This is a genomic window from Actinoplanes oryzae, from assembly GCF_030757795.1.
Taxonomy (GTDB): domain Bacteria; phylum Actinomycetota; class Actinomycetes; order Mycobacteriales; family Micromonosporaceae; genus Actinoplanes.
Genome location: NZ_JAUQWH010000021.1, coordinates 1 through 57,671, shown reverse-complemented (window position 1 = coordinate 57,671; position 57,671 = coordinate 1). Strand labels below are relative to the sequence as shown.

The window sequence follows — 57,671 nt, the reverse complement described above, 5'->3', positions numbered from 1 at the left end:
GCCTGCGCGAGAACGGGGCGGAGATCGACGCCAAAGGCGGATAAGAACGGTGACGGGGTCACGACAAGTGGCTGGCGGGTCACCCGTACGGGGAGCAGGCTGCGGGGATGACTGTCCTGCGTCCCTGGCGCCGGGCGACCGGCCGCCGGGTCTCCTTCATCAACGGGTACGACCTTCCGCACTCCGTACGCTCGCCGGGCGGCAAGGACGTCGAGGCCGGGCTGCGGCAGTGGTTCCGGATCAACGCGCGCCATCCGAAGGCGGCCGTGGCCATGCCGTCGGTCGTCGTCGGCGACCTCTGGCAGCTCTTCTCCCGCCACACCCGCGACTACGACGAGTTCTGCACGAGGGCCCTGGGGCGGCCGCTCCCCTACGCCCCGGTGCCGGACGATCCCGGCCGGCTGGGGCTGACCTGGCGGCTGGCGCGGGAGGACGAGCGGCTCGGCTTCGACGGCCTGCCGCTGCTCTTCCGGCTGGACGCCCACCTCGGCGTGCCCGGCGGGCGGCGCTATCTGGCGGACTGCGGCGGGCGGGGGCAGTGCTACGAGCAGCCCGGTCTGCTCTGCCTGGGCCATCTCGGGGGTCCGGGGCGCAAGGTCCGGGGCGACTGGCGGCCCCCGGAGTACAAGCAGACCGAAGGCGAAATCCCCGGGGGAATGTGAAGGGCCCCCACCGCGTGCGGTGAGGGCCCTCGGAACCACTGGACTACTTGGTCAGCTTGACCGTGTGCACATAGGTGGCGGAGCGGTTGCCCACCTTGTCGTACGCCCAGTAGGAGACCTTGAGGGTCCCCTTGGCCAGGCCCTTGACGGGGATGCTCCAGGACGCCTTGGTCGTGGTGACGACCTTGGCCTTGGCGTTGGCCACGCTCAGGGACGAGGCCTTCACCCACTTTGCGCCGTTGTAGTAGTACCAGGTGCCGGACCGCTGCTGGACCAGCTTGACCTGGACCTTCGCGACCCCGACGCCCTTGTCGGCCGCCTTGCCGTGCAGCGTCTTCCAGGAGGAGACGTGGCCCGGCTTGGCCGGCTTGGTGAGGCTGACGGACGGCTTGTAGTAGTCCTTGAGCACCTTGACCGTGCCCACGGTGACCGTCTTGCCGGCGCCCGTGGCGTTGTACGGCGTGACCTTGACCGTGTACGCGGTGTTCTTCGCGTACACGTGGCTCACCGTCGACGACTTCGGCGAGACCGTCGAGGACTTGCCGTCGCCCCAGTTGACCACGAGCTTCGTGACGTCGGGGGTGATGCCCTTGACGGTCACGGTCACCGGCTGCGAGAGCCAGGCCCAGGTCTTGCTCAGGCCGAACTTGCCGGGCTGCGCCGTGACGGTGACCGTGGCCGAGCCCTGGAACTCGGCCTTCGAGCCGTTGCCGGCCTCGTCGGTCAGCGTGATCACGACCGTGAACTTGCCGGCCTTGGCGTACGTGTGACCGTGGTCGCCGTAGATCGTGTCCGGCTTGGTGCCGTCACCCCAGTCCACGACCTTGCGGATCTTGTCGGCGGCGGTGACGTCGTCGCTGACGGAGAGCTCCTTGAGCGACACCGTCTGGCCGGCCCACGCGGCGTTCGACCGCAGCTGGTACGTGCCCGCCGGCGCGGTCGTGTCGGCGACGCCCTGGGTGGAGCGGGGCGTCGCGTCGGCCGTGATCGGCGAGTACTTGGCGAAGTAGTTGACCAGCATCGTCAGGTCGTTGTCGCCGGTCGTGATCTTGTCCGTGCCCTGACCCAGGGTCGTGAAGTTGTCACCGCCGGCGGCGAGGAACGAGTTCGACGTCACGCGGTAGGTGCCGGTCGGGTTCAGGACCGTCCCGTTGAGCTTCAGCGACGCGGCGATGATCTTCTCGCCCCGGGGCTTCGCCGGGTCGTACGAGTAGGTCAGGCCCTTCGACGAGCCCAGGTGCAGCACCGGACGGGAGGCCCCCGCCGGCTGCCACTGCTCCTCCAGCACCTGCTTGATCTGGGCGCCGGTGAGCGTCTGGGTCACCACGTCGTTGGCGAACGGCTGCACGGCGAACGCGTCGGCGTACGTGATCGTGCCGTCCGTGCCGAACTTGAGGTCCGCCCGCAGGCCGCCCGGGTTCATGAAGGCGATCTGCGCGCCGCCGCGACCGGCCGCGCTGGTCTGGTCGAGCTGGACGTCGGCGATGAAGTTGCCGAGCACCGACTCGCTGCCCCGGTCCTCGGAGACCGTGCCGTCCGTGCCGGTGACGTACGCCCGCTTGATGTCCGCCGTGATCTTGCCGAGCGGCTGCTTGCCCAGCTCGGTGGCGGTCGCCTTGGCCTTGGTCACGATGTCCGCGACGGCCGGGTCCGGGGTGTAGCCCTTGACGTCGAGCAGCTCGGCCGTCGACTTGGTGACCGCCTTGGTCGCCGGGTCGTAGGTGAGGACCGCCCGGCCGACGCGCAGGCCGTAGTCCTCGGCCTGGATGACCGGACGGGTACGGTCGGTGCCCGGCACCGGCACCTCGAAGGCGTACGGCTGGTGGGTGTGCCCGGACAGGATCGCGTCGATGTCGGCGCTGACCCGCGTGAAGTCGCCGAAGACCGGGTCGGCCTGCAGCTTCGCGGCGGAGTCGATGTTCTCGGCCGCCGCACCCTCGTGGGCGAGCAGCACCAGCACGTCGGCCTCGCCGTTCGCCTCGTTGCCGTCGGAGAGCTCCGCGGCGACCTGGTTGGCCTCGGCCACCGGGTCCCGGAACTCGACGCCGGCGATGCCGTCCGGGCTGACCAGCGACGCGGTCTGCTCGGTGACGACGCCGATGTAGCCGACCTTGACGCCGCCGACCGTCTGCACGTCGTAGCCGGGCAGGACGCGCTTGCCGTCCTTGTAGACGTTGGCGCCCAGGTAGGGGAAGGTCGCCCGGTCCGACACGCGGCCGGTCAGGTCGGCGAGCCCCTTGTCGAACTCGTGGTTGCCGACCGCCGAGACGGCCAGGCCGCCCGAGTTCAGCGCGTCGATCGTCGGGTTGTCGCCGTCGATCGCCGAGATGAAGGTCGACGCGCCGATGTTGTCACCGGCCGAGACCCAGGCGGTGGCCGGGTTCTGCGTACGCAGCTGGTTGATCATGCCGACCAGCTGGGCCGCGCCGCCGACGGGCTGCCCGTCCACGGTGCTCGGCGACTCGAGCCGGCCGTGGAAGTCGTTGACGCTCAGCAGCTGCAGGTCGACGGGCGTCTGCGCGGCCGCCTTGGTGTTCAGGCCCACCACGACCGGGTCGTGGTCGCTGGCCCGGTACGGGTCCGCCGAGTAGAACGGCGCGTAGCCGTCGTACTGGAAGGAGAACGACTCGACGGAGTTGATGTTCCAGATGTCCACGCCCGTGACCCGGTCGGCCAGGGAGCGGGTGGCCAGCGCGTGGTCCAGGGAGCCGGACTCGCCGCCGAAGACGTACGAGTTCTTGTCCTTGTTCAGGTCGCTGAAGCCGGCGTCGTAGAGCACCTGCAGCGGGTCCTCGTGCGTGTAGGCGTTGAAGTCGCCCAGCAGAATGACCTTGTCCGTGCCGCTGCTCTTCTCGACGTCCTCGACGAAGGCGGCCAGCGCGGTCGCCTGCCGGACCCGGTCGCCGTTGAACGCGCCCTGCCCGTCGCCCGTGTCGGCGTTGTCGCCGGTCGCGGCGTCGGAGGTGCTCTTCGACTTGAGGTGGTTCGCGATCACGGTGAAGTCGATCGACCCGGACGTGAACGTCTGGGCGATCGGCTCGCGGGCGTTGAACCACACCGACTCGTCGTTGACCGAGCGGGAGGCGCCCTTCGGGGTGGCCTTCGCCGGCTTGTAGATGATGGCGGTGGTGATGACGTCCTGCTGCGCGGCGCCCGGGAGCTCGGCCGGCGTCCGGACGTAGTCCCACGTGCCGGCGCCGTCCTTCGCGTTGAGCGCGCCGACCAGCGTCTGCAGGGCCAGCTGCGGGTCGCCCTCGAAGCGGACCGAGTTCTCGATCTCCATGAGCGCGACGACGTCGGCGTTCAGCGCGCTGATCGCGGAGACGATCTTCGCCTGCTGCTTCTCCAGCGCGGCGGCGTCGTCCGCCCCGCGGGCGTCGCCACCGAAGTGGACGAAGTAGTTGAGCACGTTGAAGCTCGCCACGCGCAGGTCGCCGCCGACGTCGACCGGGCCGGCCGTACGCGGATTGGTGTGCGCGAAGGTGAAGCCCGCGGTCTTCCACGTGGCCGCGCTCACCGGGGTGACCGGCTGCAGGCGCCACTCGCTGAAGCCGTAGCTGAACACCGTCGCCCCGAAGGTCCCCACCTGGTCACCGACCCGGAGCGGCTCCTCCTTCGAGAAGTACGGCGGCGCGCCGGTGAGCGTGGCGCTCGACCCGTCGTCGAGCACGACCTTGTGCAGAGCGTTCTCGCTCTTGACCTTCGCGGCGGCGGCACTGCCCGGCTCGGCCACGTCGGTCGGGATCCGCGCCGGCGAGGTGCCCGCGGCGAGGTCGATCTCGCCGTACCGGTTGGTGTCGTAGACCTCCGAGACCGTGTACGTCCCGGCCGGGGCGACCAGCATGCCCTCGAGCGACTCGCGCGCGGCGGCGTCGAGCGGCAGCGTGAGCGCGACCGGCTCGGGCAACTTCGCGTCGCCGTCGCAGACCTGTACGTCGGCGAGCGCGCCGGGGGTCAGCTCGGTCAGCCCGTTGAACTCGGTGACCGCGCCGGTGACCCGCACGGTGTCGCCGATGGCGAGGTTCGTGCCGGCGGCCTTCGACAGGTAGACGAAGATCGCGTCCGACGGGGTGGCCGCGGTGACCGGCCGGTCGCCGCCGGTGCCCGCCGTCTGGACGTAGATGCCGTTGTAGCCGCCCGTACGGTGGTCGGCCGTCACGACGCCCTGCACGGTGACCTGCTTGCCGGCCAGCGGGGACGTGTCCGTGGTGCCCTGCACCTCGGCGATCGTGTTCGTCACGGCCGTGCTGCAGGCCGGCGCCGGCTCCCCCGGCCCCTCGCCGGTGTTCTTCACCCCGAAGCTGCTGGTGGCGGGGCCCGTCCAGGCGCCGTCGATCTTCTGCAGCGACTGGCCGGCCGGCTCCGCGCCGGTCTCGGACACGCCGATGTCGACACTCGCCTGCCCGGCCGCCGGGCCGTTCGCGGCGGTGAAGGAGCCCTCGTAGCTGAGGAACTCGGCGACCGAGCCGTCCGGCTTGACCAGCGCCACGCCGTCCGGCGAGCCGTTCTGGACGCCGTTCGCCGGGTAGTTCGCCACGGCGATGCCGGTGCCGCTCAGGGCCGCCGCCGTGCCATAGGTCGACTTGTTGTCGCCGTTGTAGAGAACAAGCGACCAGCCGGCCAGGTCGAACCCGGCGGGCGCCTCGACCTCGATCGCCTCGCCGCTGTCGGTGCCGGTGTTGTCGTAGTGGATCTCGCTGATGAACGGGGTGGCGTCCGCCGCGAGCACCGGATGCCCGGTGAAGGTCAGGCCGACCGCGGTAGCGACGGCGGCCGCACCCAGGGAACGCGCGGTGAAACGCGTTTTGGGTAGATATCGACGCATCGAGATTTTCCTCCGAGGACAATGGATCCCGCCGGATCGTAAACAGAGGCGATTACTCGCAGGTAACGCCACGACGATCGGCGGCCCAACAGACCCCCCGGGGTCAGCCGAACGTCGACTATGGAATCGTCATCCTCAAGACACGATCCGTAGTTTTTTGTCCCGATCTGGCCTGTGCCGCAGAGGTCCGGTTATAGTGCCGTGCTGCTGCCATCGCCTCGGAAAGGGACCCCCGTGGATCGGCTCTGGACCCGCACCGCGACCCGCGCCGCCTCGGTCGCCCTGCTCCTCACCGGCCTCGCCGGCGGCGTCTACGTCGGCCAGCAGCGCGAGCTGTCGACCGACGCCACCCTGGCCAGCAGCACAATCCTGATCCAGGACGCCGACATGCAGCTGCTCAAGGAGCGCCAGAGCGAGCACGCCGCCGCCCGCGCCCTGCAGCGCCAGGCCGAAGGCATCGCCGTCAAGAAGGCCACCGCCGCCGCGAAGAGCGCCGCCGCCAAGGCCCGCACCACCGAGAAGAAGGCCATCGAGAAGAAGAAGGAAGAGGAGGCCAAGAAGGCCGCCGAAAACGGCGGCCCGGTCCCCTACGACGGCCCCATCCCGAGCTCCTGCAACGAATACAGCGGCGCCCGCCAAACCGGCTGCGCCCTCATGCTCGCCGCCGGCTTCGGCATCGCCGAGTTCCCCTGCCTCAACGAGCTCTGGGACCACGAAAGCGGCTGGAACTACAAGGCCGAGAACACCGGCTCCGGCGCCTACGGCATCCCCCAGGCGCTCCCGGGCAGCAAAATGGCCTCCGCCGGCGCCGACTGGAAGACCAACCCGGCAACCCAGATCAAATGGGGCCTCGGCTACATCGAAGGCCGCTACAACACCCCCTGCGGCGCCTGGTCCAACTTCCAGAACAACGGCAACTACTGACCCCGCTCAGTCGGCCGCGGGCAGAAAATTGATGGTGCCGCCCGATGCGGTGATCGTTCCGGCGATGGTGAACGTCACCGTGTCCTCGTACGGATAGGTGCCGCTGCCGAAGCTCGACACCGACTTTCCGGTGACCGTGGCCGTCCCGTACTGAACGTTTGTCAGGATCGCGCCACCTTCGTCCACCCTCAGGTCGTACGGCGGGTATTCGTCGATCTTCCAGCGGACGTTGCGGACCTCGCCGAAGGAGTACGACGAAAACGGACAGCCGACCGGCGCGAGAACCGGCTGCTCGGCGCAGTCCTCCAGATACGCGCGGATCTGCTGGTCGACCGCTTCACGAGCGCCGTTCTTGACCACCGGTTCCACCAGCACCGAGGCATATTCCGTGTCGGAGACCCCGACGTGGACGACGGACTCGGTGGCTTCGAGCAGGGGCTGCTCCGGCAGCGTCACCCGGTAGGACCCGGGAAGCGCCGGGAGCGTATTCCGGCCGTACTCCGATGCGGCGAGCGCAACAGGTGTCCCTGCCACAAGAACGGAGTCCACACCGCTCGCTGCCACATCGAGCGGGAAGACGCCGCCGTCGATGCGCCAGCGGTAGAAGATTCCCGCCGTCGCCTCGGCGTCGCGTACCAGCGAGAATTCCCGCCGATGGCTGGTGCCACCGACCCGGAATTCAGCCTCGACTGTCGCCCGGTCCGCCGTGACCTCGTACGCCCCCACGCGTACATCGGAAGGCGGGGTATAGCCGCCGGAGCGGAGCACCGCCGTGCGCAGCAGCGTCGAGTCCCCGTCCGGGGCGACCGCCAACCGTGCGATCGCCGCGTCCGCGTCGCGGTCGGCGAGGGCCTCGAAGAAGGCAACGACCGCATTCCCCGGCCGGAAGTACCGCCCGTCGACGATTTTGAGACCGGTCACCGACACCAGCAATGCGGCGAAAACGGCCAGCAGGGCGACAAGCCTTCGAGGAAAGCGCTGCGGCTCGGGCAGGAAAGGAGGTTCGCCGGGAGGCGGCGGCTCCGCTTCGACAGGGGTTGTCAACGACCGGCCGCAGTGCGAGCAGAACCGGTCCCGCTCGTCGTGCGGACTGCCGCAGCCGGCGCATGCGAGGACCGGAGCCTCAAGTGCCTGGCCGCACCGCAGGCACGATTCCTGCCGCGGCATGGCGACCGTCCGGCAGTGCGGACAAGATGTCAGCGTCGGCATCTCACTCCCTCACCCGGCGTACGGCGAATCGGTCAGCAGGACGGGAAGCGGCAAAGCCGGGGCATCCTCGTCCGGAAGGGCATAGTCCCGACCGGGTTCCTCCAACCGCTCCAGACGCAACTCGTTCGGCGGATGTGCCGCGCAGATCGCCGCCACCCAGCCATTACGCCCGCCCTCGAACGAGCGGCGGAAACGCGCCAGCACCCGCCGCATCCCGGCCCGGTGGCCGGCGAGGACGGCGCCTTCGTCGGCCCGGTATTCGGCCTGCCTTGAATCGGCGGCCTGCATCGGCACCACGACATAGCGCACGGTCAGAAACACCGGCCAGAACGCGAGCCACACCAGGAACCGCAGCACGGAGTTGCGGGCCCGGGCGTGCAGCCAGCCGCCGCCCGCCTGCACCAGATAGAGGGGCAGGGCGATACCGCGGACGAAGACCGCCGACAGCGGATCACCGTTGCGCCAGTGCACCAATTCGTGCGCCAGGACCGCGGCGATCGGGTCGCGCTCGTAGTTGAACTCCTCCAGCAGTCCCTGGTTGATCACCAGGTGCCGGGTGTACGCGTACGCGTTGGGCTCCCGGCTGTCGTCGATCAGCACCGGCGGATGATTCGGCAGACCGAGCCGCTGCGCCGCCTCGGCCACCAACGGCATCAGATATGCGATCTCCCGCCGGCTGAGCCGCCGCGCACCGGTGATCGCGAGGATGCGTCGCTCGAACACCACCCGGTAGCCGGTGTAGAGCAAGCCGACGACGACGCCCAGGACGACAGAGCCCAGCACGGTGGCGAGCCCGTCCAGCACGCCGTCCTGGAACGGGCCGATGAAGACCCAGATCAGCCCGATCACGAACCCGAGCACAGCGCCGAGCAGGACACCCAGAAGGGCCGCCTGCACCCCGCTGGAACGCAGCAACACATTCTCCATCGCGTCCCCGAGCAGCGGCACGTCGCGGATCTCTTGGGGCAGGGTGTTCTCGCCCTGCACCCCGCTGTAGACGAAGGCCGTCACGCCGGCACCGACCGCCAGGATCGCCGCCGAGGCCAGCGCCGCGGGAACGTAGAGCCACGCCGCGACGAACGCGGTCAGCACACCCCGCGCATTACGCAGCACGCCGTACCGGAACCACATCAGCACGCTCGGAAAATTGTTCGGCCGCCCCACGGTGGCCCGCTCCGCCAACCCCGCCCCGGCCACACTCTCCGCGATCACCGCCGCCGCCACCTCACCATCAAGACAATCAATGTCGACCGCAGCGAGTATGGTCCACAGGGGACCGGCGCCGCCGCCCCGTTTTCGCGAACGGAAAGGAGCCGGTTCGTGCGAGTGAGCCTGCGGCTGGACGGCGGTGGCAACCCACCCGGCCCGGAGATGCGCAACCTTTCAACGGCCCTTGACAGCCACCCCCACCTGCGCGGTCGCACTCAACTGGGCGCCGAAGGCCACCACGCCCCCGGCCTCAACGAGACGCTGACGACCCTCCTCGTCGACCTCAGCCCGGCGGCCCTCGGCGCCTTCTCCACCATCGTCCTGACATGGATCCGACACCGCACCGGCACCGCCCGCCTGACGGTCCGCCGCCCGGACGGCGCCCGCCTCGAGCTCTCAGCCCAACGCGTCCGCAACCTCAACGCCGACCAGCTGGCCACCCTCGCCACCCAGCTGACGGAGGCCCTCACCCCCACGCCCCCACCCCCGGACGGCGCCCAGCCCACCCGCGCCGGCCAACTCACCGCACCCACCAACCAGCCCGAGCCCCCGACCCCGACATAACCCGGTCACCCACCCGCCGCGATAGCCGTAGCCAGCGCCCATCGCCAAACCGAAGCGAAACGCCCGGCGCGCCCGCCCAACCCGGCCCACGCCCCGCCCCGCCCCACCGAACACCAGGCACCCAGCCCCGAAGCGCAGTCGACCGCCCACCACTGACCCTTCGGTCGGGATGACCGCTCTTCCCGTGAGCGCCAGGCGCGCAGCGCCGAAGCGCGGCCGACCGCCCACCGCAACGGCCCCACATCGCGCAACCACCGCACCGCGGGGCGTCCGGGGGCTCGGCCCCCGGAGCAGATATGACGAGAGGCCCCGGTTCGCGCTTTCCGCGAACAGGGGCCTCCGCCTCTCGTGGAGGTGCCGGGAATCGAACCCGGGTCCTTCGTTGTTTTGTCAGGGCTTCTCCGAGCGCAGCTCACTGTGCCTCTACTCGGCCCCACCGATCACGTGAGCAAGTTTGGTGTGACGGGCCCAGTCGCTGATTGATCTCGCCGCACGGTCCCCGCGACCGGGACCGGTTGGCCAACCTCCTAGCTGATGCCGGAGATCTGAGCCGGAGGTGTGCTCAGTCCGACACGTTCGTTACTCGCCTCAGGCGGCGAGAGCGAACGAAGAGCGCTTGTTATTGGCGCTTATTGGTTTCCGACGACCGATTCTCGAGACGACGTCGGCTTCCTCGGCTCGCTTCCCCTGTCTCCACGTACGAAGTCGAAACCAGTCACCCCCTCGTAGGGCCACCATGCGGCGGCCGTACAAGCGTAACGCGTCACGGCCCGTAGGTCATTCCGGTATCCCGGGTGGCGCGCACCTCACTCGCAGGGGCGGCCCGCGATGCTGCAGGAGACGGGTGTGACCTTGCCTTCGCTGGACTTGCCGGCCGAGAAGCCCGCGTCGACGGACCTGCCGGGCTCCAGCGGCCCGCCGGTGAACGTGACGGTGTCGCCCGAGGTGGTGGCCTGGGCGTTCCAGACCGGGCCGAGGCGAACGTCCGCGCGAGACGGGAAGGTCACCGTGACGGACCATGGGACCGACTTGTCGCCCTTGTTGCGGACGGTCAGCCAGCCGATGAAGCCTTCGCCCCAGCTCGCCCCCGTCTTGTACGTGGCGGTCAGCACAACAGGCGCCGCGGAGGACGGCGTGGGCGACGGGGTGGGGCTGGCCGAGGACCGGTCCGGGGTGGGGCTGGGGCTCGCGCTCGCGCTGGGCCGCTTGGAGATCTCCGAGGTGGCGGCCAGGCTGACCTTCGCGGGCCGGGACGACGGCGGCGGGGTGGGCGTCTCGATCACCGCGGCCGGGACCACCGAGGCGGCCGTGGTCGGGACGACGAGCTTGGGTGAGCTGTCCTTCGTGGGCCCGGCGGACCGGATCGCCACCCAGGCGACCATCGCGATGAGGAGCGAGGCTGCCAGGATGATCAGCGAGTAGCGGGGCAGGCGGAGGACGGGTTGCTGCTTGCCGGGCAACGGCGATCCCTTCGGCGCGGGCGGGAAATCGAACCGCGGCGAGGTTACCCGCCAGTCGGCCCCAGCGCCACGGCGGCCCGGAAGCAGCAAGGCCACCCGGCCCGGAAGCAACGAGACCACCGGCCCGGAAGCAACGACATCACCGGCCCGGAAGCGGCGAGACCACCGGCTCGGAAGCCGCGTGACCACCGAGCCCCGGAAGCGGCGAGACCGCCCGGCCCCGGAGCAGCGAGGCGACTCGTCAGTCCATGCCCTTGCTGCGCCGGCCCAGCGCCCGGTTGATCTCCCGGTTCGCGTCCCGCGTGGCGAGGTCCTGCCGCTTGTCGTACGACTTCTTGCCCTTCGCGACGCCGAGCTCCACCTTGGCGTACCCGTTGTCGAAATAGACCTGGAGCGGCACCAGGGTGACGCCGTCGTCGCGCAGCTTGCCCATCATCTTGTGGATCTCCTCGCGGTGGAGGAGCAGCTTGCGGGTGCGGCGCGGCTCGTGGTTGGTCCAGGTGCCCTGCGTGTACTCCGGGATGTGCATCCCGTGCAGGAAGATCTCGCCGTTGCTCTCGTGGCCGAACGCGTCAACGAGCGACGCCCGCCCGGCGCGCAGCGACTTGACCTCGGTGCCGGTCAGCTGCATGCCGGCCTCGTAGGTGTCGAGGATCGTGTAGTCGTGGCGCGCCTTGCGGTTCGAGGCCACGACCTTACGGCCCTGTTCGCGCGGCATGACTCACTCCTTGGAAGGGCCGAAAAGACCATCTTACCCAGGAGCTAACAGAGGCAGCTCGGCAGCAGATTCAGGGGATTTTTCGGTACGCCGCCGAACCGCGTCTCGAAGTGCAGGTGGAACCCCGTCGACGCGCCGGTCGTGCCGACCCGCCCGATGACCTCACCCCGCCGCACGTACTCGCCGGGGCTGACCAGGATCTTCGACTGGTGGCCGTAGCAGGTGCTGAAGCCCGAGCCGTGACTGATGCACGTGTAGTTGCCGTAGCCGCCCGCCCAGCCGGCCTGGATGATCCGCCCGCTCTCGGCCGCGCGGATCGGGGCCCCGCCCGGCGCGGCGATGTCCGTGCCCGCGTGCAGCTGCCAGACGTGGTAGTACGGGTCGTACCGGGAGCCGAAGTCGCTCGTCTTCCACCCGTGCACCGGCATGAGCAGCTTGCCGCCGGAGTAGGTGGAGGTCGTCCCGCCGTTCTTCTCGTCCCAGCCGCGCAGCGCGTTCTGGATGCGGGCCTCCTCGGCCTTCGCCTGCTCGTACTTGGCGAGCACCGCCGAGCGCTGGCTGCGTGCGACCCGGAGGGCGTCCTTGCGGCTCTGGGCGAGCTGAATCACGGCGGCCCGAGCCCGTATGGCGGCCGCCTGCGCGTCCTTCGCGGCGTCGAGCTTGTCGACGGCCTCCTGCTCGGCGGCCTCGGCGGCGCGGCGGGCGAGCCCGGCCTTGTCCTGAGCCGTACGAGCGGCGCGCCGAGCCAGCATCAGCCGTTCCACGTCGCCCTGCTGCTTCTGCATGACCTGGTCGACGAGCCCGAGGCGGTCCATGGCGTCCTGGGGGCCGCGCGCGCCGACCAGCACGTTGAGGCTGGCGAAGTTGCTGCCCATGTACGAGGCGGCCGCAATCTCGTCGACCCGCTCCCGAGCCATGTCGACCTGGGCCTGAGCGGCGTCGAAGGAGCCGACGGTCTCGTGGTACGCGGCCCGGGCGGCATCGGCCTTGCGGCGGGCCGTGGAGGCCTGTACGGACGCGGCGGCGACGACGCCCCGGGACTTGGCGACCTTCTCCTGAGCGGCCGGGAGGGCGGCCGTGGCAGCCTCCAGCCGGCGCGCGGCGTTGCGGGCGGTCACCGTGGCGTGTTCGAGGATGGCCTCGGCGCGGTCCACGGCCTTGCTCGCCTTCCGCGCGTCGCCGGGCGACGGGTCGGCGTGGGCGGCCCCGGGCGCCACCAGTGCGGGAGCCGCGAGGCAGCACACGCTCAGGCACGCTGCCAGCGCGGCACGGAACCGGCTGCGTCGATGGGACCCCACGAGGAGTCACCGTACTCTGACTCTTGGTATCTATGCGGCCAAATCACCCAGAACGCGCGGCTTTCGGCCGAAACGACGATCGCCGCGCCTCCGGGCGTACCGGAAGCGCGGCGATCGAGGGTGATGCAGCTCAGACCTTGAGGTAGAAGCGCAGGGTGACCCACCCGGTGATGGCGCTCACGCCGGCACCCACGCCGGCCAGCAGCGGCAACATCAGCCAGACGTTCTCGCTCGGGATCGGCGTGAGGATGTTCGTCAGCGCCTGCAGCCTGCCGTCCAGCAGCACGACCTTGATCAGGAAGATCATCACGAAGCCGAGGATCGCGCCGATCAGGCCGGCCGCGACCGCTTCGAGCACGAACGGCGCCTGGATGAACCAGTTGGACGCGCCGACCAGCTTCATGACCGCGACCTCGCGGCGCTTGCTGTACGCCGCGACCTGGATCGTGTTACCGACCAGGAGCAGCGCCGCCAGCGCCATGAAGCCGGCCACGACCAGCGCGAAGACCTGGATCGCGTTGAAGATCTTGAACACCTTGTCGAGCAGCTCGCGCTGGTCGACGATGTCCTGAATGCCCTGCTGATCCTTGATCTGCTCGGCGAAGGTCTGGTACTGCTGCGGGTCCTTCAGCTTGACGCGGTAGGACTCGGGCAGGCTCTCCGGCGTGACGGAGTTGACGAAGTCCGGCGAGTCCTTCCAGAGCGTCTTGAACTTCTCGAAGGCGGCGTCGCGGCTCTCGTACTCCTTGCTCTGCACGAGAGAGTTCTGGTCGATCGCCTGGTTGATGGCCTCGCGCTGTGCGTCGGTCACGTCCTCACGCAGGAAGATCGAGACCTCGATCTCCCCGTAGTAATAATCCTTCATCTGGTCGACCTGCATGTACATCAGCACGCTGGCGCCGAGCATGGTCAGCGACACCGACATGGTGATGATCATGGCGATGGTCATCGTGACGTTGCGCCACAGGCCGACCAGCACCTCGTTGAGGACGTACTTGGCACGCATCGGGGGGTTCCTTCCGGGACTCCGCGGTCGTCAAACAGGTAGGTGGAGCGGGGACGGAGCCCAGGTCAGCCGTAGACGCCGCGAGCCTGGTCGCGGACGATGCGGCCGCTCTCGATCTCGATGACCCGGCGGCGCATCTGGTTGACGATGTTCGAGTCGTGGGTGACCATCACGACCGTCGTGCCGGTCCGGTTGATCCGGTCCAGCAGGCGCATGATCTCGATCGAGGTGTCCGGGTCGAGGTTGCCCGTGGGCTCGTCGGCCAGCAGGATCAGCGGCCGGTTGACGAAGGCCCGCGCCACCGCGACACGCTGCTGCTCACCACCGGAGAGCTCGTGCGGGTAGCGGTGCTCCTTGCCGCCGAGGCCGACCAGCTCGAGCACCTCGGGCACGACGCGGCGGGCGACCGCCTTCGTCTTGCCGATGACCTCGAGGGCGAACGCGACGTTCTCGTACGCCGTGCGGTTGGGCAGCAGCCGGAAGTCCTGGAACACGCAGCCGATCGAGCGGCGGAAGTGCGGGATCTTCCAGGAGCGCAGGGCCGTCACGTCCTTGGAGTTGACCACGACCTTGCCGCGGGTCGGGGCGACCTCGTGCAGCAGAAGCTTGATGATCGTCGACTTGCCGGAACCGGAAGGGCCGATGAAGAAGACGAACTCGCCCTTCTCGATACCGACGCTGACATCGTCCAGCGACGGCCGAGACGCCTTCGGGTACGTCTTCGTCACGTTCTCGAGCTGAATCACGGGTGGAGAGTCTACGCGGTGTAACGAAATCGCCAAGTCCGGCGGTGGCCCAGTTTTGGCCCCGAGGCCCGCTGATCAGCACGACGGGTGAGCGCCGCCTGACTCTTCGTTCAGACGGCGTGTCACTCAGCGTGCGAGACCCTGGTCGGAGCCGGTTTCTGCCGATTCCGAAAAATTTACGCGGCTCAGCCCGCGGCGATCTGCGACTGCTTGCGCCAGCGGATGCCGGCCTCGATGAACTCGTCGATCTCGCCGTCGAACACGGAGGACGGGTTGCCCGTTTCCTCCTCGGTCCGCAGATCCTTCACCATCTGATAGGGGTGCAGCACGTACGACCGCATCTGGTCGCCCCACGAGCCGGTGGTGTCCTGCTTGAGGCCGGCCATCTTGGCCTCCTCCTCCTGGCGCTTGCGCTCCAGCAGCCGGGCCTGGAGCACGCGCATGGCGGACGCCTTGTTCTGCAGCTGGGACTTCTCGTTCTGACACGTCACGACGATGCCGGTCGGGATGTGCGTCAGCCGCACCGCGGAGTCGGTGGTGTTGACGCTCTGGCCGCCGGGGCCCGAGGACCGGTAGACGTCCACGCGCAGCTCGTTGTCCGGAATGTCGATGTGGTCCGTCTGCTCGACGACCGGCATGACCTCCACGCCCGCGAAGCTGGTCTGCCGCCGGCCCTGGTTGTCGAAGGGGCTGATGCGCACCAGGCGGTGGGTGCCCGACTCGACGCTGAGGGTGCCGAACGCGTACGGCACCTTGACCGCGAACGTGGCGGACTTGAGCCCGGCCTCCTCCGCGTACGACGTGTCGTAGACCTCGGTGGGATAGCCGTGCCGCTCCGCCCAGCGCAGGTACATCCGGAGGAGCATCTCGGCGAAGTCGGCCGCGTCCACGCCGCCGGCGCCGGCCCGGATGGAGACGACTGCTTCCCGGGCGTCGTAGTCGCCGGAGAGCAGGGTGCGCACCTCCATCTCCTCGACGGCCTTCTGCAGGGCGACGAGCTCGGTGCCCACTTCGGCGACCGAGTCGGCGTCGCTCTCGGCCTCGGCCATCTCGAGCAGCAGCCCCGCGTCGTCGAGCCGGGTGCGGAGCCGCTCCATCTTCGAGATCTCGCCCGCGACGTACGACAAGCGCGAGTTGACCTCCTGGGCCCGCGCCTGGTCGTCCCACAGGTCCGGGGCGGAGGCCTGCTCCTCGAGCTCCGCGCGGTCCCGGCGCAGCTTGTCGAGGTCGAGCACGTTCTCGATGTTGCGCAGGGTGGCGTCGAGCGCCTTGAGCTGGTCAGGAAAGTCGGCTGCACTCACGACTGTCAAGAATACGCCGCCCGGCCCGTGTCGCGGCCGGGCGGCCCATTCCGGTGTCGGTTCGCGTCACTCCGCCGGCGCGGTCTTGAGCCAGGTCAGGGCGGCCTTGTGGTACGCCACGGCGAACTCGAGGGCGGCGGCACCGTACTGGTCGCCGGCCTTCTTGGCCTCCTTGGCCTGCTCCCGGGCCATGGCGAGCGCCTCGGAGTGGAACTCGTTGGCGCCGGTGTAGAGCGTCTTGAGCTGGCCACCGGCGTGCTGCTGGCCGAATGCCACGCGCAGGGCGATCGGGTTGCGGATCGCGTCGCGGCCGGGCGACTCGGCGAGCCACCGGCTGAAGGCGCGCTTGCCGGAGGCGGTGATGGCGTAGGGCTGACTGGACCGGGGGCCGGGCTTGCCGAGGCGGACGTAGCCCATCTCGGCGAGGACCGGCAGTTCGCGGTAGACCTGGCTCCGCGTCATCGACCAGTAGGGCCCGAGGCGGCGTTCGGCAGCCGCCATGAGCTGTCCGCCGGTCATCGGCCCATCGTGGAGCAGGCCGAGCAGAGCGGCAGCCGTAGGGTTGATTTGAGAGTCGGGCATGCCTTCTAAGCTGCCACTTTGTCGTCGTGGCGTCCAGGATTTCGCCCGATCCGTCCAATTTGCGTCTCCACAAACGACTGTCCCGCACAGACAGTCCGACCACGAGGGTCGTGTCGGGGCGTTTTTGCCGGTGAGCCGGGGTGTCGGCGGGTAGAATGGCTCAGGAAATCGGTCAGACGGCGCTCGAAGTCCGTTATCCCGCCAAAGGCCGCGTCCGGCCGGGGCCAGACTTCCTGAAGAAACGACTTCCAGGGGTAAAGCCGACAATCAGCCCATGTGGGGATACTGCCAGGTCACAGGCGGCTCAAAGGTTTCCTTCATCGTGCGCGGCGAGACCCAGCGCTGCAGGTTGAGGATCGAGCCGGCCTTGTCGTTCGTGCCGCTGCCCCGGGCGCCGCCGAAGGGTTGCTGCCCGACCACCGCGCCGGTCGGCTTGTCGTTGACATAGAAGTTGCCGGCCGCGTTGCGCAGGGCACCGGCCGCCCAGTCGACCACCGTCCGGTCCGTGGCGAAGATCGAGCCGGTCAGCGCGTAGTCCGCGACCGCCTCGGCCTGGGCCACCATCGCCTCGAACGCGTCGTCGGGATAGACGTGCACGCCGAGGATCGGCCCGAAGTACTCGGTGGAGAACAGCTCGTGACCCGGGTCCGACGACTCCACGAGGGTCGGTGCCACGAACCAGCCCTCGCTGTCGTCGACCGTGCCGCCGGCGAGGACAGTGCACGAGGCACTGTTCTTGATGCGGTCGAGGGCGGCGGCATGCTTGGCGAAGGCGCGGGCGTCGATCACCGCTCCCCCGAAGACGGACAAGTCGGTCACGTCGCCGTATTTGATGGTGGCGACGGTCGCCGCGAGCCGGTCGCGCAGGCCGCCTTCCCAAATACCCCGCGGCACGTACGCGCGGGAGGCCGCCGAGCACTTCTGGCCCTGATACTCGTACGCGCCGCGGACCAGCGCCACGTGCAGGGCGTCCACGTCGGCGCTCGGATGGGCGATCACGAAGTCCTTGCCGCCGGTCTCGCCGACGAGCCTGGGGTACGTACGGTAGCGGTCGATGTTGCTCCCGACCTCGCGCCACAGGTGCCGGAACGTCGCCGTGGAGCCCGTGAAGTGGATGCCCGCGAGCGCCGGGTCGGACAGCACCACGTCGGAGACCGCCAGCCCGTCGCCGGTGACCATGTTGATGACGCCCGGGGGCAGCTCCGCCGCCTCGAAGAGCCGCATCGTGAAGTGCGCCGCGAACTGCTGGGTCGGCGAGGGCTTCCAGACGACCGTGTTGCCCATCAGGGCGGGGGCCGAGGGGAGGTTGCCGGCGATGGCGGTGAAGTTGAAGGGCGTGACGGCGTACACGAAGCCTTCGAGCGGGCGATGGTCGAAGCGGTTCCAGACCCCGGGTGACGACTGCGGCTGCTCGCCGAGGATCCGCTCGCCGAAGGCGACGTTGAAGCGTAGGAAGTCGATCAGCTCGCACGCGGAGTCGATCTCCGCCTGCTGGACCGACTTCGACTGGCCCAGGATCGTGGCCGCGTTGAGCGTGTCGCGCCATCCGCCGGCCAGCAGCTCCGCGGCGCGGAGAAAGACCGAGGCCCGTTCGCTGTACGGCAGGGAGCGCCACGCCGGCGCGGCCTGCTTGGCGGCGTCGACCGCTGCCCGCGCGTCCTCGTGCGTGGCATTGCGCAGCACACCGAGTACGTGCCGGCGCTTGTGCGGCTGCACGACGTCGACGGGATCTCCCCCGCCCGGCCGCTGCACGCCGCCGATCGTGCTGGTCAGCTCGAGGCGCTCGGCCGCCAGCGCGGCGATGCGCGTCCGGAGCGACTCCCGCTCGGGGCTGCCGGGCGCATAGCTCCGGACCGGTTCGTTGATCGGGGCAGGAACGACGAGCTGAGCGTCCATCGCGCACTCCTCAGATGTGTCTCACGTCATCGTCCCACCCAGGCCACGGCCCCGCGGGCTTGTCAGGGGGCCCGATTACTCTGTGGGCCATGAGTGAGGCGGAAGCGGTGCAGCAGTCCCCGGAGCGCACGACCTGGGGTGGCGTTCTGCTGGCCGTCGCCGGGCTGGTGTGGGCGGCCGCCATGCTCCTCTCGGCGCGCGTCAGCATCACGAGCACGTCGCAGGCGGAGCTCGAGGTCGTCACCACGTCCTATGCGATGCCGGGCGTGGTGTCCGCGAGCCTGGTCGCCGGCATGGCCGTGGCCTCCGCCGTGCTCGCCTTCGTCACCCGCCGCCGGCAGCTCGGCGCCACCGTCCGATTCGCGGTCTCGACCGGCGCCGGCCTGGTGATCGGCCTGCTCGGCGCGCTCACCATCATCACGATCAACACCGACGGCTGGATCTACGCAGTCATGGGCGGCACGATCGCCGCGGCCGCCACGATCGGCGGCGCGCTGGCGGGCTTCCGCCTGCCCCGGGTCGTCACGGCGGCGGCCTGGGCGGCCATCGTCGTCTTCCTGGTCGGCGTGGTGCTGGCCTTCCTGCAGGACGACCTGCTGCCCGTGTTCGGCGCGGGCGACACCTCGGCGTCACGGGCCGACGCCGCCAACTACTGGGGCTATGCGCAGGGCATCCTCAGCGGCCTGGCGTCCGGCGTGGTCACGTTCCTGGTGCTGCGGCGCATCCGCAAGCGCACGGGCTCCGACGTGCGGTGGCCGCTCTACGCGCTCGCCGCGGCCGGGCCCGGCCTGCTGCTGATCGTGGCCGAGATCCTGACCCACACGCTCGGCTCGCGGCTCCTCTCGCTCGCGGCCAAGGTCAGCGCGGCCGACAGCAGCATCCAGTCGGTGCTGAGCGCCGCGCGGATCAACAACGCGCTGATGGTGCTGTTCGTGGGGGCGTTCGCGGCGATCGTGGCCGTGGGGCGCACGCTCCAGGCGCCGCCCGACGAGGCGCCGAGCGAGGAGGCGGCCGTGGCGGGGCGGCGCAACGCCCGCAGCCGGGCCGCGGCGGGCACGCGCCAGGCCGCGGCGGGCACGGGCCGGGCCGCCGCAGGCACGGGCGGGGCCGCGGCAGGCACGGGCGGGGCCGCCGCCTCTTCCGACAAAGCGGGCACGCCCGCGGCGGAACGGCTGTCGGAGCGCCCGGCCGACCCCGAGGAGATCGAGCGGGCGGCCCGGGCCGAGGACGACGATCCGGAGTCCGCTGACCCCAGCGAGCCGACCGCCACTGCCCCCGGCAAGCCGACCGCCGCCGCCTCGAGCGCGCCCACCACTACTGTCCCTGGCAAGCCGACCGCCGCCGCCCCGGGCGCGCCAACCACTACTGTCCCTGGCAAGCCGACCGCCGCCGCCTCGGGCACGCCCACCACTACTACCCCTGGCAAGTCGGGCGCCGCTGCCTCGGGCGCGCCGACCGCTACTGCCCCGGGCGAGTCGGGCGTTACTGCGCCGGGCGAGCCGACTGCCACCGCTTCCGGCAAGCCGACCGCTGCTGCGCCCGCCGGGGCGTCCGCGGCCGCCGGCACGAAGGACGACTGACCCTCAGGTGAGCTGGTCGAGCTCGCTGGGGGCGTACCACTCAAGCTCGTGGTCCTCGGCGCTGTCGACCGTGAACTGGGCGTCCTCGTCGCCGGCCAGCGCCTTCTCGACGACGCCGGCGGCCGCTGCGACGTCGTCCGCCGCGTCCGCCCCGTCAACGTGGACGGCGGCGACCTGCTTGAGCACCACCGGGTGCGCCAGCCGGACGGCGCTGGAGCCCAGCTCGGAGTCGCGCGAGGCGAGGGCCGCTGCGGGCACGTCGGCGGAGACCACCACCCGGCGCCGCGGCGCGTCGGGGTCGAGCCGGAGCAGTTGCAGGGCGGCCTGGGCGGCGCGGGTGAAGGCGACGTATTCGAGCTCCTCCTCGTCGCCCTCGGCGTACCACTCGCGCAGCGCCGGGGTGACCGCGTGCGCAGCCGGCGGCGCGTCGCCGAGCCTGCCGGTCTCCCGCAGCTCGGCCAGCATGGGCACGGTGGCCGGCACGTAGACCCGGACCTGCTCGGTGATCGGCACTCTCGTCTCCCCGCCTGTGATTGCAGCTCCCCGCTATCTCATCAGCACCCGCAGCTGGGCGCTGTGAGGGGGTCCCGCCCGGTCGCCTCAACCCCCGCCGCTTCTCTCCCCGCTGTCAACGAGCCCAGCGCTCCCTCCCCCGCTGTCAACGCGCCTGGCGCTCCCTCCCCCGCTGTCAGCGAGCCCAGCGTTCCCTTCTCCGCCGTCAGCGCGCCGGGCGCTTCCCTTCCCGCTGATAGCGAGCCGGGCGCTCCCTTGCCCGCCGGCAGCGCGCCTGGCGCTCCTTCGCTGGCGGCCGCGGGCGCGGTGAGCGGGTCCGGCTCGTGCGTGATCTCGCCGGCCGGGGTGATGATCGGGAATCCCTCGCGGATCCAGTACTCGACGCCCCCGATCATCTCGCGAACCTCGTAGCCGAGCCGGGCGAACGCCAGCGCCGCCCGGGTGGCGCCGTTGCAACCCGGGCCCCAGCAGTACGTGACAACGGCGACACCGGGCCCCGCCACCTCGGCCGCCCGGGCGGGGATCTCCGCGGTGGGCAGGTGCACGGCGCCGGGCAGATGTCCCTGGTCCCAGGCCTGCCGCGACCGCGAGTCGACAAGGACGAAGCTGCCCGGCGGCGCCGTCCGGACGTCGGCGACATCCGTCTGCGTGGCCAGGTGCTCAGCAAAGATCTCCATGGCATTTCTCATGGCCATGACGCTAAAAGTCGCGTCGTTCCCGCTTAAGGCCCGACCCACGGCGTACGGCTTCCCGCGCCGACGAAACCCCGGTACCGTGCCGCCATGACCGTTGATCCCGCGCTCGACCGCACGGATTGGCGTTTGCTGGCCGAGTTGCAGCGCGACGGGCGGGCGAGTTTCGCGGAGCTGGCGCGCGCCGTGGCGATGTCGCCGAGCGCCGTGGCGGAGCGGGTGCGCCGGCTGGAGGAGACCGGAGTCATCGCCGGATATCACGCCACGGTCGACCCCGAGCGGGTCGGGCTGACGGTGATGGCCTTCGTCCGGCTGCGCTATCCGACGGGGAACTACAAGCCCTTCCACGCGCTGCTCGACACGACTCCCGAGATCGTCGAGGCCCATCACGTGACGGGCGAGGACTGCTTCGTGCTCAAGGTGCTCGCCCGCTCGATGCGACACCTCGAAGAAGTGACCGGACGCATCAGCGGCCTCGGCTCGGTGACGACCAGCGTGGTCTACTCCAGCCCGCTGACCGGCCGTTCCGTCGCGCCACCCGCCTGACACGGTCACAAGTCGCCGACCCCGCGCGGCCCCGGGTCCACGGTGCCGAGCGCTGGCCGACTCCGGCCGTTCGCCGACGCCGCCCGACTTCAGCTGGCAGGCCGCCGCCGGCACCCGCTGGTAGCTATTTTCGGCCGTCCACACTGTCACCCTCCTCACGCTGTCGCAGGCTGCCGGTGGCAAACTGAGGCTGTGGAGCCCCGATTTCTCCTGCTGTCGGACGTCGCCGCCGAGCTGAACGTCTCCGACTCGCAGGTCTACCACATGGTCCGCAGCGGCGAACTGCCCGCGATCAAGATCGGCGGCCGGGGCCAGTGGCGGGTGGAGCGCGCCCGACTCGAGGCCTACATCGAGCAGAAGTATGCGGAAACCGCTGAGTGGGTGCAGCAGAATCCTCTCACCGACCGCGAACCCGACTGACCCGCTGTCCACAGTTCCCTTTTGTCCGCCCGCGCGCTATCCACAGCCGCGGGCGGCACCCGTTGACCGCCCGGCTCTCCGTCCCGACACTCGTCGTTGAAGCCTGTCGAGGCTCATCGAAGGCAAACGTAGGCAAACGAGGTTGTCAGGGGTGACGATGTCGATCGTGGTGATGGATCCGCCGGATCTGGAAAGAGTGGTCAGCTCCCAGTCGACGCGGCTGGACGACCGCACCCCGCCGCACCGACCAGCGAGACATCAGGTGGCGGCCGAGCCGCTCACGACGGGGCAGACCGAGCTGTTCTCCCCCGGCCTTCACGGCGCGCCCCGAGCCGGGTCGTCCGGCGACGAGAGGCAGCGAGCAGCCGAGCCGCCGACCCCGGCGCAGCGCGCGGCAGCACAGCTGGCGGCCGCGCAACGAGCGGCTCTGCGTCTCCGGCGCGCACCCTGCTACGACCCGCCCTACGACGACGAACGGTACGACCCCGAGCTCGAAGCCCTCAACCGCTCCAAGGTCCAGGCCGCCGTGACCGCCCTCGCCACCGAGATCTCCCTCCGCACCGAGACGCCGTCCCCCACCGACCGCTGGCCAGGCCGCCGTCCCGACCGCCGGCCCGACCGAAAGCTACTCCGCACCGAGCAGCCCGCTCTCCTCGGCGCCGCACGAGCCACCCAGGTCCGCGACTCCGCACCGCCCCCGCCGACCTCAAGCGCCCCAGAAGCACAGAGCCTCGCGCCAGCCCTGGCAATCCCGCCCGGCGCGCCTCCCGTGCCCATCCCCCCGTCGCCAGCGCCGGACGGGCAAGCGCGACCCGGGCCGGCGCCGTGCGGGCAGGCGCGACCCGGGCCGGCGCCGTGCGGGCAGGTGCGACCCGGGCCGGATCAGCCGTCGGGGGCGGCACGGGTCGTCACCAGCAGGCCCATGGGCGAGGGCGAGAGCGCGGCAGGCCGAGCCGCCATCCGCCGCTTCGTGGGCGCCTGCCTCGAGGTCATCAACGGCTACCGCCCCGCCGCCCACCTCCGCCAGCTGACCCTTCCCGCCGACGCCTCCACGGTGGTGGCCGCCGGTCAGGCCGCTGCCCAACGCGTGTCAGCGGCGCGTTCCGTGAGCCGATCCCGCAGCTCCCGCGGGGGCCCCACCCGCGCCGCCGTCGGCCAGCTCAACATCTGCGAGCCCCGCCCCGGAGCCGTCGAAGCCGTCGCTGTCCTGGCCACCCGGGATCGATCGTGGGCCTTGGCCCTCCGCCTCGAACAGCACAACAAATCTTGGCTGGCCACGGTCATGTACCTCGTCTGAGTCACCCCGCCACGCCCTCATCCCCGGGGCGTCCACCGAGCACCGCAGGCGGCGGCCGTCCCGGGCTCCACCACTGGAGAAAACCCGCGCAAAACTCGCGTTCGACGGCTCGATCGGCGCCGCGTGCGAAGACCGCGCAGAGCGGAAACCGCACACGCATCCCACGCGCGCGGGCCATCGACAAGCCACACGCATCCCGCGCAAGCCGCGTTTCGTGCAGCCCTCCCCCAAGCCGTTGCGCGCGCGGGCCATCGACAAGCCACACGCATCCCACGCGCGCGGCCCATGGGCAGGTGCCACACGCATCCCATGCGCGGGCTGTCGACAGGTGCCACCCGCATGCCACGCGCGGGGCGTTAACCCGTCACCCAGCCACGCGATCCGCCCCGGACACGGTGCCACACGCAGGATTGTGGAGACGAGCGCCGAGTAAGGAAGACCGCGCGGGGCGGAAATGACGCCGGCCCCCACGGCGTGGTGCCGTGGGGGCCGGAGCGGAGCCTCGCTGCCGGTCGAAGGATCAGACCGCGCCCGGGGCGCCGTGGCAGCGCTTGTACTTCTTGCCCGAGCCGCAGTAGCACGGGGCGTTGCGGGACGGTCCGTTGCTCGCCTCGGCCTGGCCCGACGTGCGGCTGGCCGGGGCGCGGTGGGCGCCGGTGTGGGCCGGGCTGGCCGGGACCACCGGCGAGCCGCCGAGGCCGAGGGCCGGGGCGTTCTGCGGCTCCTGCTGGATCTGCGGGGCGCCCGCGCCGGCCTCGCCGTCGATGGTCGGGGCCGTGTACTGGAGGTTGGCCGGGCGGGTGGCCGGGGCGCCGAGGCCCTTGGCGCGGACCTCGACCTGGGGCTCGTCGTCGCCGGCCCGCGGCATCGCCACGGCCTGGGACGGGTCGACCGTGACGGTGGGCTGCTCCTCGACCTGGACCTCCAGGTTGAAGAGGAAGCCGACCGCCTCCTCCTTGATGCCCTCCATCATCTGGTTGAACATGTCGAAGCCCTCGCGCTGGTACTCGACCACCGGGTCGCGCTGGGCGTACGCCCGCAGGCTGATGCCTTCCTGCAGGTAGTCCATCTCGTAGAGGTGCTCGCGCCACTTGCGGTCGATGACGGCGAGCAGCACCTGGCGCTCGAGCTCGCGGACGGCCTCCTCGCCCAGCTCGTCCTCGCGGGCCTGGTAGGCGTTGCGGGCCTCGGTCTTGATCTTCTCGATCAGGTAGTCCTGGTCGATGCCGGCCCGCTCGCCGCCGTTCTCCTCGATGACGTCGTCGATCGTGAGGGTCAGCGGGAAGAGCCGCTTGAGGTTGGCCCAGAGCTGCTCGAGGTCCCAGTCCTCCGCGTAGCCCTCGGAGGTGGCCGCGCGCACATACTCGGTGACCGTGTCGTCGATCATGTGCTGGGCCTGGTCGTGCATGTCCTCGCCGTCGAGCACGCGCTTGCGCTCGGCGTAGATGACCATGCGCTGCTTGTTGAGGACCTCGTCGTACTTGAGGACGTTCTTGCGGATCTCGGCGTTCTGCGCCTCGATCTGGGTCTGCGCGCTACGGATCTGGCGGGTCACCATCTTCGACTCGATGGGGACGTCCTCCGGGATGTTGAAGCGGTCCATGACCGCCTCGACGGCGCCGGCGCGGAACCGCTTCATCAGGTCGTCCTGCAGCGACAGGTAGAACCGGGACTCGCCCGGGTCGCCCTGACGGCCGGAGCGGCCGCGCAGCTGGTTGTCGATGCGGCGGGAGTCGTGGCGCTCGGTGCCCAGGACGTAGAGCCCGCCGGCGGCCTGGACCTCGGCGGCCTCGGCCTCGCAGGCTTCCTTCCAGGCCGGGAGGACCTCTTCGAGGGCCTTCGCGTACTCCTCCGGGCTCTCGACCGGGTCGAGGCCGCGCTGGGCGAGCTCGGACGCGGCCAGGAACTCGGGGTTGCCGCCGAGCAGGATGTCCGTGCCGCGGCCGGCCATGTTGGTGGCCACGGTGACGCCGCCCTTGCGCCCGGCCTGGGCGATGATCGTCGCCTCCTGGGCGTGGAACTTCGCGTTCAGCACGCTGTGCGCGATGCCGCGGCGGCGCAGGAGCTGCGAGAGGATCTCGGAATTCTCCACGGAGACCGTGCCGACGAGGATCGGCTGGCCGGTGGCGTGCCGCTCGGCGATGTCCTCGATGACCGCGTTGAACTTGGCCTTCTCGGTCTTGTAGATGACGTCCGGGTGGTCGACGCGGACCATCGGGCGGTGCGTCGGGATGCTCACGACGCCGACCTTGTAGACCTGATTGAACTCGCCGGCCTCGGTCTGCGCCGTACCCGTCATGCCGCCCAGCTTGTTGTAGAGGCGGAAGTAGTTCTGCAGGGTGATGGTCGCCAGGGTCTGGTTCTCCTGCTTGACCTCCACCCCCTCCTTCGCCTCGATGGCCTGGTGCATGCCCTCGTTGTAGCGGCGGCCGTGCAGGATGCGGCCGGTGAACTCGTCGACGATCAGGACCTCGCCGTTCTCGTCGACGATGTAGTCCTTGTCGCGCTTGTAGAGCTCCTTGGCCTTGATGGCGTTGTTCAGGTAGCCCACGAGCGGGGTGTTGACCGACTCGTAGAGATTGTCGATGCCGAGCCGATCCTCGACCCGGGCGACGCCGCGCTCGGTGATCGCCACCGTGCGCTTGGCCTCGTCGACCTCGTAGTCGCCCTCGCCGTCCTTGCCCTTCTGCAGGCGGCCGACCAGGTTGGCGAACTCGCCGTACCACCGCTGGGAGTGCTCGCCGGGGCCGGAGATGATCAGCGGGGTGCGGGCCTCGTCGATGAGGATCGAGTCGACCTCGTCCACGATGGCGAAGTTGTGCCCGCGCTGCACCAGCTCGCTCGCCGACCACGCCATGTTGTCGCGCAGGTAGTCGAAGCCGAACTCGTTGTTGGTGCCGTACGTGATGTCGCACTGGTAGGCCGCGCGGTGCTCGGCGGCGGGCCTGTTCGGCAGGATGACGCCGACCGTCAGGCCCAGGAACGTGTGCACCCGGCCGACCCACTCGGCGTCGCGCTGCGCGAGGTAGTCGTTGACCGTGATGATGTGCACGCCCTCGCCGCTGAGCGCGTTGAGGTAGGCCGGGAAGACACCGGTCAGGGTCTTGCCCTCACCCGTCTTCATCTCGGGGATGTTGCCGAAGTGCAGGGCGGCGCCGCCCATGAGCTGGACGTCGTAGGCGCGCTGACCGAGCACGCGGCGGGCGCCCTCGCGGGCCACCGCGAACGCCTCCACCATCATGTCGTCGAGCGACTCGCCGTCGGCGAACCGCTGCTTGAACTCGGCGGTCTGCTCGCGCAACTCGTCATCGGTCAGGTCGGTGTACTCGTCCTCGATCGAGTTGACCGCGTCGGCGATCGCCTTGAGGCGACGCACCAGTCGGCCTTCGCCGGCGCGGAGGACTTTTTCCAAAATCGACACGGGTCAACGCTCCCCTAGACGGTCTGCCGACCCATCGTAGGCGCCTTTGCTGGGAGGCTGTGACCCGAGCCCCGGGCCAACGGCACAAAGGCGCCGAAATCGCCCGGCTCGTTCGCTGACAGCGCACCGCGCGACCCGGTGGCGACACGGCCGCTCAGCGCGCGAGGATGGCCGCGTGCGGACCCCCGAGATTTCCGTGGACGAGCTCCTCATCCGGCCGTGGCGGCTCGCCGACGCGGAGCCGATGACCCGGGCGTGTCAGGACCCTGAGCTGCGCCGCTGGCTGGGCGGGTGGCCCGATCCCTACCGGCTGGCCGACGCCGTCGAGTTCATCGGCAAGGGCCGGCACCGCGCGCTGGACCTGGGCATCTTCGCGGGCGGGGAGGTGCTCGGCGGCGTCGCCCTGCACGCCGTCGACGAGGGGGCCGGCACCGCGGAGATCGGCTACTGGGCGGCCGGGCCCGCCCGGGGACGCCGAGTGACCGAACGGGCCGGTCGCGCGTTGTGCAGCTGGGCGTTCGGGGAGGGGCTGAAGCGTATCGACTGGCGCGCTGCGGTGGGTAATCACGCGTCGCGCGTCACGGCGCTGCGGATCGGCTTCCGCATGATCGGCATCCGGCCCGCGCCCGACAAGTGGCTGGGCGCGCTGACCCCCGGCGACCTCGCGGCCGAGGCCCGGGACCTGCCTTTTCCGGTACGCCGCTCAGCCCGCACCTTCCACGCCGGGCCCCCGGTCATCGACGCCGGCCCGGTGACGCTCCGCAGGCCCGAGGAGCGCGACATCCCGGCCCTCGTGACGGCGATGAACGATCCCGGCGTGGTCAGGTGGTTCGGGGTCCGGTTGCCCTACGGTTGCGCCGAAGCGGAGAGTCACGTCCGCGACGAGGTGCCGCGGCTGTGGGCCCGGGGCGAGGAGGCGGTCTTCGCGATCGTCGACGGGCGGGACGCGTACCAGGGATCGGTGGATGTGCGGGTGACCACCCGCGACCCGGCGGTGGGCGAGCTGGGTTATCTGGTGGCGCCGCGGGCGCGGGGCCAGGGGCATGCCGTGGCCGCTGTCAAGGCGCTCAGCCGGTGGGCGTTCGACGCGCTCGGGCTGAGCCGCCTGGAGATCCGCGCGGCCGACGGCAACGACGCCTCCGTCCGCGTCGCGGTCAAAGCGGGCTTCACCGTGGAGGGCCTGATGAGGCAGGCTTTGATCATCAACGGTGAGCGGCATGACGCCCGGGTGGCGTCGCTGCTGAGAGAAGAGGTCGTGTGAGGGTTCCCACCATCTCCGGCGACGGCGTCGTGCTGCGCGCGCTGACCCGCGATGACCTGGACGATCTGCTGGTCGCGTACAACGACTGGGACCTGCGGCGCTTCCTGCCCGCGCTGCCGATCCCCTTCACCCGCACGCACGCCGACAACTACCTGCGCGACGTCGTGCCGGGCATGATCGCGGCGGGCGGCGGCTTCTGGGCCGTCGCCGACCCGGCGACCGACCGGCTGCTGGGCGGCGTCGGACTCGACCGGGTGATCGCCGAGCGCGGCCAGGCCGAGATCGGCTATTGGACAGCGCCCGGGGCGCGCCACCGGGGTGTCGCCACCGCCGCCCTCCGCGCGGTGACCGAGCACGCGTTCAGCACCGGCCTCAAGCGCCTGGAGCTGCTCACCCACTGGGAGAACGGCACCAGCCAGCGGGTCGCGCTCGCGGGTGGCTTCCAGCGCGAGGGCGTACGCCGGGGAGCCGTCCAGGATCGCGACGGCGGCCGCGACGACCTCCTCGTCTTCGCCCGCCTGGCCGGTGACCCGCCGGATCCCGTCGTACGGCTGCTGCCCGACCTGCCCGGCGGCGAGCTCTCCGACGGCGTGGTGACCCTGCGGCCGCTCGCCCCGGAGGATCTCGACTTCTATCTGGAGCTGCACAGCCTGCCGGACGTCGTGGCCACCACCGTGCCGCCGGTGCCGCCCAGCCGCCGGAAGATGGAGCAGCGCTGTGACCGCAGCGAGGCGGCCTGGCTGGCCGGAGAGCGCGCCGACCTGGTGATCGTCGACACCGCCACGGGCGCCCTGGCCGGGGAGATCGGCCTGTACTACATGGAGCCGCCGACCGCCCAGGCGATGATCGGCTACAGCATGATGCCGGCGTGGCGCAGGCGCGGTTACCCGACGCGGGCGGCCCAGCTCGTGGCCTTGTGGGCCTTCGCGGAGACCGGAATCGCCCGGCTGATCGCCGGCGCCCTGCCGACCAACCTCGGCTCGCAGCGGGTGCTGGAGAAGGCCGGCTTCCGGCGCGAGGCCTACCTGCGCTCGCGGCTGCCGGGCCCGGACGGCCGCCGGTCGGACGACGTCCAGTTCGTTCTCCTGGCCGAGGATCTGCTGGCCCACGCCACTGCCGAGTGAGGGGGAGGCCGGCTTCCGCCGGCCTCCGAGCAGCCGCTACCCCGTCGTCTCGAGGCTGAGGATGCCGTAGTCGTAACCGCGTCTGCGGTAGACGACGCTGGGCCGGCCGCTCTCCTTGTCATGGAAGAGGTAGAAGTCGTGGCCGACGAGCTCCATCTGGAAGAGCGCGTCGTCCACCGTCATCGGGTCCGCGGGGTGTTCCTTCTCGCGCACGATGCGCCACGGCTGGTTGTCGTCCTGCTCCTGCAGGTCGACCAGCCCGTCGTCCGGCGGTGTCACACTCGGCAGGTCGGTCGGCAGCCCGGCGGTGGCGGCAGCCACGGACACCGGAGCGTGCCGGCCACGGTGCACGCGGCGGCGGTCGGCGGCGCGACGCAACCGGGCGTCGAGCTTGTTGATCGCCACGTCCAGCGCGGCGTAGAAATCCTTGGCGCAGGCCTCGGCCCGCACGACCGGCCCGCGGGTCACCACCGTGATCTCCACACGCTGGCAGTTGTCCGACTGCCGCGGATTACGCTCGTGGAAGAGCTCCACGTCGACCCTGATGAGCTTCTGGTCGTACCGTTCGACTTTTGCCAGTTTGTCGGCGACGTGTTCCCGATAGTGATCGGGAACCTCTACGTTGCGGCCCTTGACGACAATGTCCACTCGTGACCTCCCCCAACGTTGGCCAAATCAACAGCTACGTGCTGGTGCCGGCGCCGGCGGGACTGCCTGGCTTCGCTTGCTCACCCAGCTCGGGGAAGCTCCGCTCGACCGGGCCGGCTGCGCTCGCTCGCGGGATTGATCAGCTCGGCTGATCTCTTCCGCGCCGCGGGCTGCATCCGCCTTGCGGGCTGCATCCGCCTTGCGGGCTGCATCCGCGTTGCGGGCTTCACTCACCCGGCGGGCTTCGCTTGCTCGGCTCGCTTCGCTTGCTCGGCTGGTTTCGCTTTCGCGGAGCGATCCCACGCGCACGACCGGCAAAAGGCTTGCGAGGACGCTCCTTTCCGGTGCGGCGGGTCGGACCTTCGACTTCGCTCCCGGTGGCGGACAAGCAATCGCGCTTGTCCTCGTCACCAGAACGCTAACCTGCCGAAGCCCGCCCGTCACCCCTCGTTCGACAACCCGATGGCGGGACTTCCGGCCCTGGCGCCGACCACGGCACGCCGGGGCCACCGGCTGCGGCGCGGGATCTGCGCAGGCGCGTCGCCGCCAGCACCGCGGCACCCGTGACCTGCATGTCCACCTCCCGCAGCCGGCTCGTCACTGCGGCCAGCGTGGCCCCCGTCGTGACGATGTCGTCCACCACTATCAGCGTGCCCCTGATCGTCGGCCGCCGCCGCGGAATACGGATCCCGTCACCCCTTATTCGCAGTGAACTCTCAGCCGCCGCGGCCCGTCCGCTCACGTCCAGTGACGCCGAGTCAGGGCGGGGAAGCGCCCGCAACGGCCGAGTCATTCGAGCCTGCCAACCAGCGTCCCGCAGACGGCGCACAGCGTGTGCGGTCAGTCTCGCCATGTGGTCGCCGTGCCGCTCCCGTACGGCCGCAGCGGTCGACGGCACGGGAACAACCACAACCGGCCCGCGCCGCCCGCCGCCACCCCACACGGCAGCCGCAGCGATCGACGCCGCCAGCACCGCCCCGAGCGGACCCGCGAGCCGATGCCGCCCCCGCTCCTTGTACGCCAGCAGCGTCTGCCGCAGAGCCCCCGCATAAGCCCCGGCCGCCACGCAAGCCGGCATCCCCACCGGCGAAGGCGTCGGGGCCGTCGGGTACGGCCGGAGCGCCTCCAGCTCGGTCACACAGCTCGCACACGTCCCGTACCGCAACGGCACCCGCTCCGCGCCGCACCCCGCACAGGCGCTGGGCAAAATCAGATCCGCCAAATCCCCGCCCAGCCCCGCGGACCCGAGCGCCCCTGCCGCCCGACGCGCCCAGCCCCCTGCCTCGACATCCCGCCCGCTCAGCACCCGAACCTCCCAGCCTCAACCACATCGTCCGCACTCCCACGAAGGCCGAGCCACGCCGAGGCCGGCGATCGCTGAGCCCGGCCAAGCGCGCAAGGCCCCACCGGGCAAGGCCCCGGGCAGCGCAGGCGCGGCCCCGGGTCAACGCAGGCGCGGCCCCGGGTCAGCCCAGGCGCGGCCCCGGGTCAGCGCAGGCGAGGACCCGCGGTCAGCGCAGGAAGAACGGGTTGACGGGCCGGACGCCCGCCGGCGGGTTCTGGACGTCGCCGGTCAGGTCGTCGGTCTCGATGGTCTCGGGGCCCGAGAGGACGTCGAACGCCGCGCCGTTGGACATGTACTCGGTGATGTCGGGGACGTATTTGCCGGTGGTGGGGCTGACGGGATACGCGGCCAGGTAGGTGACCGGCGTCGTGCCCAGGTCGGAGAGGATCTCGGTGCGCAGGCTGCCGTCGATCTCGCTGGCCACGATGGCGACGCGGTTGCGGTCGCTGCGGGTGCCCGCGACGACGACGGCCGTCTCGGTGCCCCAGTCGACGGCGGTGACCGTGGCCAGGTCGACGACCTCGGTGAAGCGGGGCGCGGTCAGCTCCGGCTCGTCGCCCTCGGCCGTCAGCGCCGCCACGTAGAGCTTGCCGCCGACGACCAGCGCGACGCGGCGGCCGTCGGGGGCCACCGCCACGGAGGTGATCGGGCCGGCCGGGCCGGTCCACTTGATCTCGCGCAGCGCCGGTCCCTCGGCCGAGAAGCTGTAGAGCTTGCCGCCGATGATCAGCATCCCCAGCTCGCCGCTCTGGGCGTCGTCGTCGGTCAGCGCCCACACCGGGGGTGCCGACGGCTCGCCCGGCAACGGCACCGAGTGCAGGTTGGCCGACTCGCCGGGGGCCGCGCTGCCGACCCGGAGCACCGGGCTGCCCTTCTCGGTGGCCACCAGGGCGACATAGCCGTGGTCGGCCATGCCGCGGGCGATCGCGGCCGAGCGCACGTTGCGGTTGTCCTCGGCCCGCAGCACCGGCACCGGCTCGGTGGAGCCCGCCGACAGGTCCAGCCGCCGCACCTCGCCGTTGTAGACGATGAAGCGCTCGGGCGTGGCCGCCAGCTGGTCGGACGCGTTGCTGGTCAGGTAGTCGTCGCCGGAGTAGTCCCGCTGCTCCTGGTTGCCGATCTTCAGCTCGAGCACCCGCGGCAGCTGCTTGCGCAGCGACCACATCAGCTGCAGCCGCAACCGCTCCAGCGCCTTGCCGGGATCCTCGCCGTCGGCCGGGTCGATCGCCTGGTTGCTCAGGTTGATCTGCAGCTTGCCCTCGGTGACGGCGGGCACGTTGCCGATCAGCTGGGTGCCCTCGGGCAGCGGGTCGACGGCATTCTCCAGCCACGCCGAGGGACCGTCGATGAGCCAGTTGATGATCTGCTGCGGCACCTGCACCGGCGGCACCTCGGCGGAGATCCACCGGACGTCGGGCACCAGCGACGTGTGATCCTTGTTCCAGAAGTAGATGGTGCGCTGGTCGTAGTAGGAGGTCAGCGCCTGGTCCGTCAGCAGCAGCACCTGTGGCGCCTTGGTGACGAACAGCCCGTCCTTGCCCGTGATGCGCGCGACCGTCAGCTTGTAGGTCTGCACGCCGGAGTCCGGGGACGCCTCCATGATGCCGTCGGGGGTGAGCAGCCCCACCGTGCGCGCCTGCAGCGTGACCTCGTCGCTGCCCGGGTTGACGAGCGGGTCCTCGACCAGGTGGATGACCTTGATGGTGGCCGGCAGCTTGGCGAACGGGATGGCGGCCGACGGCGACAGGAAGCTCTTCACCTGCTCGAGTGACGAGTCCGGGTCGCCGGCCGCCGCGGCTTCGAGATAGTTCTCGACGAGGGCGGTGGTGTCGTCCGCCGCCTCCTCGCGGGTCGGCTTGGACCGCTGGGACTCGTTCTCCGAGGACTGCCCCTGCGAGGGACCCGGCGCGAGACGCTCGACGTCGGTCTCGTCGGGGATGCCGCAGCCCCCGAGCACCAGCGCCGCCGCCAGCGCACCGGCCAGCAGCGGGCGCAGACCCCGGCCGCCCCTCATCGACCCACCTCCGCGGGCTCGTCGTCCCCGGCGACAACGTCCGGCGCCCGCGAAGGCTCCGCGGACGACACCTCGATCTCGGACCCGTCCGCCGGCCCAGCGGCCGCCGAGCCGGCAGCCGCGGAACCGGCACTCGCGGGAGCAGCAGCCGCGGGACGGGGCGGAAGCTGGGCGGAAGTACCGGGCACCGGAAGTTGGGCGGGCGCCCCAGGCGCAGGGAGCTGGGCGGGCGCGCCGGGCGCCGGGAGCGCGTCGACGGCCCGGTCGCGCGGGATCAGCGGCAGCGGCGCCGCGACGAGGCGGTCGCCGGAGCGGACGGGCACGGTCAGGCGGAACTGCGCACCGCCGCCGGGCTCGCCCCAGGCCTCGAGCCAGCCGCCGTGCAGGCGGGCGTCCTCGACGGAGATGGACAGGCCCAGGCCGGTGCCGCCGGTCTGGCGGGCCCGCGACGGGTCGGCGCGCCAGAAGCGGTTGAAGACCAGGCGCTCCTCCCCCGGCTTGAGGCCGACGCCGTGGTCCCGGACCGTGACGGCGACCGCGGCGTCGTCGGTGGCCATGGTGACCTCGACCGGCTTGCGCTCGCCGTGCTCGACCGCGTTGCCGACGAGGTTGCGCAGGATGCGCTCGACGCGGCGGGGGTCGACCTCCGCGATGACCGGCGTGTCCGGCAGGCGGAGCACGATCTCGACGCCGACCCGCTCGGCCAGGCCGGTGAGCCGCTCGGCGACGCGTTCCACGATCGGCACCAGGTCGGTGTGCTCGGCGTCGAGCGCCGCGAAGCCCGCGTCGAAGCGGCTGATCTCGAGCAGGTCGGTGAGCAGGCCCTCGAAGCGGTCGAGCTCGGCCTGCAGCAGCTCGGCGCTGCGCGCCACGGCCGGGTCGAACTCGTCGCGCGACGAGAAGATGAGGTCCGCGGCCATCCGCACGGTCGTCAGCGGGGTGCGCAGCTCGTGGGACACGTCGGACGTGAAGCGCCGTTGCAGCCGCGACATCTCCTCCAGCCGCACGATCTGGCGCTGGAGGTTGGCCGCCATCTGGTTGAAGGAGGCGGCCAGCAGCGCGAGGTCGTCCTCGCCGTCGACCTTCATCCGCTGGTCGAGCAGGCCGGCGGAGAGCCGCTGGGCGGTGCGCGCGGCCACCCGGACCGGCGTCACCACCATGCGCGTGACCAGGCCGGCCATGACGCCGAGCAGGATCACCAGCGCGAGGCCGGTGACGAGCACCGTGGTCCGGATCTCGTTGGCCGCGCGGTCCTCGGTGGTGAGCGGCACCATGTAGTAGAGCTCGAGGTGGCCGAAGACGGCGGGCACCGGCGACCCGTAGACCAGGTATTTCACCGGCTCGCCGCCCACGTCGGTGGTGCGGATCTGCTGGGCGACGAGGCTCTCGCCGGAGACGTCGTGCCGCAGCTCCCGGCTGATCAGCGTGCTGGTGTCGAACTTGGCGGACGTGACCGGCTTGAGGTCGGGGATGCTGTCGGCGCGCAGCTCGAGGATGGCGCCGCCGGTCTCGTCGGGGTCGCCGGCCGCCAGCCGCGTCACGGTGTTGTTGAGCGTGACCGGCAGCTTCGGGTCGCGCACCTGCCGGTGCACGGTCAGCTGGCTGATCGCATAGTCGACCTTGCCGACCATCTGCGAGTGCACCTCGTCCTCGGCGCGGTCGAGCAGGATCTTGGTGCTGCGGTCGGCGATGAACCAGCCGAAGGCCCCCACGAGCAGGCTCGACGTGACCAGGGTGAGCGTGACGACGCGCAGGTGCAGGGAGCGCCGCCACGCCCGGCGGGCCGGGGCGGAGTAGCGCTTGAGCCTGCGCAGGGCCATGCGCCACTGCCGCCGCACCACGCGGAGGGGGCGGCGGACGGGCATCGGAAGCCAGGCAGGAGCACGCATCGGGGCCAAGGTTAGCCCCGACCCCCGACAAGCCGCGTCGACCCTGTGGACAAACACGAGGCCCCGCTCCCCGCGGCAGCGGGGAGCGGGGCCAGGGGACGAAAGAGGCTCAGCCCGTGCCGGCCTTGTAGCCCACCCCGCGCACGGTCAGGATGATCTCCGGCCGCTCCGGATCCGGCTCGATCTTGGCCCGCAGCCGCTGCACGTGCACGTTGACCAGCCGCGTGTCGGCCGCGTGCCGATAGCCCCAGACCTGCTCCAGCAGCACCTCGCGGGTGAAGACCTGGCGCGGCTTGCGGGCGAGCGCGACCAGCAGGTCGAACTCCAGCGGCGTCAGCTTGACCTCCTCGCCGTCGCGCGACACGGTGTGCGCCGGGACGTCGATGGTGATCTGGTTGCCGGGCGGGCCGATGGTCAGCATCTCCGGGGCGGCGTCCTCGCCCCGGCGCAGGCGGGCACGCATGCGCGCCACCAGCTCCTTGGGCTTGAAGGGCTTCACCACGTAGTCGTCGGCCCCGGACTCCAGGCCGAGCACCACGTCGACCGTGTCGCTCTTGGCGGTCAGCATGACGATCGGGATGCCGGACTCGGCGCGGATGGCCCGGGCCACGTCGATGCCGCTCATCCCGGGCAGCATCAGGTCGAGCAGGACTATGTCGGGCCTGTTCTCCCGGAACGCGGCGAGCGCCCGCTCACCGTCGGCGACGAACGAGGGCAGGAAGCCCTCGCTGCGCAGGACGATGCCGAGCATCTCGGCCAGCGCGGGGTCGTCGTCGACGACGAGTACGCGGGCTCTCATGCGATCCAATATTGCACTGTCCCCTTCCGGCCCGTGTGACCGCCCGTCGATCACCATCGCGACGGGCCTGCCGATCATGGCGTGGCGGGCCCGGAAAAGCCAGAGAGTGAGGGGGACGATGCGGACGGCGGCGCCGCCCGCACCGGCGTCACGGAGCCGTCAGCGGTCGAACTCCCCGGCGCGCACGCCGGCGATGAACTCCTGCCAGCCCGCACGCCCGAACTCGAGCACCGGACCCGAGACGTCCTTGCTGTCCCGTACGAAGATCGCGGCCGCGGCCGAAGCGATCTCCACACAGTGCCCGGCGGCCCCGCTGCGAGAGCTCTTCCGCCAGGTCAGAGTGGGCTGCTGCAATGTAATACCTTCCACGGAATGAATAGTCCGTGGAGATAACGTCCGGTGGGCCCGATCAGCCGAGACGTTCCACTGATCGGGCGATGAAACTGCGTGTTTCGGACAAATCAAGGGCGCGCGACCGGACATCGTCGAACGCATCGCGGTAGACCTGCACATCCCTGCCACGGGTACGCAGCTGCCCGCCGACCAGATCCTCGGTGTGCACCAGCGGCGGCCGGTCGTCGAAGTCGAAGATCACGAAGGCGTCGGTCAGCGCGGCGTGCGACCCCGCGCGAAAGGGAAGCACGCGGACCTCCACCCGGGGGCGCTGGCTCGCGTCGTACAGCCGCTGCAGCTGGCGCCTGAGCACGCCGGCGCCGCCGACCTCGCGCCGCAGCACGGCCTCGTCCAGCACCACACAGAGCTCGGGCGCGGGGTCGCGGGTCAGCACACTCTGGCGCGCCATGCGCAGGGCGGTGCGCTGCTGCAGCACCTCCGGATCGCGGACGTCGGCACCCACCTGGATGATCGCGTGCGCGTACTCGTCGGTCTGCAGGAGGCCCGGCACGAGCTGCGGCTCCCACTCGCACATCCGCATGGCTTCGGCCTCGAATGCCACGTACTCGTCATAAGGCTCGGCCACGGAGGAACGGTAGGGCGCCCACCATCCCCGGGCCCGGCCGCGACGCGCCAGCTCCCGGAGCGGGGCACGCTCCCCCTGGGGTACGCCCAACAGGTCGAGCAGCCGCTCGAGGTCGGCGTCGCTGATGCCGGTGCGGGCCGTCTCGATCCGGGACAGCTTCGACTCCGACCACCGGAGCTCGGCCGCCACCCGGGAGCCCCGGCGCTCCCCGCGCAGGCGGCGCAGCTCCTCTCCGAGTTCCCGACGGGCAGCCATGGATGTCGATCGCGCCACGCGACCACCGTACCGGCGACTCTGTGCAACTTGCAGACCACGATCTGCACTTGCAGATCCGCCCTGACCATGTGCTAATGGGATAGGAGGTACGACTTGGTGCGGGTCGCCGGGCGGGAGACCAGGCACCACCTGCGCTTCGCCTGCGGGGGCGGGGCGCGGATGTCGGAAAGCGAACCGGATGGCGGCAACCACCGGTTCGCTTTTCCATGTCACGGGCGGAACGCCTGGCCACACCCGCTTCCGGCGACGACCCGGGCGCCACTGGGCGACAGACGCGAAAAGTCCCGGGAAAGCGAACGAGGCGACAGGCCCGAAGACCCGCCGCCCCGTTCATCCCCCCGGTTTGGTACCGCGCGCGTCGTGGGACCCCCCGATCACCAGTGACGCTGCGTGGTTATAGATTCACACTCCGCACAGCCCATGTCAAGCAAATCCGGAAAAGTCGGAAAAGTCAGTTTGCCGGGGCCGCCACGAACAGCTCGCCCACGCCCGCCGCCGTCGCCGCCCCGGTCGCCGCGGGGATGTACGCCGCAGTCCCCGGAGTCAGCTCCACCGGCGTCCCGTCGACGGCCTCCGCCACGAACGTGTCCCCCGCGACGCCCAGCACGATCCGCGGCCCGTCGACAGGCAGGCGCTGCGGCGGCGTGGCCGGGGTCAGCGTCATCCGGTACAGCGCGAACTCCCGTACGGGAACCCGCCACGTCACCACCCCGGGAGACACCTCGGTCGCCGGCAGGATCGGCTCCTCGAGCACCTCGAAGCGGAGCACGCGCAGCAACTCGTCCACGTCCACGCGCTTCGGCGTCAGCCCCCCGCGCAGCACGTTGTCGCTCGCGGCCATGATCTCGACGCCCGTACCGCTGAGGTAGGCGTGGAGGTTTCCCGCCGGCATCCAGATCGCCTGGCCCGGCTCCAGCCGGACGAGGTTGAGCAGCAGCGCGACCAGCACGCCCGGGTCCGCCGGATAGCTCTCCGCGAGCCGGGCGACCAGCGGCGCGCCCGCGGCCTCGGCGATCAGGGCGGCGCGGTCGTCCGCCGGCCATTCGAGCAGCGTGCGCACCGCGAAGGCGAGCCCGTCGACGCCCTTGCGCAGCGCATCGACGACCGGGCCGAGGCGGTCGATGCCCAGGGTGGCGAGCTCGTCGGCCGCCGCGTGCGGGTCCCGGAAGCCGCACAGCGCCTCGAAGGGCGTCAGCGCCACGAGCATCTCCGGCTTGTGGAACGCGTCGGTGTAGTTCCTGGGCGCCGCCGGGTCGGCCTCCTGCGCGGCGAAGGCACGCTTCGCGTACTCGGCGTCCGGGTGCGCCTGCAGCGAGAGCGGGGCTCCGGCTGCCAGGACCTTCATGAGGTACGGCAACCGCGTCCCGAACTCGGCGGCCACCTCGGCACCGAGCTGCCCCGCGGGGTCCTGCTCGATCAACGTGTTCAGGGTCACCGGGCCCGCGTCGCCCGGGACCGTGGACGGGTCACCGGGATGCGCGCCCAGCCACAGCTCGGCCTCGGGCTCCTCGGTCGGGGCCGGGCGACCCTGCAGCTCGGCCAGGGCGGTGCGTGAGCCCCACGCGTACGGGCGGATCACGCCGGTCAGCGGAAGAACAGCAGCCACGGGGCCGCCTCCTTAAACGTCTGGACATGGAAGGACCCGCGAGCACGTGACTCGCGGGTCCCGGAAGTGCGTCAGTGCGCCGGTTCGGCAGCGGCCTCTTCCTTCGCGGCGGCGGCCAGCTGCGGACTGTAGATGTCCGGCTCGAGGTAGATCACGCGGGCGATCGGCAGGGCCGCCCGGATGCGCTGCTCGGTCTCGTTGATGTGCCGGGCGACCTCTTCGGCGCTCTCCGTCGGCGGGACCGCGATCTTCGCCGCGACGAGCAGCTCCTCGGGGCCGAGGTAGAGCGTCTTCATGTGGATGACCCGCTCGACGCCCGGGCCGGCCGTGATGGCCTTCTGCAGCTTGGTGATGTCCTCCGGATTGGCGCCCTCGCCGAGCAGCAGGCTCTTGGTCTCGATGGCCAGCACGGCCGCGATGACCACGAGCAGCGCGCCGATGAAGAGCGTGCCGATGCCGTCCCAGATGCCGTTGCCGGTGATCAGCGTCAGGCCCACACCGAAGAGCGCGAAGACCAGGCCGGTCAGCGCACCGGCGTCCTCCAGGAGCACCACGGGCAGCTCGGGCGCCTTGGCCCGGCGCACGTAGTCGACCCAGCCGATCTTGCCGCGGGTGTGGTTGGACTCCTTGATCGCCGTCCGGAAGGAATAGCCCTCCAGGCCGATGGAAACCACCAGCACCGCGACGGGCACCCACTGCCAGCTCTCGATCGGCTCGGGGTGCTGGATCTTGTGCCAGCCCTCGTAGAGCGCGAAGAGGCCACCCACGCTGAACAGCACGATCGCGACGATGAACGCGTAGATGTAGCGCTCCCGCCCGTACCCGAAGGGGTGCTCGCGGGTGGGCCTGCGCCGGGAGCGCTTGCCGCCCAGCAGCAGCAGGCCCTGGTTGCCGGAGTCGGCGACCGAGTGGATCGACTCGGCCAGCATGGACGAGCTGCCGGTGAGCAGGAACGCGATGAACTTGGTGAGGGCGATGCCGAGGTTCGCGGACAGCGCCGCGATGATCGCCTTGGTGCCGCCTTCAGCACTCACTGCAGGGTCTCCGGCATGGGATTGCTCAGTTCCTTCATCTCGTTGATGGCGGGCACGGCCATGGGGTCGAGGCCGTGCGCGAGGGCCAGGTAGATCGACGCGAAGTCGGGCACCGCGGTGAGCGACGCGAGCCGCTCCAGCGCGGATCCGCCCTCGGCGGTGAGCACGTCGCAGCGCACGCCGCGGCGCTCGGCGAGGACCTGGACGGCCTCCGCCCGGCGCTCCTCGACGGCGACCGGCTCGTCCGCGTCGTCCTCCGGGTTGAGACCGCCGTCGCGGAACACGACGAGGCGCAGCCGGGTGGTGGCCTCCTCGTCCTCCGGGTCGGCGAAGATGTCGCGGGACGTCTCGGCCAGGCCGCCGAACGGGCCGTCGAGCAGGCCGACGCGGCCGCGGCCGGCCTCGCCCAGCGCACCGGCCATCACCGGGTAGCGGGCGTTGGCGGCGAGCGTGTCGGCGAAGCGCCGGGCCGCGACCGTGGCCAGCGGCGACGAGCCCCACACGATCGGGACCGAGCCCGCGATGTCGAGGGCGAGCGACTTGGCCGGGTTGACGAACGACTCGGCGGCCGGGCGGCAGCGCTCGGCGTCGGCGTCCAGGCGGGTGGCGGTCTCGGCGAAGTCGGCCTCGTTGACCTTCACCAGGCCGAGCGCGCGACCGGCGAGTAGCACCGGGACGGCCAGGCCCCACAGGGTGGCCCGGGCCGGCGCCCGCCGGGGCACCGGGATGAACGGCGCCCGGGCCCGCTCGGCCATCGACTGCAGCTCGGAGTCGGGGCGGCCGATGGCCACGAGCCGGGCCCCGCGCCGGGTGGCGGCGTCCGCGGCGGCGAGCGCCTCGGGGCTGCGGCCGGACGCGGACACGGCGATCACCACGTCGGCGGCACCCACCCAGCCGGGGATGCCCGCGCTGCGGTGCCCGATCACGGGAACCGGGCAGCGGGGGCCCGCGACCGTGGACAGGATGTTGCCGGTGAGCCCGGCGGTGCCGATGCCGGCGACCACGACCGCACGGGGGCGGCCCTCGTCGGCCAGGCTCGTCAGGTCGGCCTCGGCGGCCAGCGACGCAGCCTCGCGTACCTGGGCACCGGCGGACGCCGTGGCGCGCAGCATGCCGCCCGGGTCGTTCGCCAGCATCTCCTTCTCGTCGGCGAGCAGGGACTCGTCGGCGACGCGGCGCCCGCTGAGGCCCGCCGTCCCGTCGTCGGGGCTTGCCATGTCAGGCCACCTCACTGTGCGTGCCAGGGCCGGTGCCGGGCCGGGCCTCGTCCAGCAGCAGCACCGGGATGTCGTCGCGCACCTCGAAGACCCGGCCGCACTCGGTGCAGGTCAGGGTCTGCTCACCGGCGTCGTACCCGAGCGGGGCGTGATGGGTGTCCGGGCATGCCAGGATGTCCAGCAACTGCGGGTCGAGGGCCACCTGGGCTCCTTCGCGGTACGGATCTGTGGGGATTGACTTCCCCAGGAACCAGGTGATCCTAACCGCGTACGAGAGACAGCACCTCGTCGCGCAGCGCCGCCATCCGGTCGGGCTTCGGCGCCTCGACGTTGAGCCGCAGCAGCGGCTCGGTGTTCGAGGCGCGCAGGTTGAACCAGGAGCCGTCGCCCAGCTTCACGGTCATGCCGTCGAGGTGGTCGAACTCCGCGTCCGGGAACGCGGCCCTGACCTCTGCGATCTTGGCGGCGGCGTCCGGGACGGTGGAGTTGATCTCACCCGAGGCGCTGTACCGCTCGTACTCGGCGGCGAAGGCCGACAGCGGCTCGCCCTGCCCGCCCAGCGCGGCCAGCACGTGCATCGCGGCGAGCATGCCGGTGTCGGCGAACCAGAAGTCGCGGAAGTAGTAGTGCGCCGAGTGCTCGCCGCCGAAGATCGCGTTGGTCCGGGCCATCTCGGCCTTGATGAACGAGTGCCCCACCCGGCTGCGGATCGGCTCGCCGCCGCTCTCGGCGATGATCTCCGGCACGGCCGCCGAGGTGATCAGGTTGTGGATCACCGCCGCACCCGGGGCCTTCGCCAGCTCCCGCTTGGCCACCAGCGCCGTGATCGCGGACGGGGAGACGGGGTCGCCGTTCTCGTCGACCACGAAGCACCGGTCGGCGTCGCCGTCGAAGGCCAGCCCGATGTCGGCGCCGTGCTCGCGGACGGCCGCCTGCAGGTCGACGAGGTTGGCCGGGTCGAGCGGGTTCGCCTCGTGGTTGGGGAAGGAGCCGTCCAGCTCGAAGTACATCGGGACGATCTCCAGCGGCAGCGCCGGGAGCAGCTGGTCGCCGAGCACGGCCGGCACGGTGTAGCCGCCCATGCCGTTGCCGGCGTCCACGACGACCTTGAGCGGGCGGATGCCCGAGAGGTCGACCAGCGAGCGCAGGTGCTCGGCGTAGCCACCGAGCAGGCTGATGTGCTCCACGTTCGGCGGCATGTCGGCGATGGCGTCCAGGTCGCCCAGCAGCTGCTCGGCCCGGGTGCGGACGATGACGAGCCCGCTGTCCTGGCCGACCGGCTTCGCGCCCGCGCGGCAGAGCTTGATCCCGTTGTACTGCGCCGGGTTGTGGCTGGCGGTGAACATGGCGCCGGGCAGCTGCAGCACGCCGGAGGCGTAGTAGAGCTGGTCGGTCGAGGCCAGCCCGATGTGGGTGACCGCGGCACCGGCGGCGTTGGCGCCACGGGCGAACGCAGCGGCGAGACCCGGGCCGCTCTCGCGCATGTCGTGGGCGATGACGATCTTCTCCGCGGTGTCGCCGGTCTCCCGGAGCATCTCCACGAAGGCGACACCCAGGGCCCGCGCCACGGTCTCGTTCAGCTGGTCGGGCACGACGCCCCGCACGTCATACGCCTTCACGAGCTGGGACAGGTCAGTCAACGCATGCTCCTCGGCCGAGTTTCCGTCCCGCAGAGACTAACGGAGCGTCAGCAGACAGAAGGCGTCAAACCGATGCCACCACCGTCTCGGTGCGGTTACAGAAGACCGTCACGGCACGCACGATCGGCCAAGCGTGTCGTTTCAGGCAATCGGTACCGAGGGGCGAGCCGCAGCGTCAGGTCGCACGCCGCGTCAAGATCCGTCCGGTGGCCGGCGGAGACGAACACCGGCTTCACCCCGTCCTGCGTCCGCAGCACCGACCCGACGACCTCACCCCGTCCACCAGGTCCGACCTCGCGCCGCGGGCCGGGCCCGGCGGCTCCCAGGTGCCGATCAAGGGCGTCTTCCCCACCCCGTACGCGGGCAGCCCGCTGAGCACCCCGAGATGGCACGCCAGCCCGAACCGTCGCGGGTGGGCGAGCCCGTGCCCGTCGCAGACCAGCACGTCGGGCCGCACGGTGAGCCGGTCGAGCGCCTCGAGCAGCGCCGGGATCTCCCGAAAGGCGAACAGCCCCGGCACGTACGGAAAAGCCGCCGTCCCCCGCACCACGACACTGTCCCTGACCGTCAGGTCCGCCGCGTCGAGCACCACGACGGCAGCCGCCAGCCGCTCGCCGTCCTCGTGATAGGCCACATCGAGCCCGGCCACCGTGGCGACCCGCCCGGGACCCGCGCCGCGCACGAACCGCCCCCGCAGCCTGTCCTGCTCCGCGAGCGCCTCGTCCTCGGTCCGCGGCCACCCGGCCGGAGGCACCGTCCGTGGCCACCCGGGCCGCGTCGACGTCCCAGGCCGGCCGGGCGCGACGGCGGGTTCGTCAGCCGCACCCGTGGTGAAAGGCATCGTCAGAGCTCCACTCCCGTCAGCACCATCACACGCGGCTCCGTGTAGTCCTCCATCGCGCTGGCCACGCCCTCGCGCCCCACACCGCTGCCCTTCTGCCCGCCGTACGGCATCTGGTCGGCCCGGTAGCTCGGCACGTCGCCCACGATCACGCCGCCGACCTCCAGCTGCCGGTGGGCGGCGAACGCCGTCTGCACGTTGTGGGTGAAGACGCCGGCCTGCAACCCGTACGCCGAGTTGTTGATCGCTGCGAAGCCGGCCTCGTCGCTCGGCACCTCGGAGACCACGAGCACGGGCCCGAACACCTCCTCGGTGGTCACCTTGGCGCCGGCGGGCACTCCGGACAGGACCGTGGGCGGATAGGTGGCGCCGTCGCGCTTGCCGCCGGCGAGGACCGTGGCCCCGGCCGCGACCGCCTCCTCGACCCACGACTCGACCCGCTTGGCGGCCTCCTCGCTGATCATCGGGCCGACGTCGACGCCCGGATCCGTGGGGTCGCCCGTGCGCAGAGCCTCGACCGCCCGGACCAGCCGCTCCTGAAGGTCGAGACCCGCGTGGACGAAGACGCGCTGGACCGCGATGCAGCTCTGACCGGCCTGATAGTTGCTGAAGGTCGCGATGCGGGTCGCGGCCCAGTCGAGATCCCGCTCGCTGCCGTAGTCGCCACAGACCAGCACCGCCGCATTGCCACCGAGCTCGAGCGTCACGTGCTTGTCGGGCGCCGCGCGCCGGATCTGAGCCCCGACCGGCCCCGAGCCGGTGAAGGACACGATGGGCAGACGCGGATCGGTGACCAGGGCCTCGGCGCGCTCGTTGGGCACCGGCAGGACGGAGAAGATGCCCTCCGGCAGGCCGGTCTCCGCGAGGATCGACCCGAGCAGCAGGGCGGTCAGCGGGGTGGCCGGGGCGGGCTTGAGCACGATCGGCGCCCCCACGGCGAGCGCCGGGGCGACCTTGTGGGCGACCAGGTTGAGCGGGAAGTTGAAGGGCGCGATGCCCAGCACCGGCCCGCGCGGCACCCGCTTGACCACGGCGATGCGGCCCGTGCCGCCCGGGTCGGTGTCGAGCCGCTGCAGGCTGCCGGAGAAGCGCCGCGCCTCCTCCGCCGCCCACCGGAAGACCGACACCGCGCGGTCGGCCTCGATCAGCGCCCACTTGAGCGGCTTGCCGTTCTCCGCCGTGATCAGCTCGGCGATCTCCTGCCTGCGCTCGGCGATGCGGCGGGAGACGTGGTCGAGCGCCGCCGCCCGGACGTGGGCGGGCAGCGCGGCAGCCTCCGCGGCGACGGCGGCCGCCGCGGCCACCGCGGTCTCGACCTGCGCCTCGGTCGCCCACGTCGTGCGCCCGACGGTGCGTCCGTCGAACGGGTGCGTCACCAGCACCTCGTCGTCACCGTTGGCCGGGGTGCCGGCCACATAGAAAGCTGTCACGGATTCACCCTATGCCTGCCGGGGTCCGCCGCGCCCCGGCTGAGCACAGCCTGTGGATAACTCGCCGACTGTTGTCTGAGGGCGTGATCCGCGTCACGATGAGGCGTCTGGGAGGTGCCCCATGTCCAACCCCTGGCTCGCCCTCGACCTCGGCTCCGACCCCGCGGAGCGGATCGGGCAGATCGGCCGCGCGTACGAGCGGTTCCTGGCGAGCGGGTCGCCTCTCGAGGGGCCGGAGGAGGACGATCGGGGCTTGCCGGCGCTCCCACCCCGGGGCGGGACCCCACCCGGGGCGGGGCATCCCACCCAGGGCGGGTTTCCTCCCACCCAGGGTGGGAGGCGGGTGGCGCGCAGCGGGACGGGCGGCGTGCGAGCCGTGGTCGTCGATTCCTGGCGCCGCTCGGCCGGCGCGGCGATGAATCCCGACGGCACGGCGCCGATCGAGCTCACCGATGATCAGCTGGAGGACTATCGGACCCGGCATCCCCTGGCGGGGGTGCTGCCGATCTTCCGGGATCTGCTGGGCGGGCTCGCCGACGACGGGGCGCATCTCATGGCGGTCTGCGACGCTCACGGGCGGCTGCTCTGGGTGGAGGGGGCCGCGGCCGTGCGGAAGGGCGCCGAGGCGATGAACTTCGTGCCCGGGGCGCGCTGGGACGAGGCGCATGCCGGGACGAACGCCCCCGGGACGGCGCTGGCGCTGGATCACTCGGTGCAGATCTTCGCGACGGAGCACTTCAGTCGCGGGGTGCAGCGGTGGACCTGCGCGGCGGCGCCCATTCACGATCCGGCGAGCGGGCGGCTGCTCGGGGCGATCGACGTGACGGGCGGCGATCATCTGGCGCATCCGCACAGCCTGGCGCTGGTACGGGCGACCGCGCTGGCCGCCGAGGCGTACCTCGGGGCGCATCGGCCACCCGGCGCGCCCGCGGTGGCGATGCTCGGGCATGACGAGGCGCTGTTCGACGGGCGGCGGCTGGGGCGGCGGCATTCCGAGCTGCTGTGCCTGCTGCTGGCCCACCCCGACGGGCGTACGGGGGAGCAATTAGCCCTTGATCTTTATGCCGACGACCTGAATCCGGTCACGATCCGGGCGGAGCTGTCCCGGCTGCGGCGGATTCTGGGGACCGGCCTGCTGGACTCGCGGCCCTACCGGATCCGGCAACGACTGGATGCCGACTTCCTGACGGTGACGCGGCTGCTGGATGAGGGGCGCGTGGCGGAGGCGCTCGACGCGTACGCCGGGCCGTTGCTGCCGTCCTCGGACGCGCCCGGGGTGGCCAGGCTGCGCGACCTGATCGACGCCCGGCTGCGCACCGCGGTTCTGGCGGACGGGACGCTGCACCTGCTGCGGACCTGGGTCGACTCGCCGTGGGGCGCGGACGACCTGCAGATGTGGGAGGCCTATCAGTCGGCGCTGCCACCGGGCTCACCGGTGCGCCGGATCACCGGTCGGAAGGTCGCCCGCCTCGCCGGCGAGTACGGGCTTGCAACGTCTGTGCAACGTCCGCGTAACTAGCGTCCGGCGGCATGACGGTTTATTCGCCCCCGGAAGACTATGCGAGCCGGTACGACCACTGGATCGGCGGCGAGTACGTCCCGCCCGCCAAGGGTCAGTACTTCGAGAACCCGTCCCCCGTCACGGGACAGCCCTTCTGCGAGATCGCCCGCGGCACCGCCGACGACGTCGAGCGCGCGCTGGACGCCGCGCACGGGGCGGCGCCCGGCTGGGCCCGTACCTCCGTCGCGGAGCGGGCGAACATCCTCAACAAGATCGCCGACCGCATGGAGGCGAACCTCGAGCGGCTGGCCGTCGCCGAGACCTGGGAGAACGGCAAGCCCGTCCGCGAGACGCTGGCCGCCGACCTGCCACTGGCCATCGACCACTTCCGCTACTTCGCCGGCGCCGTGCGGGCCCAGGAGGGCAGCCTCGGCGAGCTCGACGACGACACCGTCGCCTATCACTTCCACGAGCCGCTGGGCGTGGTCGGGCAGATCATCCCGTGGAACTTCCCGATCCTCATGGCGGTCTGGAAGCTCGCCCCGGCGCTGGCCGCGGGCAACGCGGTGGTGCTCAAGCCGGCCGAGCAGACCCCGGCGTCGATCCACTATCTGATGTCGATCATCGGCGACCTGCTGCCGCCGGGCGTGGTCAACATCGTCAACGGCTTCGGCGTGGAGGCCGGCAAGCCGCTGGCGTCGTCGAAGCGGGTGGCGAAGGTCGCCTTCACCGGCGAGACCACCACCGGGCGGCTGATCATGCAGTACGCCTCCGAGAACATCATCCCGGTCACCCTGGAACTCGGCGGCAAGAGCCCGAACCTGTTCTTCGACGACATCAGCACGCAGCAGGACGACTTCTTCGACAAGGCGCTCGAGGGCTTCGCGATGTTCGCGCTCAACCAGGGCGAGGTGTGCACCTGCCCGTCGCGCGCGCTGATCCAGCAGGGCCACTACTCGGACTTCCTGGCCGCGGGCGTCAAGCGGGTCGAGAACCTCAAGCAGGGCAACCCGCTCGACACGGACACGCAGGTCGGCGCGCAGTCCTCCAACGACCAGCTCGAGAAGATCCTCTCCTACATCGACATCGGCAAGCAGGAGGGTGCCAAGGTCCTCGTCGGCGGCGAGCGCGTCGAGCTGAACGGCGGCTGGTACGTGCAGCCGACCGTCTTCGAGGGCACCAACAGCATGCGGATCTTCCAGGAGGAGATCTTCGGGCCGGTCGTCTCGGTGACGTCGTTCACCGACTTCGCCGACGCGATCAAAATCGCCAACGACACCCTGTACGGCCTCGGCGCCGGGGTCTGGACCCGCGACCTCAACCAGGCCTACCGCGCGGGTCGCGAGATCCAGGCCGGGCGGGTGTGGACGAACTGCTACCACCAGTACCCGGCGCACGCCGCGTTCGGTGGTTACAAGCAGTCGGGCATCGGGCGCGAGAACCACAAGATGATGCTCGACCACTACCAGCAGACCAAGAACCTGCTGGTCAGCTACTCCCCCAAGGCAGTCGGACTCTTCTGATGGGAGCCCGCGTGGATGTGACTCCCGCGGCGGCGGAACTGCTCCGGTCGCTGCGGGGGCAGCACGGGCCGCTGATGTTCCACCAGTCCGGCGGCTGCTGCGACGGGAGCGCTCCGATGTGCTACCTGGAGGGCGAGTTCCGTACGGGCTCCAGCGACGTCCTCCTCGAGGAGTTGCGCATCGACGGCGTCGCCGAGCCCATCTCGTTCTGGATGAGTTCCGCGCAGTACGAGACGTGGAAGCACACCCACCTCACGGTCGACGTCGTGCCGGGGCGCGGCAGCGGCTTCAGCCTGGAAGCGCCGGAGGGGGTGCGCTTCCTCATCAGGAGCCGGATGCTGTGAACCCGATCGCACAGCGGAAGTGGTTCATCAGCTCATAACTGCCATCGCTCTTCCGGTACGGGCGGGCAGCCGCGACGACCTCGGGGGCGAGGTCCGGCTGCTCGCCCAGCAGGATGCCCCGGACCAGCGCGTCCTCGTCGGGCACCCGCCACGGCACGGCGACCAGTCCCGCCGTCACCCCGATCAGCCCGCCGTCGGTGAGCAGTTCCGTCAGCCCGCCCTCGCGACGCAGGTCACCGTCCGGAGCGGACTCGCCGTCGTTGAGGGCCCGCTCGATCGCGTCGAGGTCGTTGCGCGCCGCCTCCGCCCAGTTCGCCACGGCGACGCGCCCGCCCGGCTCGGTGACGCGCACCATCTCCGCGAGCGCGGCGTCCGTGTCGTCGGCGAACTGCAGCGCGTTGAAGGCGGTGACCAGGCCGAACGTTCCATCGGGCCACGGCAGGTGCTCGGCCGCGGCCACGACCGCCTCCTGCGCTCGCTGCCGGGCCAGCTCCACCAGCTCCGGTACGACGTCAGCGCCGGACGTACGAAGGCCGGCGCGCCGGGCGTACGCCAGGAAGTGTCCTGCCCCGCACCCCACATCCAGGACCCTGTCGCCCTGCGTCGCGCGTTGGAGCACTACCCGCCAGACGGGCTCGGGCACGTCACCCCACAGCTCCGCCCAGTCACTGTCGGTCACCTGATCACCCTGCCATTTCGATGGATGTGCATCCAGAGGGGCCGAACGGACCATTCACCGTGCCACATGGGGCAACCGCTGAACTGCTGAACCCCGCGCGCCCGTGCTCCCGGGCGACACCCGAGTCTTGTTGTTAGGAGTACCGCTCATGCGGACCAGCCTCCGTACCGCCATGCTGGGAACGGCCGCAGTCGCCGTCGTCGGCGCGCTCACCGCTGTGACGTTCAACGCCAATGCCGCCGAGACGTCCGCGCGTCCCCGGCCGGTCGCCAGCAGCGTCGCACCCTCGGCCAGCACTCCCCCGTCGATCAACCCGCCGGCCGGCCTCCGCCGGATCGGCACCTACCAGGTCCTCACCGGCACCCAGACCTACACCTGCGCCAGCGGCTCCTTCGCCGGCGCGTCGGTCCCCGAGGCCCAGCTCGTCGGCACGGGCGGCCGCCTGCACCACTTCAAGGGCCCGAGCTGGCAGTCCACCCGCGACCAGTCGCTGGTCACGGCCACCAAGGTCGCCGAGAAGCCGCGTACGGGCACCATCGCCGAGCTGCTCCTCCAGGTCGCCACGCACGAGGGCCCGGCCAACGGCGTCCTCGCGAAGGCGCAGTACATCCAGCGCCTCAACACGTCGGGCGGCGTGGCCCCGACCCGCGCCTGCACCGACGGCGAGACCGCCGCGGTCCGCTACGGCGCCACGTACGTCTTCTGGGGCTGACCCTCCGGCTTTTGCGGGGAGATCGGCGCTCGCCGGTCTCCCCTTCCGCCGTCCTCGAGCCCGTGCCGCGGATCTCCCCGATGTGTGCCACCCCTTCGGGGACTCGCCCTGGGCGCGCCGGCGGGCGACCATATTCCTTTCCGTTCGGGCGAAAGGCCGGACGGAGGGACTTCTCCGTTCGAGCAAGCGGATGAGCGGAGTGGACGACGATGCGTGGCGCGAAGCTGTATGTGATCGGACTTGCCCTGGCCGGACTGGCCGGCTGCGGAACGGCACTGGCAGCCGAGAACGCGCCGACCTGGGTCGTGGCCCGCCCCGTCACCACGCCGGCCACGTCCGCCTCCACTCCGGAGTCGCCGTCGGCCACCGCTGACGAGGAGCCGCCGACGTCGGCCACCGCCCCGGCGACGCCCAGCTCGGCGCCCGTGTCGGACACCTCCCCGGCCCCGGCTTCCTCTGCACCCGACTCCGCGTCCGCGTCCGCCTCCGTCTCCCCAGCCGGTCCCGCCGAGGGCGCTGTCGCCCAGGGGCATCACGGCGGCCCGGCGAACAGTCTCATGGTCACCGGCACCGAGGGCGTGGCGCTCACCTTCGACGACGGCCCCGACCCGGCGACGACGCCCGAACTACTCGACCTGCTCGCCGAGCACCAGGTGAAGGCGACCTTCTGCCTGGTGGGTGAGAACGTCGAGGCCTTCCCTGATCTCGTACGCCGGATCGCCGCCGAGGGCCACACCCTGTGCAACCACACGTGGGACCACAGCCTCACGCTCGGCACGAAGAAGCCCGCCGTCATCCGCGCCGACCTCGAGAAGACCAACGCCGCCATCCGGGCAGCCGTCCCGGGCGCCGAGATCAAGTACATGCGGGCGCCCGGCGGCAACTTCACCCCGAACTTCGTCAAGGTCGCCAACGAACTCGGCATGATCGGCGCCTACTGGCAGGTCGACACCCGCGACTGGGACCACTCCGGCGGCGAGTCCGACTCCGCCCACGTGGCGAACGTCATCAAGGCCGTCAAGCACCAGACCACCAACGGCGCCATCATCCTGTCCCACGACTACGCCCAGCCCGACACAATCGCGGCCTACCGCAAACTCCTCCCCTGGCTCAAGACCCGCTACACCCTGATCCCCCTCCCCTGACCCCACCGCCCCAGCGCCAACCTCACCCCGCAGCCGCCACTCCACAACCCACACGGCCGGGCACCGACCGGCCTCGGCCCGGCCACGCTGGTGAGCACTCCCGACGCGCGACTCGCGTGTCACCCCGTCGCCACTCCCGCCCCCGCACTGCGCCCGGCGATGGTTTGGGCACACAAAATCCGCGAAGCGCTCTTCTTCGCGGATTTTGGGTGTCCAAACCATCGTCTTCAGGGGCGCAGTGCCCGCCGAGCCGGAGGCGAGGCCATTAGTTCGGCGGGATGACCCTGAGGTGGCCGCGGCGGCCGGTCTGGTGGCCGGGGAGGTTGTCGTGTTCCTCGGGGCGCGGGGGCGGCGCGGGGCGGGCGGCCTCGCGGACGGCGTCGGCCAGGGCCACCAGGTCGTCGGTGGTGGGCGGCGGCGGGGCGAAGTCGCCGTCGTGGCGGACCAGTTCCCAGCCTCGGGGGGCGGTGAGGCTGCGGGCGTGGGGTTCGCAGAGGTCGTACGTGTGCGGCTCGGCGAAGGCGGCCAGCGGGCCCACCACGGCCGTCGAGTCGCTGTAGACGTAGGTCAGGGTGGCGACCGCCTGTCGGGGACAGCCGTTCCGGGAGCAGCGCCGTGGGGACCTCACGGCGGCACGTTATCTCCAACCGCGCTCGCGTGGGGCCGATGCAGCCGCGACACGCCGAGCCACCATGCATCACGATTTTGCGTTGACGGCTCGACACGCCGCCCCAATGGGACGAATCACCTGGAAGCGCCGCAGCCGCGCCGAAACGGCCGACCTCGGTCGGGTCACCACGGCGGCTTCGACCGGACCGTCGCGGCGGGCACGGGTGGGCAACCGCGGCGACCCGGGCGGGCCAGCGCGGCGGCGTCGGGTGGGTCAGCGCGGCGGCGTCGGGTGGGCCGGCGCGGCGGCGTCGGGTGGGCCGGCGCGGCGGCGTCGGGTGGGTCGTCGGCGAGGGGCGGCGGGGCGAGGTTGTTGCCCCGACGAAACGCGGGCGTCACAGCCTGACCGCAACGGAGCGTCCCGGCGGGCTAGGCTGGCGGCGTGACAACCAGCCCCGACCGCCGCCGGACCGGATCAGACCCGGGCCGAGCCGGACGTGCCGCCGGACCGGGTCGTCCCGCCCGCCGCGATCGGCACGGGCGCGGACTCCGGGGCCGGCTCGTGCCCGCCACCGTGCCGCTCGCTCGCACCAAGGCGGAGATCTTCGACGACCTCGTGCTCGACACGGTCGAGAGCCTCGAGCGCCGCTATGCCAAGGAGCTGGCCGGCGTCGAGTTCGCGGTCGAGGACGTGCCGCCGGAGCTCAACGTCTACGACTCCGACGTGCTCGAGGACGGCGAGGTCCCCCTCGCCCGGCTGCTCCCCGGCCGCCCCGGCCGCCAGGAGCTGCCGCCGCGGATCGTGCTCTACCGCCGCCCGCTCGAGTTCCGGGCGATGGACCGCGAGGACCTGGCCGACCTCGTCCACGACGTCATCATCGAGCAGGTCGCCAACCTGCTCGGCGTGGATCCCGACGAGCTGTCATGACCGCCACCCGACGAGCCGAAGCAACCGACCCCGCCAAGCTGCCATGACCACCGCCAGACAAGCCGAAGCAACCAGCCCCGGCAAGCAGCCATGACCACCGCCCGACGCGCCGAAACAACCAGCCCCGGCAAGCCGACGTGATCGCCACCCGACGAGCCGAGGCAACCGGCCCCGGCAAGCCGACGTGAGACGCGGGCCGGCCGGCATGACCGTCGCGGCCGGCCGGGACCGCGGCGGGCGGGCCGGCGTCAGGATCCACGCCCCGAGTGAGCATGGTGATCCGGGCCTGATCGGGCGGCGTGGTCGCCGGTTCGATCAGGCATGATGCAGTGCTGACAAGCGCAGAGTCGACGGGCTCCCGCGACGCGGCCCCCCGGCATCGTCACGAGAGCGGGAGCCGCCGGGTCAGGCCACCCGGCGCTTGAGCTTGCGGCGTTCCCGTTCGGACAGTCCGCCCCAGATGCCGAAGCGCTCGTCGTGGCCGAGCGCGTACTCCAGGCACTCCGCCTTCACGTCGCACCGGCCGCAGATCCGCTTCGCCTCGCGGGTCGATCCGCCCTTCTCCGGGAAGAAAGCCTCCGGATCGGTCTGCGAACACAGCGCCCGCTCCTGCCACTCGGGCGCGTCCCCCAGCAGGTCGACCCCTTCAACCTGAGCTTCCATCGGCGTGCCTCCTTCTCCGCGCCGGCAGCGATGCCGGCACTGACCCCCCACGCACGCGGCGTGTTTCTTGCGGGAAAAGCACGGTTCGCGACGCCGCTTTCCCGCAACCCCACCAAAATTACACGCGTGTAAGACGTGCGTCGTCAAGCCGAACCTGATAAATAGGCCCGTTTCCACGAGGCTTCATCGTCCCCTCGCGGTCCCGTTCCTGTCGTATCTCTCGGAGCAGCCACCAGGTAACGCACAGTCGGCGCGTCACGTCCAAATTACCCCGTTTTGTAACCCGCTGACCGACGCTGCATGATCACTTGAGGTTGCTCACAGTACACGTTTTGACGCACAACGTGACACTCGGGCGAGTGACTCCTCCCCCATTCGGTCAGCCGCCCCGGCGTCCGGCCCCGCGGGTCCGGAAATAGACAGCGATGCGCGCGGAAAAACCCCCGGAAAGCGCCCGCCCGACAAAATCCGGAAACCCGGACGGGCGAAATCCGTGTGATCAGGCCCGCCCGGCCGCGGCGCCTGTTACCCCGCCACGGCCGGCCTCAAACCACCGATCCGGCGGAATTTCGGCTCAGCGCCGCCCGTACACCGTGGTGCGCTCGGCAGCGGGCCGCCCCGCCCGCGCCGCCAGCGCCCGCAGCTCGGCGACCGTGCGCGCCGAACCGTGCTCCGAGCCCGCCATCCGCGAGATCGTCTCCTCCATCAGCGTGCCGCCGAGGTCGTTGCAGCCGCCGTTCAGCATCGCGATCGTGCCCTCGTCGCCCAGCTTCACCCAGGAGCACTGGATGTTGCCGATGCGGCCGTGCAGCAGGACCCGGGCCATCGCGTGCACGGCCCTGTTCTCCCGCCAGCTGGGGCCGGCCTTGGCGATGCCGGCCAGATAGATCGGGGCGTTGGTGTGGATGAACGGCAACGCCACGAACTCAGTGAAGCCGCCCGTCACGTCCTGGACCCCGGCCAGCACCCGGAAGTGGCCCAGCCACTGCCGCGGGTGGTCGACGTGGCCGTACATCATCGTGGAACTCGACCGGATGCCCACCTGGTGCGCGGTGGTGACCACGTCGACCCAGGCGGCGGCGGGCAGCTTGCCCTTGGTGAGGACCCAGCGCACGTCGTCGTCGAGGATCTCGGCGGCCGTCCCCGGGATCGTGTCGAGGCCGGCCTCGCGCAGCTCGGTCAGCCAGTCGCGCACGGAGACGCCGGCCTTGGCCGCCCCGGTCACGATCTCCATGGGCGAGAAGGCGTGGACGTGCATCCCGGGCACGCGCTGCTTGATGGCGCGGACCATCTCGGCGTACGCGGTGATCGGCAGTTTGGGGTCGATGCCGCCCTGCATGCAGACCTCGGTCGCGCCGTCCGCCCAGGCCTGCTCGGCGCGGTCCGCGACCTGCTCGATGGAGAGCCTGTACGCGTCGGCGTCCTTCTCCCGCTGCGCGAACGCACAGAACCGGCACCCGACGTAGCAGACGTTGGAGAAGTTGATGTTGCGGTTGACCACGTAGGTGATGTCGTCGCCGTTGACCTCCTTGCGCAGGTCGTCGGCGATGCGGGCGAGCTCGTCGAGCGCCGAGCCGTCCGCGTGGAACAGGGCCATCGCCTTGTCCTCGTGCTCCGGCAGCAGCAGGTCGGCGGGGCTCTGCGCGGCCAGCCGGAGGCCGGCGAGCACGTCCGAGTCGGTGCGCTCGAAGGTGCCGGCCGACACCTGCGACGCCACCGAGGACCAGTCGCCGTAGACGGAGTCGAAGTCGCCCCGGCGGTCGCTGGTGCGCCCGTCGGTGTCGATCGTCGCGAAGAGGTCGGTGCGGCCCCCCGCGTACGCGTCGTCGGGCTCCTGCCACGGCCGCCCGACCGGCATCGCGGCCTCGTTCGCCAGCCCCGTGGCCGGGTCGGCGAGCGCTGCCACGTGGGTGGCCAGGCGCGGGTCGAGCCAGCCCTCGCCGCGGCGCACGTACTCCGGGTAGATCGTCAGGCGCTCGCGCAGCTCGAAGCCGGAGCGGGCGGACATCTCCCGCAGCTGCTCGATCTGCGGCCACGGGCGCTCGGGGTTGACGTGGTCGGGGGTGACCGGCGACACGCCACCCCAGTCGTCGATGCCGGCGCGCAGGAACAGGTCGTACTCGCTGTCGATGAGGTTGGGCGGCGCCTGGATCCGCGCGCGCGGGCCCATGAGCACCCGGGCCACCGCGATCGTCGCCGCCAGCTCGTGCAGCTCGGCATCGGGCATGCCGCGCATCGCCGTGTCGGGCTTGGCGCGGAAATTCTGGATGATGACTTCCTGGATGTGGCCGTAGTCCCGTGAGGCACGGCGCATCGCGAAGATCGCGTCGGCGCGCTCGCCGCGGGTCTCGCCGATGCCGATGAGGATGCCGGTGGTGAACGGCACGTTGGTGCGGCCGGCGTCCTCGAGCACGCGCAGCCGGACGGCCGGCTCCTTGTCGGGCGAGGCGTAGTGCGGCATGCCGGGCTCGGACCACAGCCGGGTCGCCGTGGTCTCCAGCATCATGCCCATGCTCGGCGCGACCGGCTTGAGCCGCTGCAGCTCGGCCCAGCTCATGACGCCGGGGTTGAGGTGCGGCAGCAGGCCGGTCTCCTCCAGCACCGCGATGGCGCACGCACGGACATAGTCGAGGGTCGAGTCGTAGCCCCGCTCGTCGAGCCACTGCCGCGCGGCCGGCCAGCGCTCCTCCGGGCGGTCGCCGAGCGTGAAGAGGGCCTCCTTGCAGCCCTGCGCGGCGCCCTCGCGGGCGATGGCCAGCACCTCGTCGCGCTCCAGGAACGCCGCCGGCAACCGGTGCGGCACGGTCGCGAAGGTGCAGTAATGACAGCGGTCGCGGCACAGCCTGGTGAGCGGGATGAAGACCTTTTTCGAGTACGTGACCACGCCCGGCCGCCCCGCCTCGCGCAACCCGGCGTCGCGGATGCCCCCGGCGACACCGAGCAACTCGTCGAGCTGCTCGCCACGGGCCGCCAGGAGGGCGGCGGCCTCCTGCACGTCGATAGCCTTGCCGTCGGCCGCCCGCTTCAGCGCACGACGGATCTCGGCCTCGGTCGGGGAAATCTCCTGTCCTGCCACCCGTGCAGCGTAGGCCGGATCGGGGCCGGCTTCGGGGTAAGCATCGGCCGACAGTGGGCATCGACACGCCGGGAGTGCACGCCATGGACACAGCCGCGCTGGAAGTGGTCGTTCTGCTCGGCACGGCTGTGTGGGGGCTCACACTTCTGGCCCGGCGGCTTCGGGTGCCGCCGCCGATCGTGCTGCTGCTCGGGGGCGTACCCCTGGCGTTCGTCCCCGCCCTCGACGGCGTGCACCTCGAACCGGCGCTCGTGCTCTTCGTCTTCCTGCCCGCCCTGCTCTACGCCGAGTCGCTCGACGCCTCGCTCAACGAGATCCGCGCCAACCTGCGCGTGGTCATCCTCAGCGCCGTCGGGCTCGTGATCGCCACCGCCGCGGCCGTCGCCTGGATCGGCCACGCCATCGGCCTGAGCTGGCCGGTCGCGTGGGTCCTGGGCGCCGTGCTGGCCCCGACCGACGCCACCGCCGTCGCCGCCGTGGCCGGCCGCATGCCCCGGCGCCAGCTGACCATCCTCCGGGCCGAGAGCCTCATCAACGACGGCACGGCCCTGGTCGTCCTCGCCATCGCCGTGGAGGTCGCGACCGGCCACGACGGCGTCGGTGCGGGTGGCATCGCCCTCGACTTCCTCATCTCGTACGGCGGGGGCGTCGCCGTCGGCCTGGCCACCGGCTGGCTCAACGTGCGCGCCCGGGGCTGGATTCACGACACCCTGCTCAGCAACACGGTGAGCGTCCTCACGCCGTTCGTGGCGTTCCTGGCGGCCGAGGAGATCCACGCCTCCGGAGTGCTCGGCGCCGTGGTCGCCGGCCTCTACGTGAGCCAGGCCGGATCGCTGATCATCACCGCCCAGGACCGCGTGCGCGCCCGCCAGTTCTGGCAGCTGACCTCGTTCCTGCTCAACGGGACGCTCTTCGTCCTGGTGGGGCTGGAGCTGCGGACGGCGGTGAGCGACCTCACGTCCTACCCGATCGGCACGGCGATTCTCGACACCCTCCTGGTCGCCGCCGCGGTCATCGGGACCCGGCTGGTGTGGAGCAACAGCACGCCGTACGTGGTCCGCGCCCTCGACCGGCGCCCCCAGCAGCGCGCCCGTCGCGTCCCCTTCCGGCACCGGCAACCGGGGGCGTGGTCGGGCTTCCGGGGCGCGGTGTCCCTGGCCGCCGCCCTGTCGATCCCGTCCGAGGTGCCGGGGCGCGACCTGATCATCATCGTGACGTTCGGGGTCATCGCGATCACGCTGCTGCTGCAGGGTCTGACGCTGCCGGCCGTGCTGCGCTGGGCGAAGCTGCCACCGGACACGTCGGAGGACGAGTACGCGTACACCGAGCGGCGCGCGATCGACCTCGCCCTCGAGCTGCTGCCGCGGGAGGCGGCACGGTTGCGGGTGGACGACGAGATCGCCGACCTGGTACGCGCGGAGCTGCGCGAGAGCCGCGCCGAGCTGGACGGGCCGGACACCGACCACGTCATCCCGGACGAGCAGCAGATCGCCGACGAGGGCCTGGGGATGGACGGCCG

Annotated in this window: 47 protein-coding genes, 1 other RNA gene and 1 pseudogene; 16 read left to right on the top strand and 33 right to left on the bottom strand. The window is 71.2% G+C overall.

The genetic code is table 11. The features are described from left to right. Positions 1-107: 107 nt before the first annotated feature. Positions 108-662, top strand: coding sequence for a glycine-rich domain-containing protein (locus RBH18_RS10245; protein ID WP_306206167.1), 555 nt, complete (start codon positions 108-110; stop codon positions 660-662). Positions 663-705: 43 nt separating this feature from the next. Here the strand turns inward: RBH18_RS10245 and RBH18_RS10240 are convergent, their stop codons facing one another. Further along, entirely contained in the window at positions 706-5,487 is a 4,782-nt protein-coding gene (locus tag RBH18_RS10240; protein WP_306206165.1) for an ExeM/NucH family extracellular endonuclease, read from the bottom strand. 234 nt (positions 5,488-5,721) lie between these two features. Between RBH18_RS10240 and RBH18_RS10235 the strand changes: the two genes are divergently transcribed. Further along, the gene (locus tag RBH18_RS10235) at positions 5,722-6,411 is read left to right on the top strand and encodes an aggregation-promoting factor C-terminal-like domain-containing protein (protein WP_306206163.1); all 690 of its coding nucleotides are present in this window, start codon (positions 5,722-5,724) and stop codon (positions 6,409-6,411) included. 6 nt (positions 6,412-6,417) lie between these two features. On the opposite strand, the gene RBH18_RS10230 is transcribed toward RBH18_RS10235, so the two are convergent. After that, positions 6,418-7,620, bottom strand: coding sequence for a zinc ribbon domain-containing protein (locus tag RBH18_RS10230; protein WP_306206162.1), 1,203 nt, complete (start codon positions 7,618-7,620; stop codon positions 6,418-6,420). 9 nt (positions 7,621-7,629) lie between these two features. Then, positions 7,630-8,844, bottom strand: a complete 1,215-nt coding sequence (locus RBH18_RS10225; RefSeq protein ID WP_306206160.1) for a M48 family metalloprotease — start codon at positions 8,842-8,844, stop codon at positions 7,630-7,632. Positions 8,845-8,940: 96 nt separating this feature from the next. Between RBH18_RS10225 and RBH18_RS10220 the strand changes: the two genes are divergently transcribed. Then, a complete protein-coding gene (locus RBH18_RS10220; RefSeq protein WP_306206158.1) occupies positions 8,941-9,393 on the top strand; it encodes an effector-associated constant component EACC1 in 453 nt (150 codons plus the stop codon). 346 nt (positions 9,394-9,739) lie between these two features. Here the strand turns inward: RBH18_RS10220 and ssrA are convergent. The 9 genes from ssrA to pruA all read right to left on the bottom strand — a co-directional run bounded on the left by ssrA (position 9,740) and on the right by pruA (position 18,400). Further along, positions 9,740-10,116: a transfer-messenger RNA gene (gene ssrA / locus RBH18_RS10215) on the bottom strand. 83 nt (positions 10,117-10,199) lie between these two features. After that, positions 10,200-10,853 (bottom strand): cellulose binding domain-containing protein, encoded by a 654-nt coding sequence (locus RBH18_RS10210; RefSeq protein ID WP_306206156.1) that lies wholly within the window; start codon positions 10,851-10,853, stop codon positions 10,200-10,202. Positions 10,854-11,094: 241 nt separating this feature from the next. Beyond that, positions 11,095-11,571, bottom strand: coding sequence for an SsrA-binding protein SmpB (smpB, locus tag RBH18_RS10205; protein ID WP_305789589.1), 477 nt, complete (start codon positions 11,569-11,571; stop codon positions 11,095-11,097). Between the two features lie 44 nt (positions 11,572-11,615). Next, entirely contained in the window at positions 11,616-12,869 is a 1,254-nt protein-coding gene (locus tag RBH18_RS10200; protein WP_306206154.1) for a peptidoglycan DD-metalloendopeptidase family protein, read from the bottom strand. Positions 12,870-12,999: 130 nt separating this feature from the next. After that, positions 13,000-13,875, bottom strand: a complete 876-nt coding sequence (gene ftsX, locus RBH18_RS10195) for a permease-like cell division protein FtsX (protein WP_306206152.1) — start codon at positions 13,873-13,875, stop codon at positions 13,000-13,002. A gap of 65 nt (positions 13,876-13,940) precedes the next feature. Then, positions 13,941-14,621, bottom strand: a complete 681-nt coding sequence (gene ftsE, locus RBH18_RS10190; protein WP_305789586.1) for a cell division ATP-binding protein FtsE — start codon at positions 14,619-14,621, stop codon at positions 13,941-13,943. A 185-nt stretch (positions 14,622-14,806) separates the two neighbouring features. Next, positions 14,807-15,922, bottom strand: a complete 1,116-nt coding sequence (prfB, locus tag RBH18_RS10185; protein ID WP_306206149.1) for a peptide chain release factor 2 — start codon at positions 15,920-15,922, stop codon at positions 14,807-14,809. A gap of 66 nt (positions 15,923-15,988) precedes the next feature. Beyond that, positions 15,989-16,504, bottom strand: coding sequence for a PadR family transcriptional regulator (locus RBH18_RS10180; RefSeq protein ID WP_306206147.1), 516 nt, complete (start codon positions 16,502-16,504; stop codon positions 15,989-15,991). Between the two features lie 267 nt (positions 16,505-16,771). Further along, positions 16,772-18,400, bottom strand: coding sequence for an L-glutamate gamma-semialdehyde dehydrogenase (gene pruA / locus RBH18_RS10175; protein ID WP_306206145.1), 1,629 nt, complete (start codon positions 18,398-18,400; stop codon positions 16,772-16,774). An 89-nt stretch (positions 18,401-18,489) separates the two neighbouring features. Between pruA and RBH18_RS10170 the strand changes: the two genes are divergently transcribed. After that, positions 18,490-19,980 carry a DUF2339 domain-containing protein gene (locus RBH18_RS10170; protein WP_306206144.1) on the top strand — a complete coding sequence of 497 codons (1,491 nt, stop codon included), beginning with the start codon at positions 18,490-18,492 and terminating at the stop codon, positions 19,978-19,980. 3 nt (positions 19,981-19,983) lie between these two features. On the opposite strand, the gene RBH18_RS10165 is transcribed toward RBH18_RS10170, so the two are convergent. Then, positions 19,984-20,493 carry a DUF6912 family protein gene (locus tag RBH18_RS10165; RefSeq protein ID WP_372338895.1) on the bottom strand — a complete coding sequence of 170 codons (510 nt, stop codon included), beginning with the start codon at positions 20,491-20,493 and terminating at the stop codon, positions 19,984-19,986. Between the two features lie 41 nt (positions 20,494-20,534). Then, entirely contained in the window at positions 20,535-21,182 is a 648-nt protein-coding gene (locus tag RBH18_RS10160; protein ID WP_306206142.1) for a rhodanese-like domain-containing protein, read from the bottom strand. 93 nt (positions 21,183-21,275) lie between these two features. Between RBH18_RS10160 and RBH18_RS10155 the strand changes: the two genes are divergently transcribed. The 3 genes from RBH18_RS10155 to RBH18_RS10145 all read left to right on the top strand — a co-directional run bounded on the left by RBH18_RS10155 (position 21,276) and on the right by RBH18_RS10145 (position 23,448). Continuing rightward, entirely contained in the window at positions 21,276-21,731 is a 456-nt protein-coding gene (locus RBH18_RS10155; protein ID WP_306206140.1) for an Lrp/AsnC family transcriptional regulator, read from the top strand. A gap of 192 nt (positions 21,732-21,923) precedes the next feature. Next, a complete protein-coding gene (locus RBH18_RS10150; RefSeq protein WP_306206138.1) occupies positions 21,924-22,151 on the top strand; it encodes a helix-turn-helix transcriptional regulator in 228 nt (75 codons plus the stop codon). Between the two features lie 922 nt (positions 22,152-23,073). After that, positions 23,074-23,448 carry an Rv3235 family protein gene (locus RBH18_RS10145; RefSeq protein WP_306206136.1) on the top strand — a complete coding sequence of 125 codons (375 nt, stop codon included), beginning with the start codon at positions 23,074-23,076 and terminating at the stop codon, positions 23,446-23,448. Positions 23,449-23,968: 520 nt separating this feature from the next. Here RBH18_RS10145 and secA read toward each other — a convergent pair. Continuing rightward, entirely contained in the window at positions 23,969-26,869 is a 2,901-nt protein-coding gene (gene secA, locus RBH18_RS10140; RefSeq protein WP_306206134.1) for a preprotein translocase subunit SecA, read from the bottom strand. A 175-nt stretch (positions 26,870-27,044) separates the two neighbouring features. Here secA and RBH18_RS10135 point away from each other — a divergent pair, with 175 nt between their 5' ends. Together RBH18_RS10135 and RBH18_RS10130 are read left to right on the top strand one after the other, a co-directional pair. After that, positions 27,045-28,130, top strand: a complete 1,086-nt coding sequence (locus RBH18_RS10135) for a GNAT family N-acetyltransferase (RefSeq protein WP_306206132.1) — start codon at positions 27,045-27,047, stop codon at positions 28,128-28,130. Further along, on the top strand, positions 28,127-29,254 hold the full coding sequence (locus RBH18_RS10130; protein ID WP_306206130.1) for a GNAT family N-acetyltransferase: 1,128 nt from the start codon (positions 28,127-28,129) through the stop codon (positions 29,252-29,254). Before RBH18_RS10135 ends, RBH18_RS10130 begins: the two co-directional genes overlap by 4 nt. A 36-nt stretch (positions 29,255-29,290) precedes the next feature. Here the strand turns inward: RBH18_RS10130 and hpf are convergent, their stop codons facing one another. The 14 genes and pseudogenes from hpf to RBH18_RS10060 all read right to left on the bottom strand — a co-directional run bounded on the left by hpf (position 29,291) and on the right by RBH18_RS10060 (position 44,972). Next, complete coding sequence (gene hpf, locus RBH18_RS10125) at positions 29,291-29,902, bottom strand: ribosome hibernation-promoting factor, HPF/YfiA family (protein WP_306206127.1); 612 nt, start codon at positions 29,900-29,902, stop codon at positions 29,291-29,293. A gap of 418 nt (positions 29,903-30,320) precedes the next feature. Then, entirely contained in the window at positions 30,321-31,136 is an 816-nt protein-coding gene (locus RBH18_RS10120) for a ComF family protein (RefSeq protein WP_306206193.1), read from the bottom strand. A gap of 277 nt (positions 31,137-31,413) precedes the next feature. Further along, the gene (locus RBH18_RS10115; protein ID WP_306206125.1) at positions 31,414-33,261 is read right to left on the bottom strand and encodes an LpqB family beta-propeller domain-containing protein; all 1,848 of its coding nucleotides are present in this window, start codon (positions 33,259-33,261) and stop codon (positions 31,414-31,416) included. Further along, complete coding sequence (gene mtrB / locus RBH18_RS10110) at positions 33,258-35,081, bottom strand: MtrAB system histidine kinase MtrB (protein WP_306206191.1); 1,824 nt, start codon at positions 35,079-35,081, stop codon at positions 33,258-33,260. Before mtrB ends, RBH18_RS10115 begins: the two co-directional genes overlap by 4 nt. Positions 35,082-35,259: 178 nt before the next feature. Next, entirely contained in the window at positions 35,260-35,949 is a 690-nt protein-coding gene (gene mtrA / locus RBH18_RS10105) for an MtrAB system response regulator MtrA (RefSeq protein WP_014688036.1), read from the bottom strand. Between the two features lie 159 nt (positions 35,950-36,108). Further along, positions 36,109-36,303: a DUF397 domain-containing protein gene (locus RBH18_RS10100; protein WP_306206115.1), complete on the bottom strand. Its 195-nt coding sequence runs from the start codon at positions 36,301-36,303 to the stop codon at positions 36,109-36,111. Between the two features lie 55 nt (positions 36,304-36,358). Next, positions 36,359-37,201, bottom strand: coding sequence for a helix-turn-helix domain-containing protein (locus tag RBH18_RS10095; protein ID WP_306206113.1), 843 nt, complete (start codon positions 37,199-37,201; stop codon positions 36,359-36,361). Between the two features lie 454 nt (positions 37,202-37,655). Further along, entirely contained in the window at positions 37,656-38,810 is a 1,155-nt protein-coding gene (gene manA / locus RBH18_RS10090) for a mannose-6-phosphate isomerase, class I (protein ID WP_306206111.1), read from the bottom strand. 71 nt (positions 38,811-38,881) lie between these two features. Continuing rightward, a complete protein-coding gene (locus RBH18_RS10085) occupies positions 38,882-39,844 on the bottom strand; it encodes a cation diffusion facilitator family transporter (protein WP_306206108.1) in 963 nt (320 codons plus the stop codon). Next, positions 39,841-41,061, bottom strand: coding sequence for an SIS domain-containing protein (locus tag RBH18_RS10080; RefSeq protein WP_306206105.1), 1,221 nt, complete (start codon positions 41,059-41,061; stop codon positions 39,841-39,843). Before RBH18_RS10080 ends, RBH18_RS10085 begins: the two co-directional genes overlap by 4 nt. 1 nt (position 41,062) lies before the next feature. Continuing rightward, positions 41,063-41,263: a Trm112 family protein gene (locus tag RBH18_RS10075; RefSeq protein ID WP_305789565.1), complete on the bottom strand. Its 201-nt coding sequence runs from the start codon at positions 41,261-41,263 to the stop codon at positions 41,063-41,065. Positions 41,264-41,321: 58 nt separating this feature from the next. Next, positions 41,322-42,701 (bottom strand): phosphomannomutase/phosphoglucomutase, encoded by a 1,380-nt coding sequence (locus RBH18_RS10070; protein ID WP_306206102.1) that lies wholly within the window; start codon positions 42,699-42,701, stop codon positions 41,322-41,324. A gap of 95 nt (positions 42,702-42,796) precedes the next feature. Beyond that, positions 42,797-43,350 (bottom strand): annotated as a pseudogene (locus tag RBH18_RS10065) (endonuclease V). Between the two features lie 194 nt (positions 43,351-43,544). Further along, positions 43,545-44,972, bottom strand: coding sequence for an aldehyde dehydrogenase family protein (locus RBH18_RS10060; RefSeq protein WP_306206100.1), 1,428 nt, complete (start codon positions 44,970-44,972; stop codon positions 43,545-43,547). A 121-nt stretch (positions 44,973-45,093) separates the two neighbouring features. Between RBH18_RS10060 and RBH18_RS10055 the strand changes: the two genes are divergently transcribed. The 3 genes from RBH18_RS10055 to RBH18_RS10045 are packed head-to-tail and all read left to right on the top strand — an operon-like array spanning position 45,094 to position 48,340. Continuing rightward, positions 45,094-46,491, top strand: coding sequence for a GAF domain-containing protein (locus RBH18_RS10055; RefSeq protein WP_306206098.1), 1,398 nt, complete (start codon positions 45,094-45,096; stop codon positions 46,489-46,491). An 11-nt stretch (positions 46,492-46,502) separates the two neighbouring features. After that, positions 46,503-47,996, top strand: coding sequence for an acetaldehyde dehydrogenase ExaC (exaC, locus tag RBH18_RS10050; RefSeq protein WP_306206096.1), 1,494 nt, complete (start codon positions 46,503-46,505; stop codon positions 47,994-47,996). Next, on the top strand, positions 47,996-48,340 hold the full coding sequence (locus tag RBH18_RS10045; protein ID WP_306206095.1) for a DUF779 domain-containing protein: 345 nt from the start codon (positions 47,996-47,998) through the stop codon (positions 48,338-48,340). Before exaC ends, RBH18_RS10045 begins: the two co-directional genes overlap by 1 nt. On the opposite strand, the gene RBH18_RS10040 is transcribed toward RBH18_RS10045, so the two are convergent. Beyond that, positions 48,321-49,019, bottom strand: a complete 699-nt coding sequence (locus tag RBH18_RS10040; protein ID WP_306206092.1) for a class I SAM-dependent methyltransferase — start codon at positions 49,017-49,019, stop codon at positions 48,321-48,323. The genes RBH18_RS10045 and RBH18_RS10040 overlap by 20 nt on opposite strands. A 148-nt stretch (positions 49,020-49,167) precedes the next feature. Between RBH18_RS10040 and RBH18_RS10035 the strand changes: the two genes are divergently transcribed. Together RBH18_RS10035 and RBH18_RS10030 are read left to right on the top strand one after the other, a co-directional pair. Continuing rightward, on the top strand, positions 49,168-49,731 hold the full coding sequence (locus RBH18_RS10035; protein WP_306206090.1) for a DUF3455 domain-containing protein: 564 nt from the start codon (positions 49,168-49,170) through the stop codon (positions 49,729-49,731). 209 nt (positions 49,732-49,940) lie between these two features. Further along, complete coding sequence (locus tag RBH18_RS10030; protein ID WP_306206088.1) at positions 49,941-50,876, top strand: polysaccharide deacetylase family protein; 936 nt, start codon at positions 49,941-49,943, stop codon at positions 50,874-50,876. Positions 50,877-51,141: 265 nt separating this feature from the next. Here the strand turns inward: RBH18_RS10030 and RBH18_RS10025 are convergent, their stop codons facing one another. Next, a complete protein-coding gene (locus RBH18_RS10025) occupies positions 51,142-51,504 on the bottom strand; it encodes a DUF3499 domain-containing protein (protein WP_306206086.1) in 363 nt (120 codons plus the stop codon). Between the two features lie 423 nt (positions 51,505-51,927). On the opposite strand from RBH18_RS10025, the gene RBH18_RS10020 reads away from it, so the two are divergent. Then, complete coding sequence (locus RBH18_RS10020; RefSeq protein ID WP_372338894.1) at positions 51,928-52,413, top strand: metallopeptidase family protein; 486 nt, start codon at positions 51,928-51,930, stop codon at positions 52,411-52,413. Between the two features lie 405 nt (positions 52,414-52,818). On the opposite strand, the gene RBH18_RS10015 is transcribed toward RBH18_RS10020, so the two are convergent. Both RBH18_RS10015 and RBH18_RS10010 read right to left on the bottom strand, forming a co-directional pair. Then, complete coding sequence (locus RBH18_RS10015; protein ID WP_015619224.1) at positions 52,819-53,076, bottom strand: WhiB family transcriptional regulator; 258 nt, start codon at positions 53,074-53,076, stop codon at positions 52,819-52,821. A 574-nt stretch (positions 53,077-53,650) separates the two neighbouring features. Then, positions 53,651-56,152 carry a bifunctional FO biosynthesis protein CofGH gene (locus RBH18_RS10010; RefSeq protein WP_306206066.1) on the bottom strand — a complete coding sequence of 834 codons (2,502 nt, stop codon included), beginning with the start codon at positions 56,150-56,152 and terminating at the stop codon, positions 53,651-53,653. 83 nt (positions 56,153-56,235) lie between these two features. Here RBH18_RS10010 and RBH18_RS10005 point away from each other — a divergent pair. Next, the coding region (locus RBH18_RS10005) for a Na+/H+ antiporter (protein WP_306206064.1) at positions 56,236-57,671 on the top strand (1,436 nt) is incomplete at its 3' end.

Bases quoted from the DNA above. Each gene is read 5' to 3' on its own strand.
- RBH18_RS10080 (WP_306206105.1), bottom strand. From the start codon at position 41,061: ATGGCAAGCCCCGACGACGGGACGGCGGGCCTCAGCGGGCGCCGCGTC.
- RBH18_RS10240 (WP_306206165.1), bottom strand. From the start codon at position 5,487: ATGCGTCGATATCTACCCAAAACGCGTTTCACCGCGCGTTCCCTGGGT.
- RBH18_RS10245 (WP_306206167.1), top strand. From the start codon at position 108: ATGACTGTCCTGCGTCCCTGGCGCCGGGCGACCGGCCGCCGGGTCTCC.
- mtrB (WP_306206191.1), bottom strand. From the start codon at position 35,081: ATGGCCCTGCGCAGGCTCAAGCGCTACTCCGCCCCGGCCCGCCGGGCG.
- RBH18_RS10015 (WP_015619224.1), bottom strand. From the start codon at position 53,076: ATGGAAGCTCAGGTTGAAGGGGTCGACCTGCTGGGGGACGCGCCCGAG.
- RBH18_RS10230 (WP_306206162.1), bottom strand. From the start codon at position 7,620: ATGCCGACGCTGACATCTTGTCCGCACTGCCGGACGGTCGCCATGCCG.
- RBH18_RS10055 (WP_306206098.1), top strand. From the start codon at position 45,094: ATGTCCAACCCCTGGCTCGCCCTCGACCTCGGCTCCGACCCCGCGGAG.
- RBH18_RS10115 (WP_306206125.1), bottom strand. From the start codon at position 33,261: ATGAGGGGCGGCCGGGGTCTGCGCCCGCTGCTGGCCGGTGCGCTGGCG.
- mtrA (WP_014688036.1), bottom strand. From the start codon at position 35,949: ATGAGAGCCCGCGTACTCGTCGTCGACGACGACCCCGCGCTGGCCGAG.
- smpB (WP_305789589.1), bottom strand. From the start codon at position 11,571: ATGCCGCGCGAACAGGGCCGTAAGGTCGTGGCCTCGAACCGCAAGGCG.
- RBH18_RS10145 (WP_306206136.1), top strand. From the start codon at position 23,074: ATGGGCGAGGGCGAGAGCGCGGCAGGCCGAGCCGCCATCCGCCGCTTC.
- RBH18_RS10180 (WP_306206147.1), bottom strand. From the start codon at position 16,504: ATGCCCGACTCTCAAATCAACCCTACGGCTGCCGCTCTGCTCGGCCTG.
- RBH18_RS10030 (WP_306206088.1), top strand. From the start codon at position 49,941: ATGCGTGGCGCGAAGCTGTATGTGATCGGACTTGCCCTGGCCGGACTG.
- exaC (WP_306206096.1), top strand. From the start codon at position 46,503: ATGACGGTTTATTCGCCCCCGGAAGACTATGCGAGCCGGTACGACCAC.
- RBH18_RS10045 (WP_306206095.1), top strand. From the start codon at position 47,996: ATGGGAGCCCGCGTGGATGTGACTCCCGCGGCGGCGGAACTGCTCCGG.
- RBH18_RS10160 (WP_306206142.1), bottom strand. From the start codon at position 21,182: ATGAGAAATGCCATGGAGATCTTTGCTGAGCACCTGGCCACGCAGACG.
- ftsX (WP_306206152.1), bottom strand. From the start codon at position 13,875: ATGCGTGCCAAGTACGTCCTCAACGAGGTGCTGGTCGGCCTGTGGCGC.
- RBH18_RS10170 (WP_306206144.1), top strand. From the start codon at position 18,490: ATGAGTGAGGCGGAAGCGGTGCAGCAGTCCCCGGAGCGCACGACCTGG.
- RBH18_RS10035 (WP_306206090.1), top strand. From the start codon at position 49,168: ATGCGGACCAGCCTCCGTACCGCCATGCTGGGAACGGCCGCAGTCGCC.
- pruA (WP_306206145.1), bottom strand. From the start codon at position 18,400: ATGGACGCTCAGCTCGTCGTTCCTGCCCCGATCAACGAACCGGTCCGG.
- RBH18_RS10155 (WP_306206140.1), top strand. From the start codon at position 21,276: ATGACCGTTGATCCCGCGCTCGACCGCACGGATTGGCGTTTGCTGGCC.